Below are 56,306 nucleotides of genomic sequence, written 5' to 3' on the forward strand. Positions count from 1 at the left end.
GCTGGCGGTGTCGTGTCCGGAAAAAAATCGTATGCAAACGCGTATGGTGAGTTACGGCGACGCGCTGAACGGCAAGGCGACGGCTTCCGGCCTGGCGACAGTGAATATGACGTACCTGAATCCTGAAAAAACGCTCGCGGTTGTTCAGATCCAGTACCGTTAATACCCGTGCGCGTCGCCGGTGGGCGCGGTTTTACGCCTATCGTTTTTCTCAATAACCCCTCTGCGATACACTTATAAAAAAGGCGGGCAGCAGAGGGGCTTTATGAAACCGCAAATTGAAGTTATTCATGGCGATATTACGACAGTTCATGTCGACGTCATCGTCAATGCGGCCAATCCTTCCCTGATGGGGGGAGGAGGCGTAGACGGCGCTATTCACCGGGCTGCCGGACCGCAGTTACTGGAAGCCTGTAAAATGGTGCGTCAGCAACAGGGTGAATGCCCACCGGGCCATGCGGTGATTACGCTGGCGGGCAACCTTCCTGCCAAAGCGGTGATTCATGCTGTCGGGCCCGTGTGGCACGGCGGAGACCAGCATGAAGCGAGCCTTCTGGAGGAGGCATACCGAAACTGTCTGCGGCTTGCCGCCGACAACGGCTATAAAACGATGGCGTTCCCGGCCATCAGCACCGGCGTTTATGGATATCCTAAGGCGGCAGCGGCGACCATCGCCGTCGAAACGGTTTACCGCTATTTGTCGCTTAAACCGCTGCCAGAGAAGGTGATTTTTGTCTGCTTCGATGAAGACACCACGCATCTTTATCAGCGGCTTCTGACTCAGCGCAGACAAGAGCTGGAGAGCTGAAGCGAAGGCGGCGCACCGTGAGTGCGCCGCGCTGCTCAGGCGGCTTTCGGCTGAGGTTTTCCTGAAAACAGGAAGCGCAGAAGAGGGATCCGCAGATGGATCTCGTAGAGTACGACGGCAATCCCCACCACAAACACCAGCCCGGTAAAGAAGCCCAGCGTGTTGGATGCGATATGCGGCGTGATGTATGCCCCGAAGAACAGCGTCAACGGGTGGTGCACCAGATAGATAAACAGTGAGGCATTGACGAAGTAGGTCACGCGGCTGGACTTAAAGTTCAGCAAACGGTGGCCGAGCGCGAACACTACGTTCACCATCCACAAGCCCAACAGCATGGTGATCACGCTTTCTGTTTCATACATCCAGGCGTCGCCGCTCCCGTAGCGCTGGTTCAGCAGGTAGGCCGCAAACGCGATGGCCGCACCCACCGCGCACCACGGTGACGGGGTGGTAAACAGCGCTTTAAGCCTCGGATGAATAAAGGCCAGCGCGCCAATTAAAAAGAACGGAATGTAGAACAGCGACTGCATCACCACAAAATTGAACAGGCCGTCGCTCAGTATCGGTGGATAGACAATAAACAGCGTGCGTCTCACCGCGGCATAGGCGATCCCCAACAGTAAGAAGAGCACCGACAGTTTGCCCAGCGTGACGTTAGCGAAGAAAGAGTCTGCTGTCGTGCTGAGATGACGGCGCAGGCGGCTGAAAATCACCAGACTGACCGTGGTCAGCACCACCAGAACCAGCAGGAACCAGAGGTGAGACACCAGCTCCCAGACCAGCGTGTTGTACTTTTCATACAGCGAGAGATTCGGCCAGTTTTCCGCCTTGCCTTTAACGTATTGCAGCATAATGAACTGCGGCAGCGTCAGGAGCGGTATGGCGGTTAACATGGGAATACCTACGCGCTCCACGCGCACTTTCCACCAGCGCTTAAGCGGATAGCGTAAAAAAAGCATGTACGAGAAATAGCCGGAGATGACAAAAAACACCTGCATGCGGAAGGCGTGAATAAAGTCATTAAACAGCGTCAGCCACCAGGAGGGCATCTGGCTATTAACATGCCACGTGTGGCTGGAGTAAATCAGTGAAATATGAAAGGGGATCCCCAATAGCATCAGCCATGCCCGGATCGAGTCGAGGAAATATTCCCGTTGTATCGGTGTTGTGCTCATATAACGTTGCGCATTCTCAGACTTTTCGCCTTATCCCTAAGGCTCATAATGGTTACATTCGACGCCAACCCTACACCAAGACCGACACACTGTCTCCAGGATAAGCACGCAAAGTGAATAACGGGTTCTTTCATTTGCTTAATCCATGAGCCAGCAGCTGAACAAAGCAGTGATTATGTTGTCGGATTGCCTGAGTTTCCATTAAAATGGATCGGATCGATATAAGCACACAAAGGGGGAAGTGCTTACTTATTATGAAACATAAACCACAGATGATGAAAATGCGTTGGTTGGGTGTTGCGGTGGTGTTATCACTGTATACCTCATCGGCACTGGCCTTTAACATCGACGATGTCGCAAAACAGGCAAAATCGATGGCAGGCAAGAGCTACGAAGCGCCGAAAAGTAACCTGCCCTCCGTTTTCCGCGACATGAAGTATGCGGACTATCAGCAGATCCAGTTCAACCACGATAAAGCGTACTGGAACAACGTTAAAACCCCGTTCAAGCTTGAATTTTATCATCAGGGTATGTACTTCGACACGCCTGTTGCCATCAATGAAGTGACGGCGACCGCGGTACGTAAGATCAAGTACAGCCCGGATTACTTCAATTTTGGCAATGTGCAGCACGATAAAGATACGGTGAAAGACCTGGGCTTCGCAGGCTTCAAGGTGCTTTACCCGATCAACAGCAAAGATAAAAACGACGAAATCGTTAGCATGCTTGGCGCCAGCTACTTCCGCGTGATTGGCGCGGGGCAGGTGTACGGGCTTTCTGCGCGCGGTCTGGCTATTGATACCGCGCTGCCATCAGGTGAAGAGTTCCCGCGTTTCCGCGAGTTCTGGATTGAGCGTCCAAAACCAACGGACAAACGTCTGACTATTTATGCGCTGCTGGATTCCCCACGCGCAACCGGTGCCTATCGCTTTGTGATTATGCCAGGTCGTGACACGGTCGTTGACGTGCAGTCTAAGGTTTACCTGCGTGACAAAGTGGGCAAACTGGGCGTCGCTCCGCTGACCAGTATGTTCCTGTTTGGGCCGAACCAGCCGTCACCGGCAACCAACTTCCGCCCGGAACTGCATGACTCCAACGGTCTGTCCATTCATGCCGGTAACGGTGAGTGGATCTGGCGTCCGCTGAATAACCCGAAACATCTGGCGGTCAGCAGCTTTGCGATGGAAAACCCGCAGGGCTTTGGCCTGCTGCAACGTGGCCGTCAGTTCTCTCGCTTTGAAGATCTTGACGACCGCTATGACCTGCGTCCAAGCGCCTGGGTTACGCCGAAAGGCGACTGGGGTAAAGGCAAGGTCGAGCTGGTTGAAATTCCAACCAACGACGAAACCAACGACAACATCGTCGCATACTGGACGCCGGATCAGCTGCCGGAAGCCGGTAAAGAGATGAACTTCAAGTACACCATTACCTTCAGCCGCGACGAAGATAAGCTGCATGCGCCGGATAATGCGTATGTGACGCAGACTCGCCGCTCTACGGGTGACGTGAAGCAGTCTAACCTGATCCGTCAGCCTGACGGTACGGTAGCGTTTGTCGTGGACTTCACCGGCCAGGATATGAAGAAACTGTCTCCTGATACTGCGGTGTCGGCCCAGGCCAGCATCGGTGACAACGGTGAAATCGTAGAGAACACCGTGCGTTACAACCCGGTAACCAAAGGCTGGCGTCTGACCCTGCGCGTGAAAGTGAAAGATCCGAAACAGACCACTGAAATGCGTGCTGCGCTGGTCAGTGAAGATCAGCCGCTGAGTGAAACCTGGAGCTACCAGCTACCTGCCAATGAATAATACATCTGAATATATTGATGCCATGCCGCTGACGGATATCGAAAAAGCGGCGCTGCCTAAGAGCGACATCCGCGCGGTTCATACCGCGCTGGATGGCGAACATCGTCAGTTTTCCCGTGATGATGATACGCCGCTGGGGTCAGTCAAGGCGCGTCTGGAGCAGGCCTGGCCGGACTCGCTGGCAGAAGGGCAGTTGATTAAAGACGACGAAGGACGCGATCAGCTTCAGGCGATGCCGAAAGCGACGCGTTCCTCAATGTTCCCCGATCCATGGCGCACCAACCCGGTTGGCCGCTTCTGGGATCGCCTGCGCGGGCGTGACGTCACGCCGCGTTATCTGTCGCGCCTGACGAAAGAAGAGCAGGCCTCCGAACAGAAATGGCGTACCGTGGGGACAATTCGCCGTTATATCCTGCTGCTTCTGACGCTGGCGCAGACGGTTGTCGCGACCTGGTATATGAAAACCATTCTGCCTTACCAGGGCTGGGCGTTTATCAACCCGACGGACATGATGGGCCAGGATCTCTGGGTCTCCTTCATGCAGCTGCTGCCGTATATCCTGCAGAGCGGCATTCTCCTGCTGTTCGCGGTCCTCTTCTGCTGGGTCTCGGCCGGGTTCTGGACCGCGCTGATGGGCTTCCTGCAGTTGCTGATGGGACGGGACAAGTACAGCATTTCGGCGTCAACGGTCGGGGATGAACCCCTCAATCCCGAGCACCGTACCGCACTGATTATGCCTATCTGTAACGAAGACGTTGACCGCGTATTTGCGGGGCTGCGTGCAACCTGGGAGTCCGTAAAGGCAACCGGTAATGCGGCGCATTTCGACGTTTACATCCTGAGCGACAGTTACAACCCGGATATCTGCGTGGCAGAGCAAAAAGCCTGGATGGAGCTGATTGCGGAAGTGCAGGGCGAAGGACAGATCTTCTACCGCCGCCGCCGCCGTCGCGTGAAGCGTAAAAGTGGCAACATCGATGACTTCTGCCGCCGCTGGGGTAACCAGTACAGCTACATGGTCGTGCTGGATGCTGACTCCGTCATGAGCGGTGACTGCCTGAGCGGTCTGGTGCGTCTGATGGAAGCCAACCCGAACGCGGGGATCATTCAGTCTTCGCCAAAAGCATCCGGCATGGACACCCTGTACGCGCGCTGCCAGCAGTTCGCCACCCGTGTTTACGGCCCGCTGTTTACCGCCGGTCTGCACTTCTGGCAGTTGGGTGAGTCGCACTACTGGGGCCACAACGCCATTATCCGCGTGAAGCCGTTCATCGAACACTGTGCGCTGGCGCCGCTGCCGGGCGAGGGTTCGTTTGCCGGTTCGATTCTGTCGCATGACTTCGTGGAAGCGGCGCTGATGCGTCGTGCTGGCTGGGGCGTCTGGATTGCCTACGACCTGCCGGGATCGTACGAAGAGCTGCCGCCGAACCTGCTGGACGAGCTCAAGCGCGACCGCCGCTGGTGTCACGGTAACCTGATGAACTTCCGCCTGTTCCTCGTAAAAGGAATGCACCCGGTTCACCGTGCGGTGTTCCTGACGGGCGTAATGTCTTATCTCTCCGCACCGCTGTGGTTTATGTTCCTCGCGCTCTCCACTGCGCTGCAGGTCGTCCATGCCCTGACGGAGCCGCAATACTTCCTGCAACCGCGCCAGCTGTTCCCGGTGTGGCCGCAGTGGCGTCCGGAGCTGGCGATTGCGCTCTTTGCTTCCACCATGGTGCTACTGTTCCTGCCTAAGCTGCTCAGTATCATCCTGATCTGGTGCAAAGGCTCGAAAGAGTACGGCGGATTCTTCCGCGTCACCCTTTCGCTGCTGCTGGAAGTACTGTTCTCCGTGCTGCTGGCGCCGGTGCGTATGCTGTTCCACACCGTGTTTGTGGTCAGTGCGTTCCTGGGCTGGGAAGTGGTCTGGAACTCACCGCAGCGTGATGACGACTCCACGCCGTGGAGTGAAGCCTTCATGCGCCACGGGTCTCAGCTGCTGCTGGGCCTGGTGTGGGCGGCTGGAATGGCCTGGCTTGATCTGCGCTTCCTGTTCTGGCTGGCGCCGATTGTCTTCTCGCTGATCCTGTCGCCGTTTGTGTCCGTGATCTCCAGCCGTTCAACGGTAGGGCTGCGTACCAAACGCTGGAAACTTTTCCTGATCCCGGAAGAGTATTCCCCGCCGCAGGTGCTGGTGGATACCGATACCTATCTGGAGCAGAACCGTAACCGCACGCTGGACGATGGCTTTATGCACGCCGTGTTTAATCCGTCATTCAACGCTCTGGCGACGGCAATGGCCACTGCGCGCCACCGCGCAAGCCAGGTGCTGGAGATTGCCCGCGATCGTCACGTTGAGCAGGCGCTTAACGAGACCCCGGAAAAACTCAATCGCGACCGTCGTCTGGTGCTGCTGAGCGATCCGGTCACGATGGCAAGACTTCACTATCGCGTATGGTCCGCTCCGGAGAAGTACTCTTCGTGGGTGAACTACTACAAAGAGCTGAAGCTGAACCCGCTGGCGCTGAAGGCGAAGTAAGCGGTTAAGCAAGGCGGGTAAGCAAAGCGCCACCCGCCAGATAAAATACCGGCTGTGAGGCCGGTATTTTTTTAGAGGTTACTGATGAAAATAATCATCGTCGTCATGATGGCATGCCTGCTGAGCGGCTGCGGCAGCATCATCAGCCGCACTATTCCAGGTCAGGGCCATGGCAACCAGTACTACCCGGGCGTAAAATGGGATGTCCGTGATTCCGCATGGCGCTACCTGACGGTGCTCGATCTGCCGTTCTCGCTGATTTTCGACACGCTGTTGCTGCCCATCGATGCCAGCCACGGCCCGTACGAGTAGCGTAAATTAACGCTCGTCCCATTCATCGGCTGCGGTTTGACCTTCTTCCGTATCCAGCGGTGGCTCGAGCTGAAATTCGCCCTCATCCCACTCGTGCAGCGTATTCTCCTCCAGCCATTCCTGGCGTAACTCGATTTCGTCATAGTCGCCATCAAACACGGCCTGCGCACCTGCACCGCTCAGGACCGGCAAACATTCTCCTTCTTCACCTTCGTCGGCAAAGAATTCGGCCTGCCACATAATATCCCCATCCTGCAGAACATATTTTTGGATATTAAGTTGTTGCACGTCAGCATCTTCTTCCTCAACGCCGGGATTATCGGCAAGGAACTCTTCACGAGCGGCATCAATAGCTTCTTCCAGCGTGGCGTACATGGTCATTGGTGTCTCCCTGTTTTCCAGAAGGTTTCAGGGAAAGAATAGCTGAATATCAGATTCTGCAAGTATGAATGCGAAAATAAGCCGTCAGGCGTTCTTCTTATTCCGTCACCGGCCGTAACGCGCGGGATAAACTGAACCACGAGTAAATCGCGTTGAACAGCACCACGCCTGCCGTCACGATAAAGACGGCGCGAAAACCGAAGCTGGCGGAAATACCCGCCCCGAGAAGCGGCCCGGTGACGTTACCGATATCGCGAAACGACTGGTTATAGCTAAAGATACGCCCGGCAATCTGATTCGTGGAGTTGTAGACCAGCAGGGTCTGTACGGCAGGCAGCAACGCCCCGTCGGCGGCGCCCAGCAAAAAGCGAAGCACCCCCAGCTGCCACGGAGAGTGCACCATCGACATGGGGATAAGCAGCAGGACGGAAATGATCAGTGCGCAGATCAGGATCTTTTCCGGGCCGACCCGGTCACCCAATTTCCCCAGTCTCGGTGCGCTAACCAGCGCCGCTACGCCGGGCACAGAGGCAATCAGTCCGCTGATAAACGCAATATTGCTGACGTTACCTGCCAGGTCGCGAACGTATAGGGTGAGAATAGGAGCGATCGATCCGGTTGCCACCTGAATGATCAATGTCGTTACGAACAGACTCAGCACCAGTCTGGGATTTTTAAGCGAGGTCAGCACGTCTCTGGCGTGAAGCATCTCTTTTTTGGCGACGGGCGTAAATTTTTCACGGATGCAGACCAGGGTGACGATAAAGCACAGGAACAACACGCTGGCGGTGATGAAAAAGACCGGGCGCAGGCCGTAGTTATCCGCCAGTAATCCCCCCGCCAGCGGCCCAAGCAGGGCGCCGCTCACGCCACCGGTTGAGAGCGTGCCAAGCGCCCAGCCGCTCTTATGGCGAGGAATTTGCGTGGCGATCAGGGCGTTCGCGTTGGGAATAAATCCGCCCAATAAGCCCAGCAATGCGCGCAATATCAGGAACTGCCAGACGTTCTGCGCCACGCCCATCAGCGCCATGATTATCGCCATCCCCAGCGCTGAACGCAGCAGCATGATTTTACGTCCCTTGCGGTCGGCAAGGCCGCCCCAGAAGGGCGAGGCGATGGCGGAAAAGAGAAACGTGATGCTGAATACCAGGCCAGACCACATGTTGAGTGCGCTATGGCCCGTCACGCCCAGCTGTTCGACGTAGAGCGGCAGGAAAGGCATGACCAGGCTAAACGCCGCGCCGGTAAGAAAACAGCCAAGCCACGCAACCGTGAGGTTACGCTTCCAGTTTATGGGGGCATCTGAGGGTGTCATAACAATCCGCATAGTGAGGTGCAGAGCACCTGAGGCATGAAGTAATAAGCCTGCTAATTATGCGCCTGGGTTATGATTGCCGCAATGAGGGGGAGCTTTTAAAGCTAAAATAGCATGCGGCCCTGAGGGCCGCATGAGGATCAATAGCGGGAAGGCGTGCCTTCTGGCCGCGTTTTAAAGCGTCGATGCAGCCACATGTACTGCTCGGGTGCCAGCATGATGCACTTCTCCACAACGCCGTTCATCCAGCGCGCGGTAGTTTCCGCATCTTCCAGCGGCGGCGCGAGTTCCGGCTCAAGCATCATCAGCTCGTAGCCTGAGCCATCCGGCATACGGCGGGGAACAAAGGGAACGATGGCGGCTTTGGACATCCGCGCCAGCATCCAGGTGCCGGTCGTGGTGGCGGCCTCATCAACGGCGAAGAAGGGGACAAAGACGCTGGCCTGGGGGCCATAGTCGTGATCGGGGGCATACCAGACCACTTCACCGGACTTCAGCGCGCGGATCATGCCCTTCAGATCCTTACGGTCGATCATGCTTTTGTTGGAGCGCATGCGGCCGTTGGTCTGGATGAGGTCGATAACCGGGTTGTCGTTAGGACGATAAACCCCGATGCCGGGCGCCTGCATGCCAAACATACGCGCCCCGATTTCGAGCGTCAGGAAATGGACGCCGATCAGCAGCACGCCGGTCTGATTGGCCTGAAGCGTATGCACCGGCTCCATGCCGGTGCCTGTAACCTTGCTCCAGCGGGCCATACGTTTGTCCGACCAGAACCACGCCATTCCGGTCTCCATGAGACCCATGCCGACGGATTCGAAATTCTTCGAGACCATATCATGGCGCTCCGCCTCGCTCATCTGCGGAAAGCACAGCTCAAGGTTACGATACGCGATGCGGGCGCGGCGCTTCATAAGCGTTTGCGCGAGTCGGCCTAATGATGTACCTAACCGGAAGATAACAGGGTAGGGAAGCTGTACCAGTAGCCATAAAAAGCCAATGCCAAGCCAGGTCATCCAATAGCGGGGGTGCAAAAGGGCGACGGTAAATTTTGGTAACTGGGTCATGTCTTTCCTGTGTTCAAACGTCCTGTTTCGCTATTGTCGCATTTTTTGAGACGTAGCCAAAATATCTGCCGTCGAAACCTGCACGACGACGGCGATTGTTAAGCCTGATTCATCAGGGTGTGTGAAATGTAGCGTAAATTGTGTGGATGTAAATTGGTTTTGTTTGCTATATGATGCCGACCGATTTTGATTCTCTCTGACGATTGCAGGACTTGTACACCATGCCAGTGTTACACAACCGCGTTTCGAATGAGATGTTAAAGGCGCGCATGTTGGCTGAAACCGAACCGCGCACGACCATCTCCTTCTACAAATACTTCACTATCGACGATCCGCAGGCGACCCGCGATGCGCTTTATCAGGCCTTCACGGCACTGAACGTTTTCGGGCGCGTCTACCTTGCCCGCGAAGGCATTAACGCGCAGATTAGCGTGCCGGAAAGTAAAGTGGATGCGTTCCGCGACGCGCTTTATAGCTTCGATCCGGCCCTCAACGGCTTACGCCTGAACATTGCCCTGGATGACGATGGAAAATCGTTCTGGGTGCTGCGCATGAAGGTGCGTGAACGCATCGTGGCGGACGGTATTGACGATCCTGAGTTTAACCCGGCGGACGTCGGCGAATATCTGAAGGCCGCGGAAGTGAATGCGATGCTGGACGATCCGGATGCCGTGTTCATTGATATGCGTAACCACTACGAGTTCGAAGTGGGGCATTTCGAAAACGCGATGGAGATTCCGGCCGATACCTTCCGCGAGCAGCTGCCTAAAGCGGTGGAGATGATGCAGGAGCATAAGGATAAAAAAATCGTTATGTACTGCACCGGCGGTATCCGCTGCGAGAAGGCCAGCGCGTGGATGAAGCACAATGGGTTCAACAAGGTCTGGCACATTGAAGGCGGTATTATTGAGTACGCCCGCCGCGCCCGTGAGCAGGGCTTACCGGTACGCTTTATCGGTAAAAACTTCGTCTTTGACGAGCGCATGGGCGAGCGCATTTCAGAAGATGTGATCGCCCAGTGCCACCAGTGCGGCGCGCCGTGCGATACCCACACCAACTGCAAAAACGACGGTTGCCACCTGCTGTTTATTCAGTGCCCGGCCTGTGCCGAGAAGTTTAACGGCTGCTGTAGCGAGCTGTGCAGCGAAGAGAGCGTCCTGCCGGAAGAAGAGCAGCGTCGTCGTCGCGCGGGACGTGAAAACGGTAATAAGATTTTTAATAAATCACGCGGCCGTCTGAATACCAAACTGGGTATTCCTGACCCGGAATGATAATAACGCCCGGCACGGCGAAAGCCTGCCGGGCGAATCTATTACGACTTCTGCTGCACACCTTCAACGGAAATAACCAGCTCAACGTCCTGCGACGCCGGGCCTAAATCCGTTGTGATATTAAAATCTTTCAGGTGAATTTTACCCGCCGCTTCAAAACCTGCGCGTTTTCCGCCCCACGGATCGTCGCCCTGACCGATCAATTTCGCATCCAGAGTAACGGGTTTGGTTACGCCATTCAGCGTCAGATTCCCGGTAATAGCCAATTTATCACCGTCTTTCTTAACTTCCGTGGAGGTGAAGGTGGCCTGTGGGAATTTTGTGACGTTGAGGAACTCTGCGCTGCGCAGGTGTTTATCGCGCTCAGCATGGTTCGTGTCGACGCTGTTCGTATTAATGGTCACATTGACTTTATCTGCCGCAGGATTTTTCTCGTCAAAAGTAAATGTGCCGTCGAAATCTTTAAAGGTGCCGTACAGCCAGCTGTATCCCAGGTGCTGAATGCGGAAATTGACGAAAGCGTGCTGGCCCTCTTTATCAATTTTATAGTCAGCCGCTACGGCAGAACCGGTGGTGAATAACAGAGAACCGAGGGCAATACCCAGCAGGTGTTTTTTCATTTTATGCTCCAGAGTCAACTGACGAGCGGCCAAGCATGCGCTTAAGCGTATCGTCTTTATCAATAAAATGGTGTTTAAGGGCGGCGAGCCCGTGCAGTACGGACAGGATCACCACGCTCCAGGCAAGCCAGAGGTGAATGACGCCTGCCGTATCGGCCTGAGCCCCGGCATCGCTGAGCGTTGCCGGAACCTCGAACAGGCCAAAAACGCTAATCGGTTTGCCGTCTGCCGTTGAAATGAGATAGCCGCTGATCAGAATGGCGAAGAGCAGCGCGTAGAGCGCAATATGCGCAGCAACGGCGCTGACGCGGGTTATTTTTCCGTATGTCTTTAGTGGCGCGGGCGGTGGGGAAATATGTCGCCAGATGGCGCGAAATACCAGCCCCAGCATCAGCAGAACCCCGATGCTTTTATGCAGCTCGGGTGCCTGATGATACCAGCCATCGTAATAGCTGAGCGTGACCATCCAGAGTCCAAGTCCGAACATACCGTAGACGGCAATGGCAAATATCCAGTGCAAACTTATGGATATTATTCCGTAGCGCCGGGAGGAGTTACGCAATTGCATCAGAATGTCCATTTTCAAATTAACCGAAAGGTAAAAATGAACGGGAAGACGCGATATTGCAACTGAAATAATTGACTATTGATTTTTATTTTATTTATTTCAGCGATTTTGAAAAGAAACAGCAAGATTAATTCAATGGCTTCGTGCAAGACGTATTTAGCAGAAGAAAAAATCTTAAATAAACATAAAGTAACGTCAGTTAACGTCAATTGTCACTTTCAATAAAACACAATGTAAATAACATCAACGATAGCGAGCAGCGCCCACAATAAGATGTAGAGCATAAAGTGTTCGCGAATGTTATTGATGAGGAAATCCACTATCCTGCGCATAACGCCCCATAATTGAGTACGAAGAAAACGGGCCCCGATACCGCCGGAGCCCGTGGCCGATTATCCGTTAAAACGCGAGAGTGAGAACGGCGTCAGATCAAACTGCGGCGTGATACCCTGGGCAAACTGCGCGGCGATTTCACCCAACACCGAAGCGAACTTAAAGCCGTGGCCACTCAGCCCGGTAATCAGCAGGGTGTTGTCATGTCCCGGCAGCGTATCAATGATAAAGTCTTCATCCGGCGTGTTGTCATAGGTGCAGGCCGCGCCATAAAGCAGGCCACCGACGCCCGGGAGAATATTGCGCAGGAACGAGAAGGCTTCTGAGCCGTCCTGCGGGCAGGCGCCAAACGGCTTGCGCTCCTCAGGTGAGGAGATGACCTGCCCGCCGTTGTGTTTTCCAATCTTGAGAGCGTCCTTCTCGGAAGGGAAACCGTAGAACTGATCGCCGTTGGGTAACTCGCCGGTAAACGCCGGGAATTTATTTTGCGCGCTGTAACGCCCGTCCGACTGGAACCAGGAGAAGACCTTGCGTACCGGCTGGATCGGCAGCTCCGGGAGCAGGCGGGTAACCCAGGTTCCTGCGCTAATAAGCAAGCGGGAAGCCGAATATTCCCCGTCTACGGTTTTCACCGTAACGCCGTTTGCATCATGCGTGATGGTCTCTACGGGGCAATTGAACAGCTGCGCACAGCCCGCTTTGGCGGCAAGATCGACCCAGGTTTTGATCGCCGTTTCACAGTGCAGTACACCGGAGTTGGCTTCAAAGAGGCCGATATAATCCTCCGGGACGGTAATTTCAGGCCAGCGCGAGGTAATGGCCGCCGCGTCCAGCTTCTCTACGTCAAGATTAAAGGCTTTCGCGCTGCGTTCGACGTTGGCGAGAAATTCTGAACGGGCCGGACCGAGGTTGATGATCCCCGTGCGTTCGAAAATGCGCTCTTCAGTCTGTTTCGCCAGTTCATCCCACAGCGTCTGGGCGCGAAGCACCAGCGGGACATAGCGCTCGCCTTCGCCATACGCATGGCGGATAAGGCGGGTATCGCCATGATGGCTGCCCTCCGCATGAGGCGGAAGATGGCTATCGATCATCAGGACCTTCAGGCCTGCCTGCGTTGCGTAATAACCGGCGGCCGATCCAACGGAGCCGCTACCAATAATGATTAAGTCGTATCTCATATGCATCTCGTAAACTTACGGTTTGTTAGCAGAGTAATTAACAACGCGGGCGTAAACAAGCGGGAAATAAATAAGGCACCGCGAGGGTGCCTGTTGAGTGAAAAGTGGGCATAAGGTTAGTGCCGTTTATACTCATTTTCCTGATAGTCGCCAGATTCTATTTTTGCAATGCCTGCCTCTAAAATAGAAATAAACTGACGGGCGACGTCTGTTGTTAGCCACAGCGTCTGTCCCACTTCCGCTTCGTCACGGTTGAGTTGATTTGGGGTCTGGTAGTGCAAACGCAGCATCAGTGCATCGTAGCTATCTACGGTACTGATATCCCAGCCTACAAGCGGATGGGTCTGGATGACTTCGTTATTCTTTTCCATTATAACCCCCTTAATGCGTGTTAGAAGACAACGGCTCTGAGGTTCAATGCATGTTTTTCTGAAAGCTTCTTCAGTATACCAAGTAATAAGGGTTCCAACGGGAAAAATAAACAGGTAGCAACACATTTTTCTGCTTTTTAGGATTGTTCGAACAATAAAACACCATCTCGTTCACGATTTTTTAAGAACACGCTGAATTAATTTGAACTTTCGAAATTACAGGCAAAAAAAAGCCGGGGCGACCCGGCAAAAAACACAATGAGGGAGCAGTGTTAATCGGTTATGAACCAGTCGTCTGCGCTTTCCCACGTTTCCTGCAGGATTTCGCTAATGCGATCTTTATCTTCTTTTGCGGCACCCATGACGGAGAGGTTGTTCGCTGCGGCGTAACGCACCGTTACGGCGCCCGAGTTGTCGGGAAAGGTGTTGTTAATACGACGGGATAATTCGCCTGCCAGAGCGTCAAGCGCGCCGGCAGGCAGAACGGTAGTTTTGGCTATGGTGACTTCAATACGCATAAATGCCCCCTGTGTAATATACTGTTTATTTATACAGGCATATTGTCGGTTTGACAACAAGGGGCGTTGATTTTTTAGCGTTTTACCGTCCAGCTTACGGTTTCACCTGCCAGGAAGGGGATCAGCGTGTCATCCGTCAGCGCGATAGACTCTTCAACCTGGCTCGCTTTGCGCTCCAGCTCAATGAAGGTGTCATTGACCGGAAGGCCGTAGAAGCGCGGGCCGTTGAGGGAGCAGAACGCTTCGAAATGTTCCAGCGCGTTCATCTCTTCAAATACGGTTGCGTAGCTGGCAAGCGCCGTTGGGGCGTTGAAACAGCCCGCGCAGCCGCAGCTTGCCTCTTTGCGATGGCGGGCGTGAGGCGCGGAGTCCGTGCCCAGGAACGCACGCGTCAATCCGCTGGCGACCAGCTCGCGCAGCGCCTGCTGGTGAACGTTGCGCTTGAGGATCGGCAGGCAGTACAGGTGAGGGCGCACTCCGCCCACCAGCATATGGTTACGGTTAAACATCAGATGCTGTGGGGTGATGGTCGCAGCGATCAGCTCGTTACCGTCGCGAACATACTCTGCCGCGTCTTTGGTGGTGATATGCTCAAAGACCACCTTAAGCGCCGGCAGGCGCTGGCGCAGGGGCTCCATCACGGTTTCGATAAAACGGGCTTCACGGTCGAAGATGTCAATCTCCGCATGCGTTACTTCACCGTGTACCAGCAGCGGCATGCCCAGTTTCTGCATGCGCTCCAGCACCGGCATGATGGCATCAATACTGGTGACGCCGTGGCTGGAGTTGGTGGTGGCGTTCGCCGGGTAGAGTTTCGCCGCCGTAAATACGCCTTCGTTAAACCCGCGTTCCACTTCGTTCGGATCCAGTGAATCGGTCAGGTAGCAGGTCATCAACGGGGTGAAATCATGTCCCGCCGGAACGGCATCCAGAATGCGCTGACGGTAGGCAATGGCGGCATCGACGGTGGTGACTGGCGGAACCAGGTTTGGCATGACAATCGCGCGGCCATAAATTTCACTGGTATAGGGCACGACGGTTTTCAGCATATCGCCATCGCGCAGATGGATATGCCAGTCGTCTGGGCGGCGGATTTTAAGAACCTGGGGTTGTGCAGTCATGGAAGCTCCGGCTTGTCAGGAATCAGTCATAAGGATGGCTGTTTTTGCCGGACACAAATCATAAGCGGAAACGTTTTCGTTTGCACACTTTTCCGTAAAAAAAAGGGCGCCGCAGCGCCCTTCAGGTTAATCGGTGAAAGGAATAACGATCTCTCCCGGTTTCACCTCTATCCCTTTTGCGTATTTCTTCGCGAGGGCTTCACCCTTGCTGTTGTCTTCGCTTAAGACGTACGCCGGCTGCTGGTTAAAGTAGTTTCGCAGCGACTGGTTCAGATAGGGCATCAGGGTTTGCAGTACCGGCGCCATTTTGTCCGGCGAAACCTGCGCATCGACCACTTCCATCTCCTGCAGGAATATCGCCCCTTTCTCTTTGTTGAAAACGGGGAGCGCCTTCAGCTTGAGCTTGATGTTGGCTTTCTGATTGCCAAAAAGGGACGTCATATCAAGCGCGGCATCGCCTGCGAGAGTGACTTTATTCGGCTCTTCGCGACCAATCTGGCTGGTGAGATTGGTGAGCACGATGTGGGCATCGGCCAGCCCTGGCACGCCAATGTCTTTAGAGAAATTGTTATGTTTTTCCAGCGCCTGATTAATTTCCTGCTCACTGACGGTATATTGCGTAAGCTGGTTACAGCCCACCAGCAGACCGCTGACAACGAATGCCGCGGCTAAGACAATTTTCTTCATAGTGCTCCTCAACGAAAAATCGGCGCTTCTGTCCTGTTACGCCAGTATGTCAGCGTGAATGGGCAGAAACCAGCAGAAAAAACTGAGAAGTGGGGCGGGAGAGGCTCCCGCCCGAGGGAAAGGCTACGCGCCAGGCTCGAGCATGCCGCTCGCGCTGCGCTTCTGGCTGAACTGCCACCACAGGGCGAGAAGCGTCATGACGCCCACCACGCCGAGCATCATCCAGGGGAGTTCCGGCTGGTTCAGCGCTTTGCCGGCATCGAACAGCCAGCCGCCGCCGGCGTAACCCAGCGCACCGCCAAAGGCCAGACCCAGGCGGCTGAAGCCCATATAGCTGCCGCGCGCACGCGCATCCGCAAGCGAGGCGCTCAGCGTTTCGCGGGCGGGCTCGGCGATGATGGAGCCGATATAGAAGGTGCAGATCAGCGTAAAAAGCTGCTGAAGCGTGTTTACCAGACCGATCGGCATCATGCTCAGCGTCATCAGAAACAGCCCTGCCATCAGACGATGCTCCAGGCGAAAACGCCGTTCACTCCAGCGGGCAATCGGGTAGAGCAGCGTTAATGACAGACAGGCTTCAATGGCGTACATCCATTTTACGGCAGCAGGCGTGCCCGCAATATCGTTCACCATGATTGGCAGCATCAGCATCACCTGTACGGCGAGCATGTAATAGCCGGTCAGGGTCAACACGTAGGTGACAAAACGCCTGTCGCGCAGGACGCGTCCTAGCCCCTCCCGCACCGGGGCTTTTACCGTCGACAGCTTCCAGGCCGGAAGGTAGAGGCCGTTAAACAGGGCGCACAGAATAAACAGCACCGCCCCGGCCGCGCAAACCAGACGGAAATCGTACTGCAGCAGCCAGCTGCCCAGCAGGGCGCCAACAACCGCCCCGGCGCTGTCCTGCATCATCAGAATGGAGAAGAAGCGGCCGCGGTGCTGAGGACGAATCAGCTTTACCACCAGCGCGGTGCGCGGCGGGTCAAAGAGGGTGCCACCGATACCGGAGAGAAAGCAGGAGAACCACAGCAGCCAGGGCTCGTGGGCAACCGCCATCGTGGCAAAGCCTGCCGCGCGGAGAAGCATACCGGTCACGATCATCGGTTTAGCGCCAAAGCGGTCGGCAATAGCCCCGCCAAAGACGCCCAGCCCCTGCTGGACAAACTGACGTAGCCCCAGGGCAATCCCAACCATTAATGCCGCCCAGCCCATTTGATCGACAAAGCGGATCGATATCAATGGAAAAACGACAAAAAAGCCGAGCACGACCAGCATGTTATCGACGAGCAGGAAATATTTACCCAGGCTCCTGGCCTGTGATACGCGGGACATTTTCCCTCCAGGGAAAATAAGAAGGTGAGCACGCTAACATTCTGCGGTGTCGCCGCGTTTTTTCCCACCCCCGGGCGCGACAATATTTTTTTATCAAAACGGTGCTTTGATAGAGAGTTCTCATCGAAAAATGTGAAAAGAGGTCAAAATGGTATGTCACTGTTTTCACAGACGGCACGGGCGCAGGTATAGTAAAGCTAATGGGTAAGCTGAAGTGACGGGAAGGAGTGGTATTGATGTTTGGCTATCGCAGTAATGTGCCAAAAGTGCGTCTGACAACGGACAGGCTGGTCGTTCGTCTTGTGCATGAGCGTGATGCCTGGCGTCTGGCGGATTATTACGCCGAGAATCGCCAGTTTTTAAAACCCTGGGAACCCGTTCGGGATGAGAGCCATTGTTACCCCTCCGGCTGGCAGGCACGCCTCAGCATGATCGCTGAATTTCATAAGCAGGGCAGCGCGTTTTATTTCGCGCTGCTGGATCCAGAAGAGAAAGAGATTATCGGGATCGCCAATTTTTCAAACGTGGTGCGGGGATCGTTTCACGCCTGCTACCTTGGCTATTCCATCGGCCAGAGATGGCAGGGGCAGGGGCTGATGTACGAGGCGTTAACGGTAGCCATCCGCTATATGCAACGCACGCAGCATATCCATCGCATTATGGCGAACTACATGCCGCATAATCAGCGCAGCGGGAATTTGCTGGCGCGTTTAGGGTTTGAGAAAGAGGGTTATGCCAAAGACTATCTGCTGATAGACGGAGAGTGGCGCGACCACGTTCTGACGGCATTAACCACCCGTGACTGGACCGCAGGTCGTTAAGGAGAAAAGATGAAGTATCAGCTAAACGGTACGGAAGCGCGCGTGATTGGGTGCTTACTCGAAAAACAGGTCACCACGCCGGAGCAGTATCCGCTCTCTGTTAACGCCGTGACCATGGCCTGCAACCAGAAGACCAACCGCGAGCCGGTGATGAATCTCAGCGAGCATGAGGTTCAGGACGTGCTGGATGCGCTGGTGAAGCGCCACTATTTGCGCACCGTCAGCGGCTTCGGCAACCGCGTGACCAAATACGAGCAGCGCTTCTGTAACTCCGAATTTGGCGATCTGAAGCTGAACAGCGCGGAAGTGGCGGTTATTACCACGCTGCTGCTGCGCGGGGCGCAAACGCCGGGGGAACTGCGAACGCGCGCTTCCCGAATGCATGAGTTCAGCGACATGCAGGAAGTCGAACAGACCCTGGAAGGGCTGGCCGCGCGTGAGGATGGCCCTTACGTGGTGCGCCTGGCGCGCGAGCCGGGTAAACGCGAGAGCCGCTACATGCATCTCTTCAGCGGCGACGTTGACGCCGCAAGCGCGGCGACGGAATCGAACCCTGCAACCCGTGACGACCTTGCCGCGCGCGTAGAGGCGCTGGAAGACGAGGTGGCCGGGCTGAAACAGCGTCTGGATGCACTGCTGGCACATTTGGGAGACTAACGGTGAAAAAATTACGCATTGGCGTGGTGGGGCTGGGCGGTATTGCGCAGAAAGCCTGGCTGCCCGTATTGGGCGCTGCGTCAGACTGGACGCTGCAAGGGGCATGGTCACCCACCCGAGAAAAGGCAGAACGTATCTGTGAAACCTGGCGTATCCCGTATGCGGCATCGCTCCAGGATCTGGCCCGCGAGTGCGATGCGGTCTTTGTGCATACCTCAACGGCAACCCACTATCAGGTGGTGAGCGAGTTGCTCAATGCGGGGGTTCACGTCTGCGTGGATAAACCGCTGGCGGAAAATGTTCAGGACGCTGAACGGCTGATTGAGCTGGCGGCACGTAAAAAACTGACGCTGATGGTCGGTTTCAACCGCCGCTTCGCGCCGCTTTACCAGCAGCTGAAGGCGCAGTCCGGCAATATGGCCTCGCTGCGCATGGATAAGCACCGCACCGACAGCGTGGGGCCGAACGATCTGCGCTTTACCCTTCTCGATGACTACCTCCACGTGGTGGACACCGCGCTGTGGCTGACTAACGGCGAAGCGCTGCTGAAAAGCGGCACTCTTGTCACCAACGAACAGGGGCAGATGGTGTATGCGGAACACCATTTTGCCGTTGAGCATCTTCAGGTCACCACCAGCATGCACCGCCGCGCGGGCAGCCAGCGGGAATCCGTGCAGGCGGTAACCGACGGCGCGCTGTACGACGTTACCGACATGCGTGAATGGCGGGAAGAGAAGGGCGGCGGCGTGGTGATGCAGCCGGTCCCCGGCTGGCAAAGCACTCTGGAGCAACGAGGTTTCGCTGGATGTGCCCGCCACTTTATCACCTGCGTGCAAAATCAGACGGCTCCTGAAACGTCCGGCGAGCAGGCCATTCTGGCTCAGCGCATTGTGGAACGGCTCTGGCGCGAGGCCATGAGTGAATAACTCGCTGTAACATCTGCGGATAGTAATTTGTTGAAATCGGGTTAGACTAAGCGCCGCTTGTTGGCTTTGCCGGGTGGCGCTTGTGCGTTCCCGGTCTATAAATCCGTATGGTTCTGGAAATTCACGTTAATGAACTTATTAAAATCGCTGGCGGCCGTCAGCTCGATGACCATGTTCTCTCGCGTTCTCGGTTTTGCGCGCGATGCCATTGTGGCAAGGGTCTTTGGTGCAGGGATGGCAACGGACGCCTTTTTCGTGGCGTTCAAGCTGCCGAACCTGCTGCGTCGCATTTTTGCTGAAGGGGCGTTCTCCCAGGCGTTTGTGCCCATTCTGGCGGAATATAAAAGCAAGCAGGGTGAAGACGCGACGCGCGTGTTTGTCTCTTATGTCTCCGGGTTGCTGACGCTGGCGCTGGCCGTGGTGACGGTAGTCGGTATGCTGGCCGCGCCCTGGGTCATTATGGTGACCGCGCCCGGCTTTGCCGACACGGCGGATAAATTTGCCCTGACCTCGCAGCTTCTGCGCATTACCTTCCCCTATATTCTGCTGATCTCGCTGGCCTCGCTGGTGGGGGCTATCCTGAACACCTGGAACCGCTTCTCCGTTCCGGCGTTTGCGCCGACGTTTCTCAACGTCAGCATGATCGGTTTTGCGCTGTTCGCCGCGCCGCACTTCAACCCGCCGGTGCTGGCCCTGGCCTGGGCGGTCACCGTAGGCGGCGTGCTGCAGCTGGCGTATCAACTGCCGCATCTGAAGAAAATCGGCATGCTGGTGCTGCCGCGCATCAACCTGAAAGATGCCGGGGCGATGCGCGTTATCAAGCAGATGGGGCCCGCCATTCTTGGCGTCTCCGTCAGCCAGATCTCGCTGATTATCAACACCATTTTTGCCTCTTTCCTGGTGTCGGGTTCCGTCTCGTGGATGTACTACGCTGACCGCCTGATGGAGTTCCCGTCCGGCGTGCTGGGCGTGGCGCTGGGGACCATCCTGCTGCCGTCGCTGTCGAAAAGCTTTGCCAGCGGCAACCATGACGAATACTGCCGCCTGATGGACTGGGGTCTGCGTCTCTGCTTCCTGCTGGCCCTGCCAAGCGCGGTGGCGCTGGGGATCCTCGCCAAGCCGCTGACGGTGTCGCTGTTCCAGTACGGGAAATTCACCGCGTTTGACGCCGCGATGACCCAGCGCGCACTGGTCGCTTACTCGGTGGGATTGATGGGGCTGATTGTCGTCAAAGTGCTGGCACCAGGGTTCTATTCACGTCAGGACATTAAAACGCCGGTGAAAATTGCCATTGTGACGCTGATTATGACGCAGCTGATGAACCTGGCATTTATCGGCCCGCTGAAGCATGCCGGCCTGTCGCTGTCTATTGGTCTGGCGGCCTGTCTGAATGCCGGGCTGCTTTACTGGCAGCTGCGCAAGCAGGATATCTTTACGCCGCAGCCGGGGTGGGCAAGTTTCCTCGTGCGTTTGGTCGTGGCGGTGCTGGTGATGTCTGCGGCACTCATCGGGATGATGTACGTCATGCCGGAGTGGTCTCTGGGCACGATGCCTTATCGTCTGATGCGGCTGATGGCCGTGGTGGGCGTTGGGGTGGTAGCGTATTTTGCCACGCTCGCCGTGCTGGGCTTCAAAGTGAAAGAGTTTACCCGCCGGACGGCATAAACGCCAAAAGGGGAGTTCACCTCAGGGTGCTCCCCACTGCAAGATTTGTCGCTTACGCGTCAAATCGAAATCTTTTTTACACCCGCAATACGTGCCGTCGCCGTCTGACCATCCGCGCCGTACAGTCCGGTTTCTTTATGCGGCTTCAGCACCTCAAGCGCCTGCTGATTACGCTCTATCTGGCCTTCAAGCAGCCAGCCGTTATGCTGGTTGAGATCGCGCAGATGCTGGGTTTTTTCAGTAATGGTCTGCCAGCGCTCGGCAATATCGTCATTGGCGCTGCGCTTCGAGTCCTGCTCGGCGCGGCGCTGCTGCTCCAGATAATCCAGCGTGGCCAGCAGCGAACTCTTATCTTCAGTAATACGCTGCAGCGCGCTGCCGTTAATGTGACCGGAAGAGAGATGCTGTTGTTCAGCATCCATTACCGTTTTCAGGTCGTTCAGGACAACCGTCATTTGATCCAGTATTTCTGACAGTCGACTCATACGGTTAGTTACTCTGTAAGAAACTCTGTGCTTCCTGAATCAGGGCATCAGCGATTTTGCTGGTGTCCATTTTCAGCTCACCGTTGCGAATAGCCGTTTTCAGCGCTTCAACACGTTCCATATTGATATCGTTGCTGCCTGGCTGCATCAGTTTTGCCTGGGCATCGCTCAGGGTCACGCTGGTGCTGTTAGACGTTGACGGTTTTTCCAGACGCGTTTTCTGAGGGGTAGCGTCGTTCGTTTCGCGAGGCTGTACAGCGCTTACCGGCTTCAGGGCTGATGTACGATCAATGCTCATAGTGTTGTCCTCATCGAGGGTTCGCGGCGTTTGCGCCTGACATCATCATTAGTGGAATATTTATCGGCACGCGCCGCGAAATCTTTAAAAAGATTATAGGTTAATCAGAATATTCCCATCAGAATCGACGGTTCCGCTCACCACCTGGCCTGAGGACATTCTGACGCGGGCGTTTTGCGCTACCGCGGCATTGTTCAACGCTTTCCCTTCACTGTTGATGCTAAAGCCGTCTCCGTTGGCAACGACCATCACCTGCTGTCCCGCTTTGACACGCCACGCCTGGCGCAGCATGGAGAGCTGAATCGGCTGGCCCGGCGCGACATCGCGCAGGCTGACGGCGTCCTGTGCCTGGTTAATGTCCAGCATTGTCCGCGGCGGGAGCTGATCCAGACGCCCGCGCTTTAACGTCACGCTGTTTGCCTGCAGCGCGCTGCCACGCACAATGGGTACGGCGGCGACAACATAATTGCCCGTCGCCTGAACTGCAACCTGTAAATAGCGTTTTTCGTTGGCGCAGCGTGCCAGGACGTTCACATTGCCCCACAGCTTCGTGGTCCCCGTCACGCTGAATGACGGTTGCTCGCAGGTCGGATACAGATTCGGCGGCGTGCGGATGGTCACGTTAACGTCATCGCTAAAGCCCGCCAGCTTCTGGGCAAAAAAATTCGTCAGCGCATCCTGTAAATCCCCGGCATTCACCAGAGGGCTAAACAGCAAGAAGGTTGCCATCAGGCCACGTTTTAACGTTTGCATCGCAAGTTCCACCGTTTCCAGAGTTGGATGAATTCTACCTGCAGTGGTTTTGCATCAACGGAATAAATAGCGACGCATTTTGTGCTTATTCCGTCGATAGGGGAGACCGGGTGAGATTTAAGCTGTGAACTGAAATTTTGCCATCAGCGGAGGAGACATGCTCGATAAACTCGACGCCGCGTTACGTTTTCAGCAGGAAGCGCTCAATTTACGCGCCCAGCGGCAGGAGATTTTAGCCGCCAACATCGCTAACGCCGATACGCCCGGGTATCAGGCGCGCGATATTGATTTTTCCAGTGAGCTCAAAAAGGTGATGGAGCGTGGACGTGCCGAAGGAACCGGTGTTGCACTCGCCATGACATCCTCTCGCCATATTCCCGCTCAGGCGATGACCGCGCCAGCGACCGATTTACTTTATCGCATCCCTGACCAGCCTTCACTCGACGGTAACACCGTGGATATGGACCGGGAGCGTACGCAGTTTGCCGATAACAGCCTGAAATACCAGACGGGCCTGACCGTACTCGGCGGACAAATCAAAGGCATGATGAACGTCCTGCAGGGGGGCAACTGATAAATGGCCTTGCTGAATATTTTTGATATCGCCGGCTCGGCGTTAACCGCCCAGTCCAAACGTCTGAACGTGGCCGCCAGTAACCTGGCGAACGCCGACAGCGTGACCGGACCTGACGGACAGCCTTATCGTGCCAAACAGGTTGTGTTTCAGGTCGACGCTGCGCCAGGCGCGGCGACGGGCGGCGTGAAGGTGTCTGACGTGGTTGAGAGCCAGGCGCCGGACAAGCTGGTGTATGAGCCAGGTAACCCGCTCGCGGACGCTAACGGATACGTGAAGATGCCAAACGTGGATGTGGTAGGCGAGATGGTGAACTCCATGTCGGCGTCCCGTAGCTACCAGGCGAACGTCGAAGTGCTTAATACCGTGAAGAGCATGATGCTCAAAACACTCACTCTCGGCCAGTAAAGGAGACATGCATGTCCATCGCCGTAAATGTGAATGATCCGACGAACACGGGTGTTAACAACACCAAAAGTTCGACAAGCTCCAGCTCCCTGACGGGAAGCAATGCCTCCGATTTGCAGAGCAGTTTTCTGACGCTGCTGGTGGCGCAGCTTAAGAACCAGGATCCGACTAACCCAATGCAGAACAACGAACTGACCACGCAGCTTGCGCAGATCAGTACCGTGAGCGGCATTGAGAAACTGAACACCACCCTCGGTTCCGTCTCCGGTCAGATTAACAGCGCTCAGTCCCTGCAGGCGGCAAGCCTGATTGGTCACGGGGTGATGATCCCGGGGACCACGATCCTGGCGGGCACCAGCACCACCGACGGTACATCGACCACCACCACTACGCCGTTCGGCGTTGAATTGCAGCAGGCGGCTGACAAAGTGACGGCGACGATCACCGACTCAACCGGCGCCGTGGTTCGCACCATCGACATCGGCGAGCTGAAAGCGGGCGTTCACACCTTTACCTGGGACGGCAGCCTGACCGACGGCACGAAAGCACCAAATGGCTCCTACAAAGTCGCGATTAGCGCCAGCAACGGGACGACCCAGCTGGTGGCGCAGCCGCTGCAGTTCGCGCTGGTTCAGGGCGTGATTAAAGGGGGCGACGGCAACAAACTGGATTTGGGTACCTCTGGTACCACCACACTCGACGAAGTTCGGCAGATTATCTAAGCCTTAACACTTATCAGGAGTAAGTCATGGCCTTTTCTCAAGCGGTCAGCGGCCTGAATGCTGCGGCCACCAACCTGGACGTCATTGGCAACAACATCGCCAACTCCGCGACCTATGGTTTCAAATCCGGTTCTGCGTCTTTTGCAGATATGTTTGCCGGTTCCAAAGTGGGTCTGGGCGTAAAAGTTGCGGGCATCACTCAGGACTTTACCGACGGTACCACCACCAACACCGGTCGTGGCCTGGACGTTGCCATCAGCCAGAACGGTTTCTTCCGTATGGTCGATGCAAACGGCTCGGTGTTCTACAGCCGTAACGGCCAGTTCAAGCTGGACGAAAACCGTAACCTGGTGAACATGCAGGGGATGCAATTAACGGGATATCCGGTTGCCGGAACGCCATCAACGGTTCAGACCGGTGCGAATCCGCAGGCGATTAATATCCCGACCACGCTGATGGCCGCAAAGTCCACCACCACGGCTTCCCAGCAGATTAACCTCAACTCCACCGATGCCGCACCAACTGCCGCCTTCGATCCGGCCAACCCGGATACCTACAACAAAAAAGGTACGGTAACCGTCTTTGATAGCCAGGGTAATGCGCACAACATGAACCTGTTTTACGTCAAAGATGCGACCCCGGCTAACTCCTGGAAAGTGTATGCCCAGGACGGCAGCGTGGCAGGCAGCGCGGCGGCAGTGGCCACGACCTTGACCTTCGATAATAACGGTACGTTGATCGGGGGTGGAAACATCAACATCACTACCGCGACTATCCCAGGTGCGGACCCGGCGACCTTCGCGATGAGTTTTGCTAACTCCATGCAGCAGAACACCGGTGCAAACAATATCGTGGCGACCAACCAGAACGGCTTCAAGCCGGGCGACCTGGTCAGCTATCAGATTAACGATGACGGCACCGTCGTCGGGAACTACTCCAACGAGCAGACTCAGGTGCTGGGCCAGATCGTGCTGGCAAACTTCGCCAACAACGAAGGTCTGAAGTCCGAAGGGGATAACGTCTGGTCTGCCACGCAGTCTTCCGGTGTTGCCCTGCTGGGCACCGCGGGCTCCGGTAACTTCGGCACGCTGACCAACGGCGCGCTGGAAGCCTCTAACGTGGACCTGAGTAAAGAACTGGTGAACATGATTGTCGCGCAGCGTAACTATCAGTCGAATGCGCAGACCATCAAGACCCAGGATCAGATCCTCAACACGCTGGTTAACCTGCGTTAAGCGGCTAACAGGAAAGCGCAATGGATCACGCAATATATACCGCGATGGGCGCGGCAAGTCAGACGCTCAGCCAGCAGGCCGTTACCGCCAGCAACCTGGCAAACGCCTCTACGCCGGGCTTTCGCGCGCAGCTGAATGCGCTGCGCGCGGTGCCGGTAGAAGGGCTCTCTCTGCCGACCCGTACGCTGGTGGCGGCATCCACCCCGGGTGCAGACATGACGCCAGGGCAGATGGATTACACCTCACGCCCGCTGGACGTTGCTCTGCAGCAGGACGGCTGGCTGGCGGTGCAAACGGCGGACGGTGGCGAAGGCTATACCCGTAACGGGAATATCCAGGTCAGCGCGACCGGCCAGCTGACGATTCAGGGGCATCCGGTGATGGGTGAAGCGGGCCCGCTGACCGTGCCGGAAGGCTCTGAGCTGACCATCGCCGCGGACGGCACCATCTCGGCGCTGAACCCGGGCGATCCGGCCAACACCGTTGCCCCCGTCGGGCGTCTGAAGCTGGTCAAAGCGGAAGGCAAAGAGGTGCAGCGCGGCGACGACGGCATGTTCCGTCTGACCCAGGCAGCTCAGGCTACCCGTGGTGCCACTTTACAGGCCGATCCGAGCATCCGCGTGATGTCCGGCGTTCTGGAAGGCAGCAACGTTAAGCCGGTAGCCGCTATGAGCGACATGATCGCCAGCGCCCGTCGTTTTGAAATGCAGATGAAAATTATCAGCAGCGTGGACGAAAACGCGGGCAAGGCTAACCAACTTCTGTCGATGAGTTAACAGGACTCTTTATGATCAGTTCTTTATGGATCGCGAAAACTGGCCTGGACGCGCAGCAAACCAACATGGATGTGATTGCCAACAACCTGGCAAACGTGAGCACCAATGGTTTCAAGCGTCAGCGCGCCGTTTTCGAAGATTTGCTTTATCAAACTATCCGCCAGCCGGGCGCGCAGTCTTCTGAACAGACGACGCTGCCGTCAGGCCTGCAGATCGGTACCGGCGTTCGCCCGGTGGCGACCGAGCGTCTGCACAGCCAGGGCAACCTGTCTCAGACCAACAACAGCAAAGACGTGGCGATCAAAGGCCAGGGCTTCTTCCAGGTGCAGCTGCCTGACGGGACCTCTGCCTACACCCGTGACGGTTCCTTCCAGGTCGATCAGAACGGCCAGCTGGTAACGGCGGGCGGTTTCCAGGTTCAGCCTGCGATCACCATTCCGGCGAACGCCCTGAGCATTACCATCGGCCGCGACGGCATTGTGAGCGTGACCCAGCAGGGGCAGGCCGCGCCGGTCCAGGTCGGACAGCTCAACCTGACCACCTTCATGAACGATACCGGTCTGGAAAGCATTGGTGAGAACCTCTACACAGAAACGCAATCCTCCGGCACGCCAAATGAAAGTACGCCAGGCCTGAACGGTGCGGGGCTGCTGTACCAGGGGTATGTTGAAACCTCCAACGTGAACGTGGCGGAAGAGCTGGTGAATATGATCCAGGTCCAGCGCGCGTATGAAATTAACAGTAAAGCAGTCTCGACGACCGATCAGATGCTGCAGAAACTGACGCAACTCTAAGGTGTAGCCCGGTGCGGTAAACCCCGCACCGGCTCCCTGTTTTCGAAGATGAAGGCAATGCAAAAAAACGCAGCGTTTCGTTATCCGATACTGACTGTTCTGGCCGTCACCCTCAGCGGGTGCGCTTTGATCCCGTCTAAACCATTGGTCCAGGGTGCGACGACTGCCCAACCCGTTCCTGGCCCTGCGCCAGTTGTAAACGGCTCCATTTTCCAGACCGCGCAGCCGATTAACTACGGCTATCAGCCGCTGTTTGAAGATCGCCGCCCGCGTAATGTCGGCGATACATTGACCATTGTGCTGCAGGAAAACGTCAGCGCGAGCAAGAGCTCGTCGGCGAACGCCAGCCGCGATGGCAAAACCAATTTTGGCTTTGACACCGTTCCACGCTATCTGCAGGGCCTGTTCGGCAATGCCCGTGCGGATGTTGAGGCCTCCGGCGGCAACACCTTTAACGGTAAAGGTGGCGCGAACGCCAGCAACACCTTCAGCGGTACGCTGACGGTCACGGTTGACCAGGTGCTGGTTAACGGCAATTTACACGTCGTGGGTGAAAAACAGATCGCCATTAACCAGGGCACTGAATTCATTCGCTTCTCGGGCGTGGTGAATCCACGCACCATCAGCGGCACCAACACCGTTCCGTCCACCCAGGTGGCGGATGCGCGCATTGAGTACGTCGGTAACGGCTACATTAATGAAGCGCAGAATATGGGTTGGCTGCAGCGCTTCTTCCTTAATTTATCGCCGATGTAAGCGAGGTGACCCATGTTTAAATCGATCTTCGCCGCAGCGCTGGTTCTTGTCGCAACGTTTGCCCAGGCCGATCGCATTCGCGATCTCACCAGCGTTCAGGGCGTCCGCGGGAACTCGCTGATTGGCTATGGCCTGGTGGTGGGGCTGGACGGTACCGGTGACCAGACGACCCAGACGCCGTTTACCACCCAAAGCTTAAACAACATGCTTTCCCAGCTCGGCATTACCGTGCCAGCGGGAACCAACATGCAGTTAAAAAACGTGGCCGCGGTAATGGTCACTGCCTCCTACCCGGCGTTTGCGCGCCAGGGGCAGACCATTGACGTGGTGGTCTCCTCAATGGGTAATGCCAAAAGCCTGCGCGGCGGTACGCTGCTGATGACCCCGCTGAAAGGCGTCGACAGCCAGGTCTACGCGCTGGCGCAGGGGAACATCCTGGTCGGCGGGGCAGGCGCATCCGCTGGTGGAAGCAGCGTGCAGGTGAACCAGCTGAACGGCGGGCGCATCACCAACGGTGCGATCATCGAGCGTGAACTGCCGACCCAGTTTGGCGCGGGCAACACCATCAACCTGCAGCTGAATAATGAAGACTTCACGATGGCGCAGCAGATTGCCGACACTATCAACCGCAGCTATGGCAATGCCACGGCACTGGATGCGCGTACCGTGCAGATCCGCACCTCCACCGGCAGCAGCAACCAGGTGCGCATGCTGGCGGATATCCAGAATCTGGAAGTGAACGTACCGGTGCAGGATGCCAAAGTGATCATCAACTCCCGTACGGGCTCTGTGGTGATGAACCGGGAAGTGTCGCTGGATAGCTGTGCCGTGGCGCAGGGTAACCTGTCGGTGACGGTTAACCGTTCCGCCAACGTCAGCCAGCCGGATACACCATTTGGTGGCGGCCAGACGGTAGTGACGCCGCAAACGCAGATTGATTTACGCCAGAGCGGCGGTTCCCTGCAGAGCGTGCGCTCCAGCGCCAACCTGAACAGCGTGGTGCGTGCCCTGAACGCCCTGGGCGCGACGCCGATGGATCTGATGTCCATTCTGCAATCGATGCAAAGCGCGGGCTGCCTGCGCGCCAAACTGGAAATCATCTGATGTTGACCGATAGCAAACTGTTGACCAGTGCCGCCTGGGACGCCCAGTCGCTCAACGAACTGAAAGCCAAAGCAGGTAAAGACCCGGCGGCGAATATCCGCCCGGTTGCCCGCCAGGTGGAAGGGATGTTTGTACAGATGATGCTGAAGAGCATGCGCGAAACCCTGCCGAAAGACGGGATGTTCAGCAGCGATTCAACGCGTCTCTACACCAGCATGTATGACCAGCAGATTGCGCAGCAGATGACCGCCGGTAAAGGCCTCGGTCTGGCTGACATGATTGTCAAACAGACCGCTGCCGCACAGGGTGTTCAGCCAGAAGAGCAGCCGCCGCAGGTGCCGATGAAGTTCGACCTCGAAACGGTGACCAGTTATCAGAACCAGGCGCTGACGCAGATGGTGCGTAAAGCGATACCGAAGGCAACGGGCAGCGGCGACGAGGCGCTCTCCGGTGACAGCAAAGACTTCCTGGCGCAGCTTTCTCTGCCGGCACGGCTTGCCAGTGAACAGAGCGGCGTGCCTCACCACCTGATTCTGGCCCAGGCCGCGCTGGAGTCAGGCTGGGGCCAACGCCAGATCCGCAAGGAAAACGGCGACCCGAGCTTCAACATCTTCGGCGTGAAGGCCACCTCCAGCTGGAAGGGGCCGACCACCGAGATCACGACTACGGAATACGAGAACGGCGCGGCGGTGAAGGTGAAAGCCAAATTCCGCGTTTACAGCTCGTATCTGGAAGCTTTATCCGATTATGTAGGCCTGCTGAGCCGAAATCCGCGTTATACCGCCGTTACGCAGGCGGCAACGGCGGAGCAGGGCGCTCAGGCCCTGCAAAACGCGGGCTACGCGACCGACCCGAACTACGCGCGCAAGCTTACCAGCATGATCCAGCAGCTGAAATCCATGGGCGAGAAGGTCAGCAAAGCCTATAGCACAGATATCGAAAATCTGTTCTGAAAGTTCTCAAGTCCCGGTGGAGGTTGCCGATAACCTTCATCAGGACTCGTGTCTGAACGTATAAAAGGAACCCCCATGTCCAGTTTGATTAACAGCGCCATGAGTGGCCTCAGTGCCGCACAGTCGGCACTCAATACCGTCAGTAATAATATTTCAAGCTATAACGTGGCAGGTTACACCCGCCAGACGACGGTGCTGGGTGCATCTAACAGCACGCTGACCGGCGGTGGCTGGGTGGGTAACGGGGTGTATGTCTCCGGTGTCCAGCGTGAATATGATGCTTTCATCACCAACCAGCTGCGCGCCGCGCAGACCCAGAGCAGCGGCCTGACCACGCGCTATCAGCAGATGTCAAAAATTGACGATGTGCTCTCCGATACCACCAACTCGCTTTCCACCACCCTGCAGGATTTCTTTAAGAGCCTGCAAACGCTGGTGAGCAACGCGGAAGACCCGGCTGCGCGTCAGACGGTGCTGGGAAAAGCGAGCGGCCTGGTCAATCAGTTCAAAACCAACGATCAGTATCTCCGCGATCAGGATTCGCAGGTGAATACCGCGATTTCAACCAGCGTGTCGCAGATCAACAACTACGCCAAACAGATTGCCAACCTGAACGATCAGATCTCCCGTCTGACCGGCGTTGGCGCGGGCGCATCCCCGAATGATTTGCTCGACCAGCGCGATCAGCTCGTCACTGAGCTGAACAAAATCGTGGGCGTGGAAGTCTCTGTGCAGGATAGCGGCACGTATAACATCTCTTTCGGCAACGGTTACAGCCTGGTGCAGGGCAGCAAAGCTAACCAGCTGGCGGCCGTGAAGTCCAGCGCCGATCCGTCCCGTACCACTATCGCCTACGTTGATGACGTGGTGGGTAATGTCGAGATCCCGGAAAAGACGATCACGACCGGTTCGTTAGGCGGTTTGCTGACGTTCCGTGCTGAAGATCTGGATAAAGCTCGTAACACCCTGAACCAGATGGCGCTGGCCTTTGCTGATGCGATGAACAAACAGCATGAGGCCGGTTTTGATGCCAATGGCAATGCGGGCGGTAAGCTGTTCGACTTTGGTTCTCCGGCCGTGCTTTCCAACAGCAAGAATAGCGGCACGGCGGCGGTCACTGCCACCGTTGCGGACAGCACCAAAGTTCAGGCAACGGACTATACGCTGCAGTTTAACGGTACCGACTGGACCATCACCCGTGCCTCGGACAAGACCAGCTTTACAATGAGCCCGGATGCCAGCGGTAATCTGTCGTTTGATGGCCTCAACGTGAACGTCAGCGGTTCGGCAAATACCAAAGACAGCTTTACCGTGAAGCCCTTGGCCGATGTCATCATGAATATGGAATTGTCCATCAGCGACGAGTCCAAACTGGCCATGGCCGCGGTGCAGAACGGCGGTGAGAGCGACAACCGCAACGGGCAGAAAATGCTCGATCTGCAAAACAGCAAAGTGGTTGGCGGAAACAAAACCTTCAACGATGCGTACGCTTCGCTCGTCAGCACCGTCGGGAGTACCACTGCCTCACTGAAAGTAAGCAGCCAGACAAAAGCCAACGTGGAAACGCAGTTAACCAAGCAGCAGCAGAGCATCTCCGGGGTCAACCTCGACGAAGAGTATGGCAACTTGCAGCGGTATCAGCAGTACTACCTCGCCAACGCGCAGGTGCTTCAGACTGCCAGTACGCTCTTTGATGCAATTATCAACATTCGTTAAGGTTGAGGTGAATAATGCGTATTAGCACCCAGATGATGTACGAGCAGAACATGCGTGGGATCACCGATTCCCAGAGCAAATGGCTGAGCTACGGTGAGCAAATGTCGACCGGTAAGCGCGTCAACCGTCCGTCGGACGATCCTATCGCGGCTTCGCAGTCCATTGTGCTGTCACAATCTCAGTCACAAAACAGCCAGTTTGCGTTAGCGCGTACCTTTGCAACTCAGAAGGTCTCGCTGGAAGATAACGTGTTAACGCAGGTGAACGCCGCGCTCTCCAGCGTGAGCGAGAAGCTGGTCTATGCGTCAAACGGCACATTAAGCGATGACGACCGTCTTTCTCTGGCGACCGATATCCAGGGGATCCGCGACCAGCTGATGAACCTGGCTAACACGACGGATGGCAATGGTCGCTATATCTTTGCGGGATACAAAACCGAGAGTGCACCGTTTGATGCCGCAACCGGCACCTACAATGGTGGTACTGAGGCGATCACTCAGCAGGTCGATACGGCGCGAAACATGGCGATCAGCCATACCGGCCAGCAGATCTTTGAGAGCATTACCAGCAATGCACAAGAGCTGCCGGGCGGTGGGTATGGCGATACCAACATGTTTAAAATCCTTGATTCCGCCATTGCTTCGCTGAAAACGCCGATTGAGAACGATCCGGCCGCCAGCGCCGCGCAAGGCCAGGTGATTTCCAATGTGCAGATCGGTATTAAAAACGCTCAGAACAACGTTCTGACGGTCGTTGCGGATGTGGGTACCAAGCTGAACGAACTGGAAAAACTCGATACCCTGGGTGACGACCGCGCGCTGGGTCAGACTAAGCAGATGAGCGACCTGGTGGACGTGGACTGGAACGAAGCGATTTCCTCTTACACCATGCAGCAGGCGGCCCTGCAGGCCTCTTATAAAGCGTTTAGCGATATGCAGGGCATGTCTCTGTTCCAGCTGAACAAATAACATCTTGACCTCTTGGAACATGTCTTGAAACTGGGCATGTTTTACTGCCCAATCCGTCTGGATTGGGCATTTTTTTATGCCATTTCTGCTGATGCCGAGGCGACCCGCGCGCTTTCAATCATACGGATTGCCAGCGCAATGATGCCGCAGACCGTTGCCAGCGCAACTACGCCCGTCCAGCCAGCCAGCGTGTAAATATTGCTGCCTAACGCGGAACCCAACGCCATGCCGATAAAGATCACGGTAAAGAGCAGGGCGTTCAGACGACCCCGCGCCTGTGGCTCAAGGCTGTAAACCAGATTCTGGTGCGCGACCAGGCTGGACTGCAGGCCCAGATCGAACCCGATGGCAGAGACGGCAATCAGAATCAGCTGTCCGTGAATCCCCAGGGCAGGTATCAGGAACATCAGGGCAAACGAGACGGTCACAAGGACGGCACCAAGCTGCGTGACTTTCCCGGCACCCAGTTTATCCGCCAGGCCGCCCGCCAGCGGGGCTGCCAACGCACCGGCTGCCCCTGCGATACCAAAACCACCGGCGACGGCACTCCCGAGGTGATAGCGTTCCAGCAGCATGACCGCAAGCGTAGACCAGAAGGCGCTAAAGGCTATCGACAGAAAACCCTGGGCCAGCGCGGCACGGCGCAGAGCGGGATAGCGACGCCACAGATGTTCCATCGAGCGCAGCAGCGCGGGATAGCTCAGCGTGGAGTGAACGGCGAAACGAGGGAGTACGGCCCACATCACCACGCCGATAAACGCAATACTTCCCGCAGCCAGCTGATACATCACGCGCCAGCCAAACGCTTCGCCCACCACGCCGCTGACGGTTCGGGAGAGCAAAATGCCCAGCAGCAGACCGGTCATCACCGTACCCACGGTTTTCCCCTGTTTGCCTTCCGGCGCAAGGATCGCCGCAGCCGGGACAATATCCTGCGCCATGGTGGCGGCCATGCCGATGAGCAGGCTTGCCAGCAGCAGGGAGTGGATCTGTCCGGTCAGGCTACAGCCCAGCAGGAACAGCGCCAGGGCAGCGCTCTTTATCAGGATTAACGTTCTGCGGTCGTGGCGATCGCCGAGTGGCAGCAGGAACAGGATCCCTAAGGCATATCCCGCCTGGGTGAGTGTCGGGACCAGGCCCATTCCTTCGATACTCAGGTGAAGGTCGGCGCCCATCAGAGGCAGCAGAGGCTGGGCATAATAGATGGATGCCACGCTGAAGCCTGCACCCAGCGCCAGCATTAAGATTACCCAGCGGCTTACGGCATGGGCGGCGGTTGTTGTGTTCATAAGACGTTCCTCATTCATCGTGTGAGGCTATTTTTCATCAGTACGCCTTGCGGCGGTAGCGGGCGCGGTGGTAAAACGCTTATACGTTGAACGTATAGATGAAAAGTAAATGAAAAGAGTTGAGCGTATAGACAGGGTAGAGCTAATGCGGACGTTTGTCCGCATTGTGGAGGCGGGTTCCCTTTCTGCGGCGGCACGGCAGCTGGACACCACCCAGGCCACGGTGAGCCGACGGCTGCAGTCGCTTGAGACAATGCTGGGCGTGCGTCTGATGTTGCGCACCACCCACACGACGCGGTTGACGGATGACGGGGAGCGCTGCTATCAGCATGCCCGTCGGGTAATTGACAGCTGGCTGGCGCTGGAAGATGAGGTGGGGCAGACGGAAGATGAACCTGTAGGCGTGCTGCGGGTGCGGGCACCGCATGCGTTTGGTCAGGATCAGCTCCTGAAACCACTAACCGAATTTCTACAGCGTTATCCGCAGCTTTCTATTGAATGGATGCTCAACGATCGGTCGGCTGATTTTCTGGGCGACAACCTTGACTGCGCTATTCGGGTGGGAATGGAAGTCGACCCGGCGACCGTGTCCGTGCTGCTGGCCGAAGTGCCGCGCTCGGTGGTGGCTTCTCCGGCATTGCTGGACCGCTTTCCGACGGTTAACGCCCCGGAGGATCTGCAGCAGCTTCCCTGGATTGCCATCAGCTCTTTCTACCAGCGCCATGTGGAGCTTTTTCACGAGGCATCATCCGCCACCGCGCGCGTGATAATTACCCCACGCCTGAGCACCGACAGTCTGTATGTCGCACGCAATACGGCACTCACCGGCCTTGGCGTGGCGGTAGTATCCAGCTGGACGGTACAGGATGATATCCGGGAAGGTCGGCTGGTACATTTGCTGCCAGAGTGGCAGCCGGCGGCGTTACCGGTGCATCTGGTTTACCCCTGGTCCCGGTATTATCCGGCGCGCTTGCGGCGATTTCTGGAGCTAATGCGGCAGATCATGCCGGAGGTCACCGGGATGAGAAAGCCCGTGCAGCAGCCATAAAAAAAGCCGACCCGAAGGTCGGCTTTTTACTTTCTGCGTCGTTATTCGACAGACTGCGGACGCGTCGCTGGTGCAGTCGCCTGATGCGTTGCACTGTGGCCGCCTGCAGCGCCTTTACCGTCAAAGCTGAACGCCGGGCGAACCCAGTCGCTGTGACGCGGTGCTTCAGGCACATACTCTGGTGCCGGAGCGCGCGTCATCGGCGCTGTCGCAACGTGAGCAGGCGCAGGAGCGGCAACAACCTTAACCGGCTCTGGCTCCACTTCAGGCGCTTTCGCTTCTTCAACAACCGGTTCAACCTGAATCTCAACGTCCTGAACGATTTCTTCAGTGGTGGTTTCGACGAGGGTTTCAGCGGCTTCTTCCACTGCGGCTACTGGTTCAGCCTCTTCAGCGACTTCCTCAGCCACCACGACATCTTCTTCGGCGATAATCTGCGGCGCGGCATCAACCGGCGCGGCAATCACTTCAGGATGGGTGGTTTCGACGTCCACTGCGTGTGGTTCTGCCGCTTCAACAACCTGAGGTTCAACCACGGTTGCTGCTTCGGTCACAGCATCTTCAACCGCTGCTACAGGAGCAATCACCTCTTCGGTCACAGCCTGCTCTTCAACAGCCTGCTCCAGGCGAGCGACCGGATAACGGATCCAGACTTTGCCGGATGCCATTTCTGGTGACGCGCACGCCACGGTCAACGGCATTGGAGACAGAGTCGGATAACGCTCGTCACGGTAGCGACGACGACGCTGGCCACTCACGCGCAGATGACGCGGAGAACGGCGGGAGCGACGCGGCATACCTGCGTTGTCACGGTTTTCACCGTTTTCATCCTGCTCAACGTTATTGTCCACGACGGCTGGCAGGTCAACTTTTGCAACCTGCGTGCCTGTTGCGGTTTCTGCCGCTTCAGCCGCAACTACGGTGGTTTCTTCTACCGGAGCCGCACCAACGCGCACTTTCTGTGACAGCTGGCGCTGCTTACGACGAGGCATCACCTGAGTACGTTCTTCCTGCTCGCCGTCCTGCTGCTCAGCGGGTTCTTCGCGGTTCAGGTTTTTAACTTCCTGCTGCGCCTGACGCTTCTCGTCGTTACGACGACGGTTGCGTTCGCGGCGTGGCTGCTGCTCGTCGCGCTGTTTGCTCTTCTCGGACTCATCGCCCGCCTGCTGGCGAATTTCACGATCTTCAACATTCTGCTGCTGTTTCTCGCGACGGTTGCGACGGTTGTCTTCGCGCTGCTCACGGCCTTCGTTATTGTCTGAACGGCTGTCACGACGCTCGTTACGGTCGCTGCGGTCGTTACGATCGCGGCGGTTGTTCTGACGCTTGCGACGGTCCTGCTGACGTTCAGGTTTGGCTGCTTTAGGTTCTTCTTTCGGCTGCTCTGGCTGAACTTCTTCACCCGCAAACATCTTCTTCAGCGCGCCGAAGAAGCGGCTCAGCAGACCCGGTTGCGCCGGCTGGGCTTTCACTGCCGTTGCTTCTGGTTTCTGCGCCGCCGGTTTGGCTGCAGGTTTTTCCAGCGCCGCTTCCGGTGGGGCTTCAGGCATAATGAAGGTCGCTAACGCAGGCTGCTCTGGCAGTTTGCGCTCGGCAGGTTCTTCATCGGAAGGCAGCGCCATCTCTTCTTCATGCAGCTTCGGCAGCAGGTAGCTGAGGGTGCTGGTCTCTTCGCCCTTACGGACACGCAGCACGTGATAGTGCGGGGTTTCCATCTGGTCGTTTGGCACGATGATGCAGCGAACGCCGCCCTGACGCGCTTCGATTGCGCTAACCGCTGCACGTTTTTCGTTCAGCAGGTAGGAGGCAATCGGCACAGGCACAATGGCGTGAACCTCTTTGGTGTTCTCTTTCAGCGCTTCTTCTTCAATCAGACGCAGGATAGAGAGAGACAGAGATTCGTTATCACGCACGGTACCAGTGCCGGAGCAGCGCGGGCAGACGTGATGGCTGGACTCACCCAGCGACGGGCTCAGACGCTGGCGGGACATCTCCAGCAGGCCGAAGCGCGAGATGTGGCTAATCTGGATACGCGCGCGATCCTGACGCACCGCTTCACGCAGGCGGTTTTCAACCGCGCGCTGGTGGCGAACAGGGGTCATGTCGATGAAGTCGATAACAATCAGACCGCCCAGGTCGCGCAGGCGGAGCTGGCGGGCGATTTCATCAGCGGCTTCAAGGTTGGTGTTGAAGGCCGTCTCTTCGATGTCCCCGCCGCGGGTTGCACGCGCGGAGTTGATGTCGATAGCGGTCAGCGCTTCGGTGGTATCGATAACGATAGAACCGCCAGACGGCAGGCGCACTTCACGCTGGAAGGCGGACTCGATCTGGGATTCGATCTGATAATGGCTGAACAGCGGGATTTCACCGGTGTACAGTTTAATTTTGCTGGTGAAATCCGGACGACCCAGCGCGGCGATGTGCTGGCGAGCCAGCTCAAGCACTTTCGGGTTATCGATCAGAATCTCACCGATGTCCTGACGCAGGTAATCACGGAAGGCACGCACGATAACGTTGCTTTCCTGGTGGATCAGGAACGGAGCAGGGCGGCTTTCTGCGGCTTTCTGGATAGCTTCCCAGTGCTTCAGACGGAAGCTCAGGTCCCACTGCAGCGCTTCGGCAGATTTGCCCACGCCCGCGGTACGCACGATAAGCCCCATGCCATCCGGCAGCTCAAGGCTTGCCAGCGCTTCTTTCAGCTCGGTACGGTCATCACCTTCGATACGGCGAGAGATGCCCCCCGCGCGCGGGTTGTTTGGCATCAGCACCAGATAGCTCCCCGCCAGGCTGATAAAGGTGGTCAGTGCGGCACCCTTGTTGCCGCGCTCTTCTTTATCAATCTGAACGATAACTTCCTGACCTTCACGCAGAACATCTTTGATGTTTGGGCGGCCATGGGCGTTGTAGTTTGCAGGGAAATATTCGCGGGCGATTTCTTTCAGAGGGAGGAAACCATGACGCTCAGCACCGTAATCGACAAATGCAGCTTCAAGGCTTGGTTCAATGCGGGTGATTTTACCTTTGTAAATGTTCGCTTTTTTCTGTTCGTGTCCAGGACTTTCAATATCCAGATCGTACAGGCGCTGCCCATCCACAAGGGCGACACGCAACTCTTCTTGCTGAGTTGCGTTGATTAACATTCTTTTCATCGTAACTTACTCGTTATTCTTACATTGACGACAAAGCTGCGGGCAAGGTGACGCTTTCCGGGGTATGAACCGATGGCCTCGTGTCTGTTCACGTCGCCAACCTCACGGTTGTCGCTCGCTTAAGAGGCGCAGAGTGTCGGTTGCCTGTATTTCATACGGAAACACAGCGCAATTATCAGGGGAATTGCCTGGGTAGAACTCTCCAGAGAACAATCCTTATACCGGGAAGTACTGCAACCCGCAGCCCGCTAACTGCCTGAAAGATCAATACGTCTTACGCCATTGCTGCGTGGATGATCGGTCAGACAAAATTGGTCATTCCGTCGACATCCTTACAAAACCCGGATTTAACGCGGAAAACAGCCCCATTATTCCACTGCTCGCCGGGTTATAGCAAGATGACTTTTACCAATTATCACCCGGTTACTCACAGTTTCTTCACCTCAAGGTGGTGATTGGTTTAATAACCACCAAATCGATTGCGTGAAACGGGGCGCAGGCCGGATAAAAGTAAATATAAGCATAGAAAAATGAGTGGCGCTAATGGCTGACGATATTTAGAATCGCCAACCATGAAAACAGAGACTCCAGCCGTAAAAATGGTTGCTATCGCGGATGACTACGCGGGGCAACGCATCGATAACTTCTTGCGCACCCAACTGAAGGGCGTGCCAAAGAGTATGATTTACCGCATCCTGCGTAAGGGCGAGGTGCGGGTGAATAAAAAACGCGTGAAGCCTGAGTATAAGCTCGAAGCCGGTGATGAAGTGCGTATTCCACCGGTTCGCGTGGCTGAACGTGAAGAAGAGGTGGTGTCGCCGAAGCTGCAAAAAGTCGCGGCCCTGAGCGATGTCATCCTTTATGAGGACGATCATATTCTGGTGCTGAATAAGCCATCGGGTACCGCGGTCCACGGTGGTAGCGGTCTGAGCTTCGGCGTGATTGAAGGGTTACGTGCGCTGCGTCCGGAAGCCCGTTTCCTCGAACTGGTTCACCGCCTGGACCGTGATACCTCAGGCGTGCTGCTGGTAGCGAAAAAGCGTTCAGCGCTGCGTTCCCTGCACGAGCAGCTGCGTGAGAAGGGCATGCAGAAAGATTATCTGGCGCTGGTGCGCGGTCAGTGGCAGTCCCACGTGAAGGTGGTGCAGGCCCCGCTGCTGAAGAACATTCTGCAAAGCGGCGAGCGCATTGTGCGCGTGAGCCAGGAAGGGAAACCGTCGGAGACGCGCTTTAAGGTTGAAGAGCGCTATGAGTTTGCCACGCTGGTGCGCTGCAGCCCGGTGACGGGGCGTACCCACCAGATTCGCGTGCATACCCAGTTTGCGGGCCATCCGATTGCGTTTGATGACCGCTACGGCGACCGGGAATTTGATAAACAGCTGGCGGGTACGGGCCTGTCGCGTCTGTTCCTGCATGCGGCAGCGCTGAAGTTTACCCATCCTAATACCGGGGAAGTTATCCGTATTGAAGCGCCGCTGGACGAGCAGTTGAAACGCTGCCTGAAGGTTCTGCGCGGCTGATTATGTGCCGGGTGGCGCTGCGCTTACCCGGCCTACGAAACCCGTAGGCCCATGCAAGCGAAGCGCCGCTGGGCATAACTTACACGATCAGCGGATTACACTCTTCTCGCCGTAACATCTGACACAAGGCAATCAGCGGCAATCCCACCAGTGTGTTCGGATCCCGACCGTCCAGCTTGTCGAACAGCGCAATCCCCAGTCCTTCACTCTTAAAGCTTCCTGCGCAGTTCAGCGGACGTTCCCGGCGCACGTAGTCCATAATCTCCTGCTCGCTAAGATGGCGGAAGTGCACGTCGAACGGCTCGCATTCGGTTTGCAGATGGCCGGAGGCGGAGTTATAGAGCGCCAGGCCCGTGTAAAAGGTCACGATAGTGCCCCGCGCACGCAGAAGCTGCTGGCAGGCATTCTCCTCCGTATGGGGCTTGCCGGTGATTTCGCCGTCCAGCACGCAAACCTGATCGGAGCCTATAATCAAATGTGCAGGATAACGTGCGGCCAGCGATTGCGCTTTCTCCTTAGCGAGACGCGTTACCAGATGACGCGGTGATTCACCCGGCTGCGGCGTCTCATCAACGTCCGGTGCGGCGCATTCAAACGGGATCCCGAGCTTTTCCAGCAGCGTTCGACGGTAGGGAGAAGTGGAAGCAAGAACGAGATTTGGCATATTTTTATCACCAGATATAGCGTATCGATGCCAGCCATTTTAAACTACAGGCCGCAATGTGTGCGAATAATTGGCAAAAGGCAGCTCTGGTTGCCTTTTTCTTTGACTCTATGACGTTACAAAGTTAATATGCGCGCCCTATGCAAAAGGTAAAATTACCCCTGACTCTTGATCCGGTTCGTACGGCTCAAAAACGCCTTGATTACGAAGGTATCTATACTTCCGATCAGGCCGAGCGTATTGCCGAATCTGTAGTCAGTGTGGACAGTGATGTAGAATGCTCCATGTCGTTCGCTATCGACAACCAGCGTCTCGCCGTTTTAACCGGTGATGCAAAGGTAACGGTAACGCTCGAGTGTCAGCGTTGCGGGAAACCGTTTGTACAGCATGTTCACACAACGTATTGTTTCAGTCCGGTTCGTTCTGACGAACAGGCTGAAGCACTCCCGGAAGCGTATGAGCCGATTGAGGTTAACGAATTCGGTGAAATCGATCTTCTGGCTCTGGTTGAAGATGAAATCATCCTCTCCTTGCCAGTTGTTCCGGTGCATGATTCTGAACACTGTGAAGTGTCCGAGGCGGACATGGTCTTTGGGGAACTGCCTGATGAAGCGCAAAAACCAAACCCATTTGCCGTATTAGCCAGCTTAAAGCGTAAGTAATTGAGGAGTAAGGTCCATGGCCGTACAACAGAATAAACCAACCCGTTCCAAACGTGGCATGCGTCGTTCCCATGACGCGCTGACTGCAGTTACCAGCCTGTCTGTAGACAAGACTTCTGGTGAGAAACACCTGCGTCACCACATCACCGCTGACGGTTTCTACCGCGGCCGCAAGGTTATCACTAAGTAATCGCGCGAAAGCGTGATTAGGCTTAGTGAGGATTTCCCCGTGCAAACGGGGAAGTTACCGAACCAGGCTGCGACGATACCTTGACACGTCTAACCCTGGCGTTAGATGTCATGGGGGGAGATTTTGGCCCTTCCGTGACAGTGCCTGCAGCATTGCAGGCACTGAATTCTAATTCGCAACTCACACTTCTTTTAGTCGGCAATCCCGACACAATCACGCCATTACTTGCAAAAGCTGACTTTGAACAACGTTCGCGTCTGCAGATTATTCCTGCGCAGTCAGTTATTGCCAGTGATGCACGCCCCTCGCAGGCGATTCGTAATAGCCGTGGCAGCTCTATGCGCATGGCGCTGGAGTTGGTAAAAGAAGGGCGAGCGCAGGCTTGCGTCAGCGCCGGCAATACCGGCGCGCTGATGGGGCTGTCGAAATTACTGCTCAAGCCGATTGAGGGCATTGAGCGCCCGGCGCTGGTGACGGTGTTACCGCATCAGCAGAAGGGGAAAACGGTGGTGCTCGATTTGGGCGCTAACGTGGATTGTGATAGTACCATGCTGGCTCAGTTCGCCGTGATGGGGTCGGTGCTGGCAGAAGACGTGGTCGGGATCAACAATCCCCGCGTTGCGTTATTGAATATTGGTGAAGAAGAGACCAAAGGCCTGGACAGCATTCGCGACGCTGCTGAAATGCTCAAACAGGTTCCCTCCATCAACTATATTGGTTATCTCGAAGCCAATGAGTTGCTGACGGGAAAAACGGATGTTCTGGTGTGCGATGGCTTCACCGGAAACGTAACGTTGAAGACCATGGAAGGGGTCGTGCGCATGTTCCTTTCTCTGCTGAAATCTCAGGGAGAAGGCAAAAAAAGCGCCTGGTGGTTGATTTTATTGAAGCGTTGGTTACAAAAGAGCCTGACGCGGCGATTCAGTCACCTCAACCCCGACCAGTATAATGGCGCCTGTCTGTTAGGATTGCGCGGCATCGTGATTAAGAGTCATGGCGCCGCCAATCAGCGAGCATTTTCTGTCGCCATTGAACAGGCAGTGCAGGCGGTGCAGCGACAAGTCCCTCAGCGGATTGCCGCTCGCCTGGAATCTGTATTAGCTAAAAGTGACTGAGCGTACATGTATACGAAGATTTTAGGTACCGGCAGCTACCTGCCAAAACAAGTGCGTACTAACGCCGATCTGGAAAAAATGGTAGATACGTCTGACGAGTGGATTGTCACGCGCACAGGTATCCGTGAACGTCGTATCGCCGCGCCAGACGAAACCGTGTCCACCATGGGTTACGAAGCCGCACAGCGCGCTATCGAAATGGCGGGTATCGATAAAGAAGAGATTGGCTTGATCGTGGTTGCCACGACGTCTGCCACGCATGCTTTCCCAAGCGCGGCGTGTCAGGTGCAGAACATGCTCGGTATTAAAGGCTGCCCGGCGTTTGACGTTGCCGCCGCGTGCGCAGGTTTCACCTACGCGCTGAGCATTGCCGATCAGTATGTTAAATCTGGCTCCGTCAAATATGCGCTGGTTATCGGTGCTGACGTTTTGGCGCGTACCTGCGATCCAACCGATCGCGGAACGATCATTATTTTCGGTGATGGTGCCGGTGCGGTGCTGCTGGGGCAGTCCGAAGAGCCGGGTATCATCTCCACGCATCTGCATGCCGATGGCCGCTACGGCGAGCTGTTAACGCTGCCTAACGCCGATCGCGTTAATCCGGACAGCTCCATCTACCTGACCATGGCGGGTAACGAGGTGTTCAAGGTGGCGGTGACCGAGCTTGCGCACATTGTCGATGAGACGCTGGAAGCAAATAACCTTGAACGCACCGCGCTCGACTGGCTGGTGCCGCATCAGGCGAACCTGCGTATCATCAGCGCCACCGCTAAAAAGCTGGGCATGTCGATGGATAACGTTGTGGTGACGCTGGATCGTCACGGCAACACCTCTGCGGCGTCGGTACCGTGCGCATTTGATGAAGCGGTACGCGACGGACGAATCAAACGGGGCCAGCTGGTCTTGCTTGAAGCCTTCGGTGGCGGGTTCACCTGGGGTTCCGCGCTGGTTCGTTTCTAGTATAAGGAATAAAAAATGACGCAATTTGCTTTCGTGTTCCCGGGCCAGGGTTCTCAAACCGTTGGGATGTTGTCTGAAATGGCAGCAAACTACCCGGTCATTGAAGAGACTTTTCGTGAAGCTTCTGATGCGCTGGGTTATGATCTGTGGGCGCTGACCCAACAGGGTCCGGCCGAAGAGCTGAACAAAACCTGGCAAACTCAGCCAGCGTTGCTGACTGCGTCTGTTGCGCTGTGGCGCGTATGGCAGCAGCAGGGCGGTAAAGCGCCAGCGCTGCTCGCGGGCCATAGCCTGGGTGAATACTCTGCGCTGGTGTGCGCCGGTGTGATTGCGTTTGCTGACGCGGTGCGCCTGGTAGAACTGCGCGGTAAATTCATGCAGGAAGCGGTGCCAGAAGGAACGGGTGGCATGTCTGCCATTATTGGTCTGGATGATGCCGCGATTGCAAAAGCGTGTGAAGAATCTGCTGAAGGGCAGGTGGTTTCTCCGGTTAACTTCAACTCGCCGGGCCAGGTTGTTATTGCTGGTCATAAAGAGGCCGTTGAACGTGCCGGTGCTGCCTGTAAAGCCGCGGGCGCCAAACGCGCACTGCCGCTGCCGGTCAGCGTACCGTCTCACTGCGCACTGATGAAGCCCGCAGCCGAGAAACTGGCGGCTGAGCTGGAAAAAATTACCTTTAACGCACCGACGATTTCCGTTGTGAACAACGTCGATGTGAAATGCGAAACCGCGCCGGAGGCTATCCGTGACGCACTGGTTCGCCAGCTCTATAGCCCGGTTCAGTGGACCAAAACCGTTGAGTTTATGGCCTCTCAGGGCGTTGAGCACCTTTATGAAGTCGGTCCTGGTAAAGTCCTCACCGGTCTGACGAAACGTATTGTTGACACCCTGACTGCCTCGGCGATTAACGAGCCGGAAGCGATGTCAGCGGCACTCTCGCAATAAAAGAGGAATACCATGAGTTTTGAAGGAAAAATTGCCCTGGTTACTGGCGCAAGCCGCGGTATCGGGCGTGCAATTGCTGAAACACTGGTCGCGCGCGGCGCGAAGGTGATTGGTACAGCAACCAGCGAGAATGGCGCTCAGGCCATCAGCGAGTATCTGGGTGCGAACGGTAAAGGTCTGGTACTGAATGTGACCGAACCTGCATCTATCGAATCTGTTCTGGAAAATATTCGCGCAGAGTTTGGTGAAGTGGATATTCTGGTCAATAATGCCGGGATCACTCGCGACAACCTGCTGATGCGAATGAAAGATGATGAGTGGAACGATATTATCGAAACCAACCTGTCATCTGTATTCCGTCTGTCAAAAGCGGTAATGCGCGCTATGATGAAAAAGCGTCATGGTCGTATTATCACTGTTGGTTCTGTGGTTGGTACCATGGGAAATGCTGGTCAGGCTAACTACGCTGCGGCGAAAGCAGGTCTGATCGGTTTCAGTAAGTCGCTGGCGCGTGAAGTCGCGTCCCGCGGAATTACTGTAAACGTTGTTGCTCCGGGCTTTATTGAAACGGACATGACGCGTGCGCTGACTGATGATCAGCGTGCGGGTACGCTGGCGGCAGTTCCGGCGGGTCGTCTTGGCGACCCTAAAGAAATCGCCAGTGCGGTTGCATTTTTAGCCTCTGACGAAGCGGGTTACATCACTGGTGAGACCCTCCACGTCAACGGCGGGATGTACATGGTTTAATCACGATCGAAAATATTTGCGTTATTAGGGCAAATGGCCTCAAAATAACGTAAAATCGTGGTAAGACCTGCCGGGATTTAGTTGCAAATTTTTCAACATTTTATACACTACGAAAACCATCGCGAAAGCGAGTTTTGATAGGAAATTTAAGAGTATGAGCACTATCGAAGAACGCGTTAAGAAAATTATCGGCGAACAGCTGGGCGTTAAGCAGGAAGAAGTTGTGAACTCCGCTTCCTTCGTTGAAGACCTGGGCGCAGATTCTCTTGACACCGTTGAGCTGGTAATGGCTCTGGAAGAAGAGTTTGATACTGAGATTCCGGACGAAGAAGCTGAGAAAATCACCACCGTTCAGGCTGCCATTGATTACATCAACGGCCACCAGGCGTAAGTGAACATCTCCAGGCGGTCATTCGACCGCCTGAGTTTTATCTTTTTTAGTCCCACGTATCTCTTTTTTTATCCCTCCCTGGAGGACAAACGTGTCTAAGCGTCGTGTAGTTGTGACCGGACTTGGCATGTTGTCTCCTGTCGGCAATACCGTAGAGTCCACCTGGAAAGCTCTCCTTGCCGGTCAGAGCGGCATCAGCCTAATCGACCATTTCGATACTAGCGCCTATGCAACGAAATTTGCTGGCTTAGTAAAGGATTTTAACTGTGAAGAGATCATCTCGCGCAAAGAACAGCGCAAGATGGATGCCTTCATTCAATATGGAATTGTCGCTGGCGTTCAGGCCATGCAGGATTCTGGCCTTGAGATTACGGAAGAGAACGCAACCCGTATCGGCGCCGCTATCGGCTCCGGGATTGGTGGTCTTGGCCTGATCGAGGAAAACCATACATCGCTGATGAATGGCGGACCGCGTAAGATCAGCCCGTTCTTCGTTCCGTCCACGATTGTTAACATGGTGGCAGGTCACCTGACCATTATGTTCGGCCTGCGTGGGCCAAGCATCTCTATCGCTACCGCGTGTACGTCTGGCGTACATAACATCGGCCAGGCCGCGCGTATTATTGCGTACGGCGATGCAGATGCTATGGTTGCGGGCGGTGCTGAAAAAGCCAGTACCCCACTGGGTGTTGGTGGTTTTGGCGCAGCGCGTGCGCTCTCAACCCGTAACGATAACCCTCAGGCGGCGAGCCGTCCGTGGGATAAAGACCGCGATGGTTTCGTGCTGGGTGACGGCGCAGGTATGCTCGTACTGGAAGAGTACGAACATGCGAAAAAACGTGGCGCGAAAATTTATGCTGAAGTCGTTGGCTTCGGGATGAGCAGCGATGCGTATCACATGACGTCTCCTCCGGAGAACGGCGCGGGTGCTGCGCTGGCGATGGAAAATGCGATCCGTGATGCGGGTATTACCCCTGCACAGATTGGCTACGTTAACGCACACGGCACTTCTACGCCTGCAGGCGATAAAGCAGAAGCGCAGGCGGTTAAGTCTATCTTCGGCGAGGCTGCCAGCCGCGTAATGGTCAGCTCCACGAAGTCCATGACCGGTCACCTGCTGGGTGCGGCGGGTGCAGTAGAGTCAATCTACTCTATCCTTGCGCTGCGCGATCAGGCTGTGCCGCCAACCATCAACCTGGATAACCCGGATGAAGGTTGCGATCTGGACTTCGTTCCGCACGAAGCGCGTCAGGTTAGCGGTATGGAGTACACCCTGTGTAACTCCTTCGGCTTTGGCGGTACGAATGGTTCTCTGATCTTCAAAAAGGTCTGAGCCTGACTGCCTGAAAGCTATAAAAAAAGGTCCGCTTGGCGGGCCTTTTTTATTAGGGAAAATCCCCTTGCCCGGCTTTTAACATCCTGCCAGACTGAGCCTCCACGCATAAGGAGCCACCATGTTTTTAATTAATGGCCTTGAGCAAGAAACGCTGCCGGCAAGCGACAGGGCAATCCAGTTTGGCGATGGCTGTTTCACCACTGCGCGTATTCTTGACGGTGAGGTGAGCCTGCTTGACGCCCATATCCGTCGTTTACAAAAAGCCTGCGAGAAATTGCTGATTCCCTTCATGCAGTGGGACATTCTCGAGCGCGAGATGCGCCGGCTGGCGTCAGGTAATACAAACGGCGTTTTAAAAGTTATTCTTAGCCGCGGCAGCGGCGGGCGAGGGTACAGCGGTTCCGCCTGTCAGCATCCCACGCGTATTCTTTCCGTATCAGCGTATCCTGCTCACTATGCGCGCTGGCGTGAGGAGGGGGTAACGCTGACGCTGAGCCCGGTACGGCTGGGGCGAAACCCTATGCTCGCCGGAATAAAACATCTTAACCGCCTTGAACAGGTGCTTATTCGTACTCATCTTGAACAGACGGACGCCGATGAGGCGCTAGTCCTTGACAGCGAAGGGTTCATTACGGAATGCTGTGCGGCTAATTTACTCTGGCGGAAGGGCCGTGAGGTCTTCACCCCTTCGCTGGAGCAGGCTGGGGTTAACGGCATCATGCGCCAGTTTTGTTTGCAACAGCTGGCACATGCAGGCTTTCGCGTTGTCGAAGTAAACGCGAAGGAAGAGGCGCTGCTGTCCGCCGATGAAGTTGTGATCTGCAATGCGCTGATGCCTGTTATACCCGTTCGGGCGTATGGTCAACAGCGCTGGTCTTCGCGAGAGCTCTTTACGTTTTTAGCCCCGATATGTGAGCAAATCAAAAAGTCATGAAGAAAATGTTGCGCTTTGTCCTTCTCCTGATCGTTGCGCTGGGTATTGCCGGCGGAGCGGGAGTATGGAAGGTTCGCCAGCTGGCGGACAGTAAAATCCTGATTAAAGACGAGACGATTTTTACCCTGAAAGCCGGTACCGGGCGGATGGCGCTGGGCGAGCAGCTTTACGGGGATAAAATCATCAACCGTCCACGCGTGTTCCAGTGGTTATTGCGTATCGAGCCTGAACTGTCTCACTTCAAGGCTGGTACCTATCGCTTTACGCCCGGCATGACCGTCAGAGAGATGCTGCAGCTGCTGGAAAGCGGGAAAGAGGCACAGTTCCCGCTGCGCTTTGTTGAAGGGATGCGCTTAAGCGATTACCTCAAGCAGCTGCGTGATGCGCCTTACATCAAGCACACGCTCAAAGATGACCGCTATGAGACGGTCGCTGAGGTGCTGAAATTTGAACATCCTGAGTGGGTGGAAGGCTGGTTCTGGCCAGACACCTGGATGTATACGGCGGGCACGACCGATGTGGCGATTCTTAAACGGGCACATAAAAAGATGGTTGAGGCAGTTGATTCCGCCTGGGAAGGGCGCATGGACGGGCTGCCTTATCAAGATCAAAACCAGTTTGTGACAATGGCCTCGATCATTGAGAAAGAGACGGCCGTGGCGGCCGAGCGCGACCGGGTCGCGTCGGTATTTATCAACCGCCTGCGCATCGGCATGCGTCTGCAAACCGACCCGACCGTCATCTACGGCATGGGCGAGAGCTATGCCGGCAAGATCTCCAGAAAAGATCTGGAGACGCCAACGGCGTATAATACCTACGTGATTAACGGCTTGCCGCCGGGCCCGATAGCCACGCCGAGCGAGGCTTCGCTCAAAGCCGCCGCGCACCCGGCCAAAACACCGTACCTCTATTTTGTGGCTGATGGAAAAGGGGGGCATACCTTTAACACCAACCTTGCCAGCCATAATCGCTCTGTTCAGGACTATCTGAAGGCACTTAAGGAAAAAAATGCGCAGTAAATACATTGTCATTGAGGGACTCGAAGGGGCGGGTAAAACCACCGCCCGTAACGTGGTAGTGGATACGCTGAAATCGCTTGGCGTCGCTGACATGGTCTTTACCCGCGAGCCGGGCGGTACTCAGCTGGCGGAGAAACTGCGCAGCCTGGTGCTGGATATTAAATCCGTTGGCGACGAGGTTATTACTGACAAAGCCGAAGTGCTGATGTTCTATGCGGCGCGCGTCCAACTGGTTGAGACCGTGATTAAACCTGCGCTGGCCGACGGCAAGTGGGTGATCGGTGACCGTCACGATCTGTCGACTCAGGCCTATCAGGGCGGCGGACGCGGTATTGACCAGGCGATGCTGGCAACCCTTCGCGATGCCGTACTGGGGGATTTTCGCCCGGACCTGACCCTCTACCTGGATGTGACCCCGGAAGTGGGCCTCAGGCGCGCCCGCGCGCGCGGCGAACTGGATCGCATTGAGCAAGAGTCATTCGATTTCTTTAACCGCACGCGCGCGCGCTATCTTGAGCTGGCCGCACGGGACAGCGCAATTCGTACCATTGACGCCACGCAATCTCTGGACGACGTCACGCGCGATATTCAACAGACCGTTACGCAGTGGCTACAGGAGCAGCAGGCATGAAATGGTATCCATGGTTGCGCCCGCACTTTGAACAGCTGATCGCCAGCTATCAGGCCGGTCGGGGGCATCATGCGTTACTGATTCAGGCGTTGCCGGGAATGGGGGATGATGCGTTGATCTACGCCATCACTCGTTTTCTGATGTGCCAGCAGCCGGAAGGGCATAAAAGCTGCGGTAAATGCCGCGGCTGCCAGCTGATGCAGGCCGGCACGCATCCTGACTACTACACGCTTGAGCCTGAGAAGGGCAAAAGCGCGCTCGGCATTGATGCCGTGCGTGAAGTCAGCGAGAAACTGTACGAACATGCGCGTCTGGGCGGGGCAAAAGTGGTCTGGCTCAACGACGCTGCGTTGCTTACCGAGGCGGCGGCGAACGCGCTGCTTAAAACCCTGGAAGAGCCGCCGGAAAAGACGTGGTTTTTCCTTTCCTGCCGGGACCCGGGACGTTTACTGGCGACGCTGCGCAGCCGTTGTCGTCTCCATCATCTGGCGGTGCCTCAGGAATCGTGGGCGTTAAGCTGGCTTGAGCGAGAGGTGACAACGTCACAGGAGAGTGCGTTGTCTGCGCTGCGCCTCAGCAGCGGCGCCCCCGCGGCGGCGCTGGCATTACTACAGCCTGACGTCTGGTCGCAGCGAGAAGCGCTCTGCCGGGCCGTTGAGGCTTCACTTAACAACCAGGACTGGCTGAGTTTACTGCCTGCGCTGAATAGCGATCGGGCCATCGAGCGTCTGCACTGGCTGGCCTCCTTATTGCTCGATGCGCTAAAAATCCAGCAAGGGGCTACGCTGCTGACTAACCCGGACGCGTGGCCCCTCGTGAACATGCTGGCGAGCCGCCTTACAGGCGCGTCTCTGCACGCTATCCTTCATGATGTTTGCGAGAGCCGCGAACAGCTTTTAACCGTGACGGGTCTTAATCGCGAGCTTTTGCTGACCGACCAGTTACTGCGTATTGAACACTACCTGCAACCGGGCGTTACGCCGCCTGTTTCCCATCTCTGAGAGAGACATTATGTTTTTAGTCGACTCACACTGCCATCTTGATGGCCTGGATTATCAATCCCTGCACAACGACGTGGATGACGTGCTGGCGAAAGCCGCTGCCCGCGATGTGAAATTTTGTCTTGCGGTGGCGACGACGCTGCCAGGGTATCGCTCAATGCGTGAGCTGGTGGGCGATCGCGATAACGTGGTGTTCTCCTGCGGCGTTCATCCGCTGAACCAGGACGAAGAGTATGACGTAGAAGAGCTGCGCCGACTGGCAGCAGAAGCGGGCGTCGTGGCGATGGGTGAAACCGGGCTGGACTATTTTTATACGCCGGAAACGAAAGCGCGCCAGCAGGCGTCTTTCCGCAACCATATTCGCATCGGCCGCGAACTGAATAAACCGGTCATCGTACATACACGCGATGCGCGCGCCGATACGCTGGCGATCCTCCGGGAAGAAAACGTGACGGATTGCGGTGGCGTACTACACTGTTTCACAGAAGACAGAGAAACGGCGGGTAAACTGCTTGATTTGGGGTTTTATATTTCGTTTTCCGGGATCGTGACGTTCCGTAACGCTGAGCAGCTCCGTGATGCTGCGCGCTATGTCCCGCTCGATCGCATTCTGGTGGAAACAGACTCTCCGTATCTGGCGCCGGTACCGCATCGCGGTAAAGAGAACCAGCCGGCCATGACGCGAGACGTCGCAGAGTACATGGCCGTGCTTAAAGGCGTCAGTATCGAAGAGCTGGCCCGCGTCACGACGCAAAACTTCTCTGCGCTGTTCCATATCGACCCCGCCCGCCTGCAATCCGTCTGATAAGCCTGTTTTTTTTAGGCTCGTAATTAATAAATAAAACGAGTAAAGTTCACCGCCTCATTTGGGGCGGTGACGGTGTTCTTAGAAACATCCAGACATGCTTTTTGTAAATTACTGAAAGTTTTTCGACCGTCTTAAGCTGAAACGTGATAGCCGTCAAACAAACTCAGAGGGAATTATTTTACTCTGTGTAATAAATAAAGGGCGCTTAGATGTCCTGTCCACGGCACGGTACTCCCCCCGGGCCAATGCGTGAAAGCGTAAAAAAAGCACAAATACTCAGGAGCACTCTCAATTATGTTTAAGAATGCATTTGCTAACCTGCAAAAGGTCGGTAAATCGCTGATGCTGCCAGTATCCGTACTGCCTATCGCAGGTATCCTGCTGGGTGTCGGTTCTGCTAACTTCAGCTGGCTGCCAGCCGTAGTTTCCCATGTGATGGCTGAAGCAGGCGGTTCCGTCTTTGCTAACATGCCTCTGATCTTCGCTATCGGTGTGGCGCTGGGCTTCACCAATAACGACGGCGTTTCTGCGCTGGCTGCAGTGGTTGCTTACGGCATCATGGTGAAAACCATGGCTGTGGTTGCGCCGCTGGTTCTGCATTTACCGGCAGAAGAGATTGCCGCGAAACACCTGGCAGATACCGGTGTTCTGGGCGGTATCATCTCCGGTGCGATTGCAGCGTATATGTTCAACCGCTTCTATCGCATCAAGCTGCCTGAGTATCTGGGCTTCTTCGCGGGCAAGCGTTTTGTTCCGATCATCTCTGGTCTGGCAGCGATTTTCACTGGCGTGATCCTGTCCTTCATCTGGCCACCAATCGGTTCCGCTATCCAGACCTTCTCTCAGTGGGCTGCTTACCAGAACCCGGTTGTCGCGTTCGGTATCTACGGCTTCATCGAGCGTTGCCTGGTGCCATTCGGTCTGCACCACATCTGGAACGTTCCATTCCAGATGCAGATTGGTGAATTCACCAACGCAGCAGGTCAGGTGTTCCACGGCGATATCCCACGTTACATGGCGGGTGACCCAACTGCAGGTAAACTGTCTGGTGGCTTCCTGTTCAAAATGTACGGCCTGCCGGCTGCTGCGATTGCAATCTGGCACTCTGCTAAGCCAGAAAACCGTGCAAAAGTGGGCGGTATCATGATCTCCGCAGCGCTGACCTCGTTCCTGACCGGTATCACCGAGCCGATCGAGTTCTCCTTCATGTTCGTTGCGCCAATCCTGTACATCATCCACGCTGTACTGGCTGGCCTGGCGTTCCCAATCTGTATCCTGCTGGGTATGCGTGACGGTACGTCCTTCTCTCACGGCCTGATCGACTTTATCGTTCTGTCCGGTAACAGCAGCAAGCTGTGGCTGTTCCCAATCGTGGGTGCGTGCTACGCCGTTGTTTACTACACCATCTTCCGCGTGCTGATCAAAGCACTGGACCTGAAAACTCCGGGTCGTGAAGATGCAACTGAAGACAGCAAAGCAGGCGCGACCAGCGAAATGGCTCCGGCACTGGTTGCTGCGTTCGGCGGTAAAGAGAACATCACTAACCTGGACGCGTGCATCACTCGTCTGCGTGTGAGCGTTGCCGACGTTGCGAAAGTGGACCAGCCGGGTCTGAAAAAACTGGGTGCAGCGGGCGTGGTTGTTGCAGGTTCGGGCGTTCAGGCTATCTTCGGTACTAAATCCGATAACCTGAAAACCGAAATGGATGAGTACATCCGCAACAGCTAAGCTGTGACCTGGGGAGACTAAGGCAGCCGAATGGCTGCCTTTTTTATTACTGTGGTTTGTTGTGCCAACACTCAGAAGTCGTAGCTTGCGCTCACTGAGACGTTCAGCGGTGCGCCATAAACCACGTAAGAGCCGACGTAATCGTAATACTCTTTGTCGAACAGGTTGTTGACGTTCGCCTGAATAGCAAAATCTTTGGTGACCTGATAGCGGCTGAACAGGTTAACCAGTCCGTAGCTGCCTTGCTCTGCGCGGGATTGTCCCGCCGGGCCACCGTCCACATCCGTCCACACTTTGTTCTGCCAGTTTACGCCACCGCCCACCGTCAGCGCCGGCAGCATTGGCAGTTGATAACGGGTAAACAGCTTCATTGTCGTGCGCGGCTGATCGGAACTGACAGCGCTGCCGTTCTTATCTTCCGCAATGTAGCGGGTCGCGCCGAACGTCAGCTGCCAGTTATCGGTCAGGGCGCCGTTCAGCTCGAACTCAATCCCTTTGCTGACCACGCCGTCCAGCGATTCATAAATCGACTCACCGCTCGGCATGTAGGTATAGGTGTTGCTCGCCACGTTATCCTGCTCGATGCGGAAAATCGCCAGCGAGGTGGTCAGACGGGTATTAAACCAGTCTGCTTTAACACCGGCTTCGTAGCTTTTGCCCGTGGTCGGATCGAGATAACGTCCGCTGGCGTCGCGCTTGTCCTGCGGCTGGAAGATGGAGGTATAGCTGACGTAGGTCGACCAGTCTTCGTTGATATCGTAGACCAGGCCCGCGTAAGGCGTTACGTCATCTTCAGTGCTTTCCAGACGGGTGTCAGGAGAGCCCGCCGGGTTATAGCGAATGTTGTAGTTGGTGTAGCGCGCCCCGAGGATCAGGTGCAGCGGGTCAGCCAACGAGAAGCGGGCGGAGGTGTACGCTGAGGACTGGCGAATGTCGTCCTGGCTATAGAGCTTCCACGGCGTCCACTGCGGATCGGCGATATTTCCGTTCCAGTTTTTGAAATTCCCCACGTCCACCATGCCGTACAGCGCATCCGGCATTCTGTTGTCATAGTGGTTGCGCTGTCGGCTGAAACTGCCGCCAAACATCATCTCATGCTGGCGGCCGAAAAGATCGAAGCCGCCGCGCAGGAAGGCATCAACCGCATCCTGTTTGCGTTCACCTCTGTTCCAGCCGCCGTAGCCAACCATGCCCGCCCCGGTCTCTTTTTCCGGATAGCCGGACATATACATCAGCTTGCTGTCGAAGTTGGTCTCCGCGTGCATGCCGTTGACGTGCGCTTCCCAGCCGTTGTCGAAACGCTGGGTCAGGTTAGCGAAGATGCGGGTGCTATCCTTGTCCGAGTAGGCCCAGTCAGGCGCGACGGTCTGGCTGCGATTGTAGTCGGTTTTACTCCCGTCGCTGTACCAGGTCGGCAATCCGCCCCAGGTCGGATCGGCGGTGTGGCTTTCCTGATATTCATACCCTACAGAAAGGGTGGTGCTGTCGGTGACGTCCGCATCCACCACGCCGTAGAGGAACTTCTTCCGGTAGTGGTAGTTATCTACGAAGCTGTCGTTGTCCTGATAGCCCGTAATCAGGCGTCCCCGTACCTTCCCGGACTCTACCAGCGGTGCCTGGAGATCCAGCACGTAGCGCTGCTTGTCCCAGCTGCCGTAGCTGGCCGAGACATTGCCTTTGAACTCATTGCTGTCCGCATGCTTACGCACCATATTGACGTACGCCGCCGGGTTACCAGTGCCGGACATCAGCCCGGTCGCGCCGCGAACCACTTCGATACGGTCGTAAATCGCGGTATCGGCGGCGGTGTCGCCGAAGTTCCACACTTCGCTGATGGAGGTGGGCAGGTCGTCATACGCGTAGTTACTGACGAAAAATCCGCGCGAGTAAAAGACGGTACGATCGCTGTCCTGCACCTGCGCCGTTACGCCCGTGGTGTTGGTTAACACCTGGCCGATAGATTGCAGGTTCTGATCCGCCATGCGCTGTTGGCTAATGACGCTAACGGACTGTGGGATATCACGGGGAACCAGCAACAGCTTTGTGCCGGTGGTGGTGGTTTTTACGCTGTAATCCCGGTCCTGACTTGCGGAAGGATCCTGCGTATTGTCAAAACCTCCATCCACGACGACGGTGTCTTCGGTTGCTGATGCAGCGAAAGCGGCGGCTGGCGTCAATGCCATAGCAATACAGGCTGCCAGCAACGAAGGCGTTGCGACAGGCTGACGTTGCCCATCCCTGGTGTGATCAATGAAAGACATTATCAAACCCTTATGAACGGTGAAGAGTGTTTGCGTCAGTCCCACAAATACGGTCTGACGTCGTTTTCTATGTTAAAAATGCGCATGAAAATGCAAATGCGAAATATACGCATTGCCATTAATGCTGTAAACAGATGTGTCGTGCGAAACTGAAATAATGTTTCAGCCCGTTAAGGCACGCGAGCGGTCACTCTTCAGTCAGCTGATGAATATTCAGCAAAGAATTCGGGGGAGAAGGTTGAAAGGACAGGAGAAACTCGCTCATACTCTTGAATTGTGTCACACAGTCCTCCAGAGAGTGTGTTAACAGCGGACGCACCTAACAAAAAAGGAAAAGGTCATGGCTGAAGAAACGATTTTCAGTAAAATTATTCGCCGCGAAATCCCGTCGGATATCGTCTATCAGGATGAACTGGTAACGGCTTTCCGGGACATTTCCCCTCAGGCACCGACACACATCCTTATCATTCCTAATATTCTGATTCCGACCGTAAACGACGTAAAAACCGAGCACGAAGTGGCGTTAGGTCGTATGCTGACGGTGGCGGCGAAAATTGCCGAGCAGGAAGGCATAGCGGAAGACGGTTATCGTCTGATCATGAACTGTAATCGTCATGGCGGCCAGGAAGTTTATCATATTCACATGCATCTGCTGGGTGGACGTCCGCTGGGACCGATGCTGGCTCACAAAGGTCTGTAACATGTTTAAAGGGCGTATTGCAGCGCTGGTAATGATGATGATGGTTGTGGGGTGCAGCACGCGTCCGGCGATCCCCGTCAGCGATGAACAGACGCTGGTAATGGAATCCTCCGTGCTGGCTGCGGGCATCACGGCGCAACAGCCCGCACTGACCATCAGTGAAATTAAATCTTCTGCCTCCTCTACGCTCTATAACGAAAGAAATGAACCG

The 56,306-nt window shown here is 55.9% G+C and carries 59 protein-coding genes (2 of these 59 running past the window's edge); 39 read left to right on the top strand and 20 right to left on the bottom strand.

The genetic code is table 11. From position 1 onward, the window contains the following. Together INF77_RS03815 and ymdB are read left to right on the top strand one after the other, a co-directional pair. Positions 1-163 carry the 3' portion of a hypothetical protein gene (locus INF77_RS03815; protein ID WP_063153821.1) on the top strand. 158 nt of this gene lie to the left of the window's left edge, so 163 of the gene's 321 nt are visible here — the last part of the coding sequence; its start codon lies beyond the left edge, outside the window; the stop codon is at positions 161-163. 102 nt (positions 164-265) lie between these two features. After that, positions 266-808, top strand: a complete 543-nt coding sequence (ymdB, locus tag INF77_RS03820) for an O-acetyl-ADP-ribose deacetylase (RefSeq protein ID WP_045630081.1) — start codon at positions 266-268, stop codon at positions 806-808. A gap of 35 nt (positions 809-843) precedes the next feature. On the opposite strand, the gene mdoC is transcribed toward ymdB, so the two are convergent. Beyond that, entirely contained in the window at positions 844-1,983 is a 1,140-nt protein-coding gene (gene mdoC / locus INF77_RS03825; RefSeq protein WP_041910534.1) for a glucans biosynthesis protein MdoC, read from the bottom strand. A gap of 254 nt (positions 1,984-2,237) precedes the next feature. Here mdoC and mdoG point away from each other — a divergent pair, with 254 nt between their 5' ends. The 3 genes from mdoG (at position 2,238) to INF77_RS03840 (ending at position 6,624) form a co-directional block, all read left to right on the top strand. Continuing rightward, a complete protein-coding gene (mdoG, locus tag INF77_RS03830) occupies positions 2,238-3,791 on the top strand; it encodes a glucans biosynthesis protein MdoG (protein WP_028012685.1) in 1,554 nt (517 codons plus the stop codon). Further along, on the top strand, positions 3,784-6,312 hold the full coding sequence (mdoH, locus tag INF77_RS03835) for a glucans biosynthesis glucosyltransferase MdoH (RefSeq protein WP_041910533.1): 2,529 nt from the start codon (positions 3,784-3,786) through the stop codon (positions 6,310-6,312). Before mdoG ends, mdoH begins: the two co-directional genes overlap by 8 nt. An 84-nt stretch (positions 6,313-6,396) precedes the next feature. Continuing rightward, positions 6,397-6,624, top strand: coding sequence for a YceK/YidQ family lipoprotein (locus INF77_RS03840; protein ID WP_013097162.1), 228 nt, complete (start codon positions 6,397-6,399; stop codon positions 6,622-6,624). A 6-nt stretch (positions 6,625-6,630) separates the two neighbouring features. On the opposite strand, the gene INF77_RS03845 is transcribed toward INF77_RS03840, so the two are convergent. The 3 genes from INF77_RS03845 to INF77_RS03855 all read right to left on the bottom strand — a co-directional run bounded on the left by INF77_RS03845 (position 6,631) and on the right by INF77_RS03855 (position 9,387). Further along, complete coding sequence (locus tag INF77_RS03845) at positions 6,631-7,005, bottom strand: MysB family protein (RefSeq protein ID WP_028012687.1); 375 nt, start codon at positions 7,003-7,005, stop codon at positions 6,631-6,633. 97 nt (positions 7,006-7,102) lie between these two features. Beyond that, positions 7,103-8,320 (bottom strand): multidrug efflux MFS transporter MdtG, encoded by a 1,218-nt coding sequence (mdtG, locus tag INF77_RS03850; RefSeq protein ID WP_045630082.1) that lies wholly within the window; start codon positions 8,318-8,320, stop codon positions 7,103-7,105. A 140-nt stretch (positions 8,321-8,460) separates the two neighbouring features. Further along, a complete protein-coding gene (locus INF77_RS03855) occupies positions 8,461-9,387 on the bottom strand; it encodes a Kdo(2)-lipid IV(A) acyltransferase (RefSeq protein WP_028012689.1) in 927 nt (308 codons plus the stop codon). 221 nt (positions 9,388-9,608) lie between these two features. On the opposite strand from INF77_RS03855, the gene INF77_RS03860 reads away from it, so the two are divergent. Next, on the top strand, positions 9,609-10,658 hold the full coding sequence (locus INF77_RS03860; protein ID WP_193532262.1) for a rhodanese-related sulfurtransferase: 1,050 nt from the start codon (positions 9,609-9,611) through the stop codon (positions 10,656-10,658). A 41-nt stretch (positions 10,659-10,699) separates the two neighbouring features. Here the strand turns inward: INF77_RS03860 and INF77_RS03865 are convergent, their stop codons facing one another. The 9 genes from INF77_RS03865 to mdtH all read right to left on the bottom strand — a co-directional run bounded on the left by INF77_RS03865 (position 10,700) and on the right by mdtH (position 17,386). Further along, complete coding sequence (locus INF77_RS03865; protein ID WP_028012691.1) at positions 10,700-11,278, bottom strand: YceI family protein; 579 nt, start codon at positions 11,276-11,278, stop codon at positions 10,700-10,702. Position 11,279: 1 nt separating this feature from the next. Further along, on the bottom strand, positions 11,280-11,846 hold the full coding sequence (locus INF77_RS03870) for a cytochrome b (protein ID WP_063942654.1): 567 nt from the start codon (positions 11,844-11,846) through the stop codon (positions 11,280-11,282). Between the two features lie 218 nt (positions 11,847-12,064). Further along, positions 12,065-12,178 (bottom strand): YceO family protein, encoded by a 114-nt coding sequence (locus INF77_RS03875; RefSeq protein ID WP_032644857.1) that lies wholly within the window; start codon positions 12,176-12,178, stop codon positions 12,065-12,067. Positions 12,179-12,238: 60 nt separating this feature from the next. Beyond that, positions 12,239-13,357 carry an N-methyl-L-tryptophan oxidase gene (gene solA, locus INF77_RS03880; RefSeq protein WP_193532263.1) on the bottom strand — a complete coding sequence of 373 codons (1,119 nt, stop codon included), beginning with the start codon at positions 13,355-13,357 and terminating at the stop codon, positions 12,239-12,241. A 116-nt stretch (positions 13,358-13,473) separates the two neighbouring features. After that, positions 13,474-13,728, bottom strand: coding sequence for a biofilm formation regulator BssS (gene bssS / locus INF77_RS03885; protein ID WP_023299782.1), 255 nt, complete (start codon positions 13,726-13,728; stop codon positions 13,474-13,476). Between the two features lie 272 nt (positions 13,729-14,000). Beyond that, entirely contained in the window at positions 14,001-14,246 is a 246-nt protein-coding gene (gene dinI, locus INF77_RS03890; RefSeq protein ID WP_048959419.1) for a DNA damage-inducible protein I, read from the bottom strand. A gap of 74 nt (positions 14,247-14,320) precedes the next feature. Then, a complete protein-coding gene (gene pyrC, locus INF77_RS03895; protein WP_193532264.1) occupies positions 14,321-15,367 on the bottom strand; it encodes a dihydroorotase in 1,047 nt (348 codons plus the stop codon). A 126-nt stretch (positions 15,368-15,493) separates the two neighbouring features. Continuing rightward, positions 15,494-16,054 (bottom strand): lipoprotein, encoded by a 561-nt coding sequence (locus INF77_RS03900; protein ID WP_028012696.1) that lies wholly within the window; start codon positions 16,052-16,054, stop codon positions 15,494-15,496. Positions 16,055-16,177: 123 nt separating this feature from the next. Then, a complete protein-coding gene (gene mdtH, locus INF77_RS03905; protein WP_061098586.1) occupies positions 16,178-17,386 on the bottom strand; it encodes a multidrug efflux MFS transporter MdtH in 1,209 nt (402 codons plus the stop codon). Positions 17,387-17,622: 236 nt separating this feature from the next. Between mdtH and rimJ the strand changes: the two genes are divergently transcribed. The 4 genes from rimJ to murJ all read left to right on the top strand — a co-directional run bounded on the left by rimJ (position 17,623) and on the right by murJ (position 21,455). Beyond that, the gene (gene rimJ, locus INF77_RS03910; RefSeq protein ID WP_193532265.1) at positions 17,623-18,207 is read left to right on the top strand and encodes a ribosomal protein S5-alanine N-acetyltransferase; all 585 of its coding nucleotides are present in this window, start codon (positions 17,623-17,625) and stop codon (positions 18,205-18,207) included. Between the two features lie 9 nt (positions 18,208-18,216). Next, positions 18,217-18,864, top strand: a complete 648-nt coding sequence (locus tag INF77_RS03915; protein WP_048960917.1) for a YceH family protein — start codon at positions 18,217-18,219, stop codon at positions 18,862-18,864. Positions 18,865-18,866: 2 nt separating this feature from the next. Continuing rightward, positions 18,867-19,790, top strand: coding sequence for a Gfo/Idh/MocA family protein (locus INF77_RS03920; protein ID WP_100170481.1), 924 nt, complete (start codon positions 18,867-18,869; stop codon positions 19,788-19,790). Between the two features lie 129 nt (positions 19,791-19,919). After that, on the top strand, positions 19,920-21,455 hold the full coding sequence (gene murJ / locus INF77_RS03925; protein WP_028012700.1) for a murein biosynthesis integral membrane protein MurJ: 1,536 nt from the start codon (positions 19,920-19,922) through the stop codon (positions 21,453-21,455). A gap of 59 nt (positions 21,456-21,514) precedes the next feature. Here murJ and flgN read toward each other — a convergent pair whose 3' ends face one another. The 3 genes from flgN to flgA form a co-directional block, all read right to left on the bottom strand. After that, entirely contained in the window at positions 21,515-21,940 is a 426-nt protein-coding gene (gene flgN, locus INF77_RS03930; protein WP_028012701.1) for a flagella biosynthesis chaperone FlgN, read from the bottom strand. 4 nt (positions 21,941-21,944) lie between these two features. Continuing rightward, positions 21,945-22,238, bottom strand: a complete 294-nt coding sequence (flgM, locus tag INF77_RS03935; protein WP_014883360.1) for a flagellar biosynthesis anti-sigma factor FlgM — start codon at positions 22,236-22,238, stop codon at positions 21,945-21,947. A 93-nt stretch (positions 22,239-22,331) separates the two neighbouring features. After that, on the bottom strand, positions 22,332-22,991 hold the full coding sequence (gene flgA, locus INF77_RS03940) for a flagellar basal body P-ring formation chaperone FlgA (protein WP_028012702.1): 660 nt from the start codon (positions 22,989-22,991) through the stop codon (positions 22,332-22,334). A 157-nt stretch (positions 22,992-23,148) separates the two neighbouring features. Here flgA and flgB point away from each other — a divergent pair, with 157 nt between their 5' ends. From flgB to flgL, 11 genes are all read left to right on the top strand, one after another. Next, a complete protein-coding gene (gene flgB, locus INF77_RS03945; RefSeq protein WP_008500815.1) occupies positions 23,149-23,565 on the top strand; it encodes a flagellar basal body rod protein FlgB in 417 nt (138 codons plus the stop codon). 3 nt (positions 23,566-23,568) lie between these two features. Next, positions 23,569-23,973, top strand: a complete 405-nt coding sequence (flgC, locus tag INF77_RS03950) for a flagellar basal body rod protein FlgC (protein ID WP_013097138.1) — start codon at positions 23,569-23,571, stop codon at positions 23,971-23,973. Between the two features lie 11 nt (positions 23,974-23,984). Beyond that, positions 23,985-24,695, top strand: a complete 711-nt coding sequence (flgD, locus tag INF77_RS03955; RefSeq protein WP_041910524.1) for a flagellar hook assembly protein FlgD — start codon at positions 23,985-23,987, stop codon at positions 24,693-24,695. Between the two features lie 26 nt (positions 24,696-24,721). Beyond that, a complete protein-coding gene (gene flgE, locus INF77_RS03960; RefSeq protein ID WP_041910523.1) occupies positions 24,722-25,930 on the top strand; it encodes a flagellar hook protein FlgE in 1,209 nt (402 codons plus the stop codon). Between the two features lie 20 nt (positions 25,931-25,950). Then, positions 25,951-26,706, top strand: coding sequence for a flagellar basal body rod protein FlgF (locus INF77_RS03965; RefSeq protein WP_028012705.1), 756 nt, complete (start codon positions 25,951-25,953; stop codon positions 26,704-26,706). Positions 26,707-26,717: 11 nt separating this feature from the next. Then, on the top strand, positions 26,718-27,500 hold the full coding sequence (flgG, locus tag INF77_RS03970) for a flagellar basal-body rod protein FlgG (RefSeq protein ID WP_000625853.1): 783 nt from the start codon (positions 26,718-26,720) through the stop codon (positions 27,498-27,500). Between the two features lie 57 nt (positions 27,501-27,557). Further along, entirely contained in the window at positions 27,558-28,256 is a 699-nt protein-coding gene (gene flgH, locus INF77_RS03975; RefSeq protein ID WP_023311139.1) for a flagellar basal body L-ring protein FlgH, read from the top strand. Between the two features lie 12 nt (positions 28,257-28,268). Then, the gene (locus INF77_RS03980; protein WP_028012706.1) at positions 28,269-29,360 is read left to right on the top strand and encodes a flagellar basal body P-ring protein FlgI; all 1,092 of its coding nucleotides are present in this window, start codon (positions 28,269-28,271) and stop codon (positions 29,358-29,360) included. Next, a complete protein-coding gene (gene flgJ, locus INF77_RS03985; protein WP_041910522.1) occupies positions 29,360-30,313 on the top strand; it encodes a flagellar assembly peptidoglycan hydrolase FlgJ in 954 nt (317 codons plus the stop codon). Before INF77_RS03980 ends, flgJ begins: the two co-directional genes overlap by 1 nt. A gap of 75 nt (positions 30,314-30,388) precedes the next feature. Then, positions 30,389-32,029 (top strand): flagellar hook-associated protein FlgK, encoded by a 1,641-nt coding sequence (gene flgK / locus INF77_RS03990; protein ID WP_193532266.1) that lies wholly within the window; start codon positions 30,389-30,391, stop codon positions 32,027-32,029. 14 nt (positions 32,030-32,043) lie between these two features. After that, complete coding sequence (gene flgL / locus INF77_RS03995) at positions 32,044-32,997, top strand: flagellar hook-associated protein FlgL (protein ID WP_028012709.1); 954 nt, start codon at positions 32,044-32,046, stop codon at positions 32,995-32,997. A gap of 74 nt (positions 32,998-33,071) precedes the next feature. Here flgL and INF77_RS04000 read toward each other — a convergent pair whose 3' ends face one another. Next, positions 33,072-34,286: an MFS transporter gene (locus tag INF77_RS04000; protein ID WP_150143371.1), complete on the bottom strand. Its 1,215-nt coding sequence runs from the start codon at positions 34,284-34,286 to the stop codon at positions 33,072-33,074. 109 nt (positions 34,287-34,395) lie between these two features. Between INF77_RS04000 and INF77_RS04005 the strand changes: the two genes are divergently transcribed. After that, on the top strand, positions 34,396-35,334 hold the full coding sequence (locus INF77_RS04005) for a LysR family transcriptional regulator (RefSeq protein ID WP_063437654.1): 939 nt from the start codon (positions 34,396-34,398) through the stop codon (positions 35,332-35,334). A gap of 41 nt (positions 35,335-35,375) precedes the next feature. Here the strand turns inward: INF77_RS04005 and rne are convergent, their stop codons facing one another. Further along, positions 35,376-38,483 carry a ribonuclease E gene (gene rne / locus INF77_RS04010; protein ID WP_193532267.1) on the bottom strand — a complete coding sequence of 1,036 codons (3,108 nt, stop codon included), beginning with the start codon at positions 38,481-38,483 and terminating at the stop codon, positions 35,376-35,378. 572 nt (positions 38,484-39,055) lie between these two features. Here rne and rluC point away from each other — a divergent pair. Next, positions 39,056-40,003, top strand: coding sequence for a 23S rRNA pseudouridine(955/2504/2580) synthase RluC (rluC, locus tag INF77_RS04015; RefSeq protein ID WP_028012713.1), 948 nt, complete (start codon positions 39,056-39,058; stop codon positions 40,001-40,003). A 79-nt stretch (positions 40,004-40,082) separates the two neighbouring features. Here the strand turns inward: rluC and INF77_RS04020 are convergent, their stop codons facing one another. Beyond that, the gene (locus INF77_RS04020; RefSeq protein WP_041910516.1) at positions 40,083-40,667 is read right to left on the bottom strand and encodes a nucleoside triphosphate pyrophosphatase; all 585 of its coding nucleotides are present in this window, start codon (positions 40,665-40,667) and stop codon (positions 40,083-40,085) included. Positions 40,668-40,807: 140 nt separating this feature from the next. Between INF77_RS04020 and yceD the strand changes: the two genes are divergently transcribed. The 14 genes from yceD (at position 40,808) to ptsG (ending at position 53,134) form a co-directional block, all read left to right on the top strand. Further along, a complete protein-coding gene (gene yceD / locus INF77_RS04025; RefSeq protein ID WP_021240759.1) occupies positions 40,808-41,329 on the top strand; it encodes a 23S rRNA accumulation protein YceD in 522 nt (173 codons plus the stop codon). Positions 41,330-41,345: 16 nt separating this feature from the next. After that, on the top strand, positions 41,346-41,519 hold the full coding sequence (gene rpmF / locus INF77_RS04030) for a 50S ribosomal protein L32 (protein ID WP_003857964.1): 174 nt from the start codon (positions 41,346-41,348) through the stop codon (positions 41,517-41,519). Positions 41,520-41,599: 80 nt separating this feature from the next. Continuing rightward, positions 41,600-42,634 carry a phosphate acyltransferase PlsX gene (plsX, locus tag INF77_RS04035; protein ID WP_028012715.1) on the top strand — a complete coding sequence of 345 codons (1,035 nt, stop codon included), beginning with the start codon at positions 41,600-41,602 and terminating at the stop codon, positions 42,632-42,634. Positions 42,635-42,640: 6 nt separating this feature from the next. Then, positions 42,641-43,594: a beta-ketoacyl-ACP synthase III gene (locus INF77_RS04040; protein WP_041910515.1), complete on the top strand. Its 954-nt coding sequence runs from the start codon at positions 42,641-42,643 to the stop codon at positions 43,592-43,594. A 15-nt stretch (positions 43,595-43,609) separates the two neighbouring features. Next, positions 43,610-44,539: an ACP S-malonyltransferase gene (fabD, locus tag INF77_RS04045; protein WP_028012717.1), complete on the top strand. Its 930-nt coding sequence runs from the start codon at positions 43,610-43,612 to the stop codon at positions 44,537-44,539. 12 nt (positions 44,540-44,551) lie between these two features. Continuing rightward, the gene (gene fabG / locus INF77_RS04050) at positions 44,552-45,286 is read left to right on the top strand and encodes a 3-oxoacyl-ACP reductase FabG (RefSeq protein WP_010429699.1); all 735 of its coding nucleotides are present in this window, start codon (positions 44,552-44,554) and stop codon (positions 45,284-45,286) included. A gap of 154 nt (positions 45,287-45,440) precedes the next feature. Beyond that, entirely contained in the window at positions 45,441-45,677 is a 237-nt protein-coding gene (gene acpP / locus INF77_RS04055) for an acyl carrier protein (RefSeq protein ID WP_003857954.1), read from the top strand. Positions 45,678-45,768: 91 nt separating this feature from the next. Then, on the top strand, positions 45,769-47,010 hold the full coding sequence (gene fabF / locus INF77_RS04060) for a beta-ketoacyl-ACP synthase II (protein ID WP_045630098.1): 1,242 nt from the start codon (positions 45,769-45,771) through the stop codon (positions 47,008-47,010). A gap of 121 nt (positions 47,011-47,131) precedes the next feature. Then, positions 47,132-47,947: an aminodeoxychorismate lyase gene (gene pabC / locus INF77_RS04065; protein ID WP_048956769.1), complete on the top strand. Its 816-nt coding sequence runs from the start codon at positions 47,132-47,134 to the stop codon at positions 47,945-47,947. Further along, positions 47,944-48,966: a cell division protein YceG gene (yceG, locus tag INF77_RS04070; RefSeq protein WP_041910512.1), complete on the top strand. Its 1,023-nt coding sequence runs from the start codon at positions 47,944-47,946 to the stop codon at positions 48,964-48,966. Before pabC ends, yceG begins: the two co-directional genes overlap by 4 nt. After that, positions 48,956-49,597 carry a dTMP kinase gene (tmk, locus tag INF77_RS04075; protein ID WP_041910511.1) on the top strand — a complete coding sequence of 214 codons (642 nt, stop codon included), beginning with the start codon at positions 48,956-48,958 and terminating at the stop codon, positions 49,595-49,597. Before yceG ends, tmk begins: the two co-directional genes overlap by 11 nt. Beyond that, positions 49,594-50,598, top strand: a complete 1,005-nt coding sequence (gene holB, locus INF77_RS04080) for a DNA polymerase III subunit delta' (RefSeq protein ID WP_059356874.1) — start codon at positions 49,594-49,596, stop codon at positions 50,596-50,598. Before tmk ends, holB begins: the two co-directional genes overlap by 4 nt. Before the next feature lie 10 nt (positions 50,599-50,608). Then, a complete protein-coding gene (locus INF77_RS04085; RefSeq protein WP_028012723.1) occupies positions 50,609-51,403 on the top strand; it encodes a metal-dependent hydrolase in 795 nt (264 codons plus the stop codon). Between the two features lie 297 nt (positions 51,404-51,700). Next, a complete protein-coding gene (gene ptsG / locus INF77_RS04090; protein WP_028012724.1) occupies positions 51,701-53,134 on the top strand; it encodes a PTS glucose transporter subunit IIBC in 1,434 nt (477 codons plus the stop codon). Between the two features lie 71 nt (positions 53,135-53,205). On the opposite strand, the gene fhuE is transcribed toward ptsG, so the two are convergent. Next, positions 53,206-55,395 (bottom strand): ferric-rhodotorulic acid/ferric-coprogen receptor FhuE, encoded by a 2,190-nt coding sequence (gene fhuE, locus INF77_RS04095; protein ID WP_063942646.1) that lies wholly within the window; start codon positions 55,393-55,395, stop codon positions 53,206-53,208. A gap of 340 nt (positions 55,396-55,735) precedes the next feature. Here fhuE and hinT point away from each other — a divergent pair, with 340 nt between their 5' ends. Further along, the gene (gene hinT, locus INF77_RS04100; protein ID WP_006809243.1) at positions 55,736-56,095 is read left to right on the top strand and encodes a purine nucleoside phosphoramidase; all 360 of its coding nucleotides are present in this window, start codon (positions 55,736-55,738) and stop codon (positions 56,093-56,095) included. A gap of 1 nt (position 56,096) precedes the next feature. Then, positions 56,097-56,306 carry the 5' portion of a YcfL family protein gene (locus INF77_RS04105; RefSeq protein WP_045261636.1) on the top strand. It continues 165 nt past the right edge of the window, so 210 of the gene's 375 nt are visible here — the first part of the coding sequence; its start codon is at positions 56,097-56,099; its stop codon lies beyond the right edge, outside the window.

The organism is Enterobacter cloacae complex sp. P1B (assembly GCF_014982345.1).
GTDB lineage: Bacteria > Pseudomonadota > Gammaproteobacteria > Enterobacterales > Enterobacteriaceae > Enterobacter > Enterobacter bugandensis.

Bases quoted from the DNA above. Each gene is read 5' to 3' on its own strand.
- flgB (WP_008500815.1), top strand. From the start codon at position 23,149: ATGCTCGATAAACTCGACGCCGCGTTACGTTTTCAGCAGGAAGCGCTC.
- rne (WP_193532267.1), bottom strand. From the start codon at position 38,483: ATGAAAAGAATGTTAATCAACGCAACTCAGCAAGAAGAGTTGCGTGTC.
- flgE (WP_041910523.1), top strand. From the start codon at position 24,722: ATGGCCTTTTCTCAAGCGGTCAGCGGCCTGAATGCTGCGGCCACCAAC.
- mdoH (WP_041910533.1), top strand. From the start codon at position 3,784: ATGAATAATACATCTGAATATATTGATGCCATGCCGCTGACGGATATC.
- INF77_RS03915 (WP_048960917.1), top strand. From the start codon at position 18,217: ATGAAGTATCAGCTAAACGGTACGGAAGCGCGCGTGATTGGGTGCTTA.
- INF77_RS03875 (WP_032644857.1), bottom strand. From the start codon at position 12,178: ATGCGCAGGATAGTGGATTTCCTCATCAATAACATTCGCGAACACTTT.
- mdoG (WP_028012685.1), top strand. From the start codon at position 2,238: ATGAAACATAAACCACAGATGATGAAAATGCGTTGGTTGGGTGTTGCG.
- tmk (WP_041910511.1), top strand. From the start codon at position 48,956: ATGCGCAGTAAATACATTGTCATTGAGGGACTCGAAGGGGCGGGTAAA.
- INF77_RS04000 (WP_150143371.1), bottom strand. From the start codon at position 34,286: ATGAACACAACAACCGCCGCCCATGCCGTAAGCCGCTGGGTAATCTTA.
- flgM (WP_014883360.1), bottom strand. From the start codon at position 22,238: ATGAGCATTGATCGTACATCAGCCCTGAAGCCGGTAAGCGCTGTACAG.
- INF77_RS04020 (WP_041910516.1), bottom strand. From the start codon at position 40,667: ATGCCAAATCTCGTTCTTGCTTCCACTTCTCCCTACCGTCGAACGCTG.
- pyrC (WP_193532264.1), bottom strand. From the start codon at position 15,367: ATGACTGCACAACCCCAGGTTCTTAAAATCCGCCGCCCAGACGACTGG.
- mdoC (WP_041910534.1), bottom strand. From the start codon at position 1,983: ATGAGCACAACACCGATACAACGGGAATATTTCCTCGACTCGATCCGG.
- flgK (WP_193532266.1), top strand. From the start codon at position 30,389: ATGTCCAGTTTGATTAACAGCGCCATGAGTGGCCTCAGTGCCGCACAG.
- flgH (WP_023311139.1), top strand. From the start codon at position 27,558: ATGCAAAAAAACGCAGCGTTTCGTTATCCGATACTGACTGTTCTGGCC.
- rluC (WP_028012713.1), top strand. From the start codon at position 39,056: ATGAAAACAGAGACTCCAGCCGTAAAAATGGTTGCTATCGCGGATGAC.
- INF77_RS03840 (WP_013097162.1), top strand. From the start codon at position 6,397: ATGAAAATAATCATCGTCGTCATGATGGCATGCCTGCTGAGCGGCTGC.
- rimJ (WP_193532265.1), top strand. From the start codon at position 17,623: ATGTTTGGCTATCGCAGTAATGTGCCAAAAGTGCGTCTGACAACGGAC.
- holB (WP_059356874.1), top strand. From the start codon at position 49,594: ATGAAATGGTATCCATGGTTGCGCCCGCACTTTGAACAGCTGATCGCC.
- murJ (WP_028012700.1), top strand. From the start codon at position 19,920: ATGAACTTATTAAAATCGCTGGCGGCCGTCAGCTCGATGACCATGTTC.
- flgA (WP_028012702.1), bottom strand. From the start codon at position 22,991: ATGCAAACGTTAAAACGTGGCCTGATGGCAACCTTCTTGCTGTTTAGC.
- solA (WP_193532263.1), bottom strand. From the start codon at position 13,357: ATGAGATACGACTTAATCATTATTGGTAGCGGCTCCGTTGGATCGGCC.
- INF77_RS03980 (WP_028012706.1), top strand. From the start codon at position 28,269: ATGTTTAAATCGATCTTCGCCGCAGCGCTGGTTCTTGTCGCAACGTTT.
- ptsG (WP_028012724.1), top strand. From the start codon at position 51,701: ATGTTTAAGAATGCATTTGCTAACCTGCAAAAGGTCGGTAAATCGCTG.
- flgL (WP_028012709.1), top strand. From the start codon at position 32,044: ATGCGTATTAGCACCCAGATGATGTACGAGCAGAACATGCGTGGGATC.
- flgN (WP_028012701.1), bottom strand. From the start codon at position 21,940: ATGAGTCGACTGTCAGAAATACTGGATCAAATGACGGTTGTCCTGAAC.
- flgD (WP_041910524.1), top strand. From the start codon at position 23,985: ATGTCCATCGCCGTAAATGTGAATGATCCGACGAACACGGGTGTTAAC.
- flgG (WP_000625853.1), top strand. From the start codon at position 26,718: ATGATCAGTTCTTTATGGATCGCGAAAACTGGCCTGGACGCGCAGCAA.
- flgC (WP_013097138.1), top strand. From the start codon at position 23,569: ATGGCCTTGCTGAATATTTTTGATATCGCCGGCTCGGCGTTAACCGCC.
- pabC (WP_048956769.1), top strand. From the start codon at position 47,132: ATGTTTTTAATTAATGGCCTTGAGCAAGAAACGCTGCCGGCAAGCGAC.
- flgJ (WP_041910522.1), top strand. From the start codon at position 29,360: ATGTTGACCGATAGCAAACTGTTGACCAGTGCCGCCTGGGACGCCCAG.
- bssS (WP_023299782.1), bottom strand. From the start codon at position 13,728: ATGGAAAAGAATAACGAAGTCATCCAGACCCATCCGCTTGTAGGCTGG.
- INF77_RS03845 (WP_028012687.1), bottom strand. From the start codon at position 7,005: ATGACCATGTACGCCACGCTGGAAGAAGCTATTGATGCCGCTCGTGAA.
- INF77_RS03900 (WP_028012696.1), bottom strand. From the start codon at position 16,054: ATGAAGAAAATTGTCTTAGCCGCGGCATTCGTTGTCAGCGGTCTGCTG.
- ymdB (WP_045630081.1), top strand. From the start codon at position 266: ATGAAACCGCAAATTGAAGTTATTCATGGCGATATTACGACAGTTCAT.
- mdtG (WP_045630082.1), bottom strand. From the start codon at position 8,320: ATGACACCCTCAGATGCCCCCATAAACTGGAAGCGTAACCTCACGGTT.
- rpmF (WP_003857964.1), top strand. From the start codon at position 41,346: ATGGCCGTACAACAGAATAAACCAACCCGTTCCAAACGTGGCATGCGT.
- INF77_RS03860 (WP_193532262.1), top strand. From the start codon at position 9,609: ATGCCAGTGTTACACAACCGCGTTTCGAATGAGATGTTAAAGGCGCGC.
- INF77_RS04005 (WP_063437654.1), top strand. From the start codon at position 34,396: ATGAAAAGAGTTGAGCGTATAGACAGGGTAGAGCTAATGCGGACGTTT.
- INF77_RS03870 (WP_063942654.1), bottom strand. From the start codon at position 11,846: ATGCAATTGCGTAACTCCTCCCGGCGCTACGGAATAATATCCATAAGT.
- mdtH (WP_061098586.1), bottom strand. From the start codon at position 17,386: ATGTCCCGCGTATCACAGGCCAGGAGCCTGGGTAAATATTTCCTGCTC.
- INF77_RS03855 (WP_028012689.1), bottom strand. From the start codon at position 9,387: ATGACCCAGTTACCAAAATTTACCGTCGCCCTTTTGCACCCCCGCTAT.
- INF77_RS03965 (WP_028012705.1), top strand. From the start codon at position 25,951: ATGGATCACGCAATATATACCGCGATGGGCGCGGCAAGTCAGACGCTC.
- fabG (WP_010429699.1), top strand. From the start codon at position 44,552: ATGAGTTTTGAAGGAAAAATTGCCCTGGTTACTGGCGCAAGCCGCGGT.
- hinT (WP_006809243.1), top strand. From the start codon at position 55,736: ATGGCTGAAGAAACGATTTTCAGTAAAATTATTCGCCGCGAAATCCCG.
- fhuE (WP_063942646.1), bottom strand. From the start codon at position 55,395: ATGTCTTTCATTGATCACACCAGGGATGGGCAACGTCAGCCTGTCGCA.
- INF77_RS04040 (WP_041910515.1), top strand. From the start codon at position 42,641: ATGTATACGAAGATTTTAGGTACCGGCAGCTACCTGCCAAAACAAGTG.
- dinI (WP_048959419.1), bottom strand. From the start codon at position 14,246: ATGCGTATTGAAGTCACCATAGCCAAAACTACCGTTCTGCCTGCCGGC.
- fabD (WP_028012717.1), top strand. From the start codon at position 43,610: ATGACGCAATTTGCTTTCGTGTTCCCGGGCCAGGGTTCTCAAACCGTT.
- INF77_RS04085 (WP_028012723.1), top strand. From the start codon at position 50,609: ATGTTTTTAGTCGACTCACACTGCCATCTTGATGGCCTGGATTATCAA.
- INF77_RS03865 (WP_028012691.1), bottom strand. From the start codon at position 11,278: ATGAAAAAACACCTGCTGGGTATTGCCCTCGGTTCTCTGTTATTCACC.
- yceG (WP_041910512.1), top strand. From the start codon at position 47,944: ATGAAGAAAATGTTGCGCTTTGTCCTTCTCCTGATCGTTGCGCTGGGT.
- yceD (WP_021240759.1), top strand. From the start codon at position 40,808: ATGCAAAAGGTAAAATTACCCCTGACTCTTGATCCGGTTCGTACGGCT.
- acpP (WP_003857954.1), top strand. From the start codon at position 45,441: ATGAGCACTATCGAAGAACGCGTTAAGAAAATTATCGGCGAACAGCTG.